The sequence below is a fragment of the Sphaerisporangium sp. B11E5 genome, from assembly GCF_039871875.1.
Lineage (GTDB): Bacteria > Actinomycetota > Actinomycetes > Streptosporangiales > Streptosporangiaceae > Sphaerisporangium.
This window is the reverse complement of record NZ_JBDPMD010000030.1, coordinates 56,897-103,705: the sequence shown is the minus strand read 5'-3', so window position 1 is coordinate 103,705 and position 46,809 is coordinate 56,897. Positions and strand designations below refer to the sequence as shown.

Here is a 46,809-nt window from a genome sequence, read left to right as displayed (position 1 = left end):
CCCCGACACCCACCCCCACCCCGACGCCCACCCCGACCGCCGGTGGCTGCACCGCGACGATCGAGACGGTGAACTCCTGGAGCGGCGGATTCCAGTCCAGCGTCACGGTGCGCGCCGGCGCCGGCGCGATCAGCGGCTGGACGGTGAGCTGGACGTGGCCCGGCTCCCAGGCCATCACCCAGCTCTGGGGAGGCGTGCGCTCCGGCTCCGGCGCGAACGTCACCGTGCGGAACGAGTCCTGGAACGGCGGTCTCGCCGCCGGTGCCACCACCACGTTCGGCTTCACCGCCGGCGGCACCGCCGCCACGCCGGCGCTGACCTGCGGCGTCTCCTGACACCTGCGACGGCCCTGACGACGGCCCACCGGCACGCGACCGTCACCGGTCGCGTGCCGGTCCCGTCGACTCCCTGAGGACGAGGCCGACGGCGAGGTCCAGCCGTACCGGCGCGAGGCCCGGGTCCGCGGTGACGGCGTCGAGCACCCGGATGCTCTCCGCCGCCATCGCCTCGAACGGCTGGCGGATCGTCGTCAGCGCGGGGGCCGCGGTCACGGCGGCGTCGACGTCGTCGAACCCCACCACGGAGACGTCCTCGGGCACCCGCAGGCCGCGCTCGACGCACGCCTCGATGACGCCGAACGCCTGGAGGTCGTTGCCCGCCACGAACGCGGTCGGCGGGGAGGGCAGGTCGAGCATGGCGTGGGCCACGCGTCTCGCCGGCGCGGACTGGAAGCGCAGCGAACGGCAGAACGCGCGCTCGGGGCGGATACCCGCGTCGCGCAGCGCGGCCAGGTAGCCGCCGAGGCGTGCGCGGCAGCAGGTCAGGTGGAGCGGCCCCGACAGCAGCGCGATCCGCCGGTGGCCGAGCCCGGTGAGGTGCGCGGTCGCCGTCTCGCCGCCCCGCCACTGGGTCGCCCCGACCGCGTTCATCCCACCCGGCGCGTCCCCGACGGTGTCGACGACCACGGTGGGGATGCCGGCGCGCGCCAGCCGCTCGGCCGCGATCGGCGGGACGGGGCTGACCACCAGGACGACGCCCCTCGGCCGGTGCGCGAGGAGGTCGCCGATCCACTCGCCGTCGGCGTCGACGTGGCTCACCACGAGCGAGTACGCGGATTCCCGGATCACGCTCCAGAACCCGCGCAGGAACGGCGCGTTGAGGGCGTTCACGACGGTGCCGAACACCACCTCGATCGTCTCCGTGCGCGATCTGCGCCGGCGCCATTCGTACCCTGTCGCCCGCACCGCCTCCATGACACGCGACCGGACCGCGTCCGACACCCCCGGCCGTTCGTTGAGCACCTTCGACACGACGCTCTGGGAGACGTTCGCGACCTGCGCGACCGTCGTCATCCGCACCCCCACCCGCCCGTGTCCGCCGCCGCTCATGGCGTGCCACCGCCGGCCGGCGGGGCGGTGCTCTCCCGCACGACGAGCGACGTCGCGATCTCCACCCTGCGCCCGCTCGCCGAGCCCCGCCGTGACTGCTCCTGCACGATGAGACGCACGGCCTCCGCGGCCATCTCCGCGAGCGGCTGGCGGACCGTCGTCAGCGGAGGGGCGAGCATCGCGCAGATCGGCACGTCGTCGAACCCGACGACCGAGACGTCCTCCGGCACGCGGAGCCCTCGCTTGAGAGCGGCCTGGTACACCCCCGCCGCCTGGATGTCGGAGCAGGCGAGGACGGCGGTGGGCGGGGCCGGGAGGTCGAGCAGCGCCCCGCCGTGCTCGGCGCCCGCCGTGACCGTGAAGTCGCCGTACCGGCTGTGCGACGGGTCGGGGGCGACGCGGAACTCCCGGTGCGCGGCGAGGTATCCCTCGTACCGCTCTCGCGTGCACCGCATCGCGCGCGGCCCGCCGATGAAGCCCACGCGCCGGTGACCGATGTCGAGCAGATGGCGGGCCCCCGCCTCGCCGCCGGACCAGTTGGTCGCGCCGACCGTCGGGACCTCCGACTCCCGGGTGCCCACGGGGTCGACCAGGACGAGCGGCCCCGGCACCTGCGCCAGCGCGGCGATCTCGTCGTCGTGGCGGGCATCGGAGAGGACGAGCAGAACACCGTCCGACGGGCGGGAGCGCCGTGCCTGCGTCCACTCCGCGAGCTCGAACCGCGGATGGCTCGTCACGGTGAGCGCCAGCGTGTACCCGGAGGAGTAGGCGGCACGCTCGGCACCGGCGACCAGCTCTCCCGCCCACGCCGGTGCGGTGCTCGTGATGAGAAGGTCGACCATCCTGCCGCGGCCCCGCCGGAACTCCTTCGGGACCACGTAGCCGATGGCACGCGCCGCCTCCCGCACGCGCTCGCGGGTCTCCTCGGAGATGTTCGGCTTGCCGGCGAGGACGCGTGACACGGTGGGCACCGAGACGCCGGCGACCTTCGCGACGGTCGCCATGGTCGGTCCGGTGGACATCCCTCTCCTTTCCCGCGGCCAGTCGCGACGTTATCCCGGTAATGCAACTCTGTGCAATGAAACAACGAATATTCCTTGCGAATTCTCCGCAACAGCCGTCTGAGCGGCAGTTTCTCGGCCTTTTCATTGACGCGTGTTTTAGGCCGTGCCACCATCCGATGCAGAAAAACGAGGTAATCAATTGCGTCAGCCATCGTCGGCCGCGGGCGCGGCCTCCGGCGATCGGCCGGCACAGGCACGGCTCCTCCTCCGGCACGGCCGGCCCGCATCACCACGGGAGCTCTCAGATGACCGATCACCGCATGCACGCCTTCAGGAGGCGGATCGGCGGCCTGGCGTACGGCGGCGACTACAACCCCGAGCAGTGGCGACCGGAGATCTGGCGGGAGGACGTCCGGCTCATGCGCGAGGCCGGCGTGAACCTCGTCTCGCTCGGCGTCTTCGCGTGGGCGTCACTGGAACCCGAGCCCGGCAAGTACGAGTTCGGCTGGCTCGACGAGGTCATGGACCTCCTCCACAAGAACGGCATCGGCGTCAACCTGGCCACCCCCACCGCGGCGCCGCCGGTCTGGCTGACGCACAAGCACCCCGAGGTCTTCCCCGTCATGGCGGACGGCCGCAGGTTCGGCTTCGGGAACCGCCTGCACTACGACCCCTCGTCCCCGATCTACCGGGAGTACGCCGCCGCCATCACCACCCGACTGGCCGAGCGCTACTCCTACCACCCGGCGCTGGTGATGTGGCACATCAGCAACGAGTACGGCCCGACGGCCTACAACGAGGCCGCCTCGGTCAACTTCCGGCTCTGGCTCAGGAGAAGGTACGGCGACCTGCAGGCCCTGAACGACGCCTGGAGCACCCGGTTCTGGGGGCAGGTCTACACCGGCTGGGACCAGATCGCGGTGCCCGAGCACCCGCGCACGTGGATGAACCCCAGCCGCATCCTCGACTTCAAGCGCTTCACCTCCGACGCCCTGCTGGAGTGCTACATCGCCGAACGGGACATCGTCCGCTCCTACCGCACCGACATCCCGGTCCTGACCAACTTCATGCGCTTCTACCGCAACGCCGACTACTGGAGGTGGGCCGAGGAGGAGGACGCGGCGGCGCTCGACATCTATCCCGACCCGGCCGATCCCGGCTCCCACGTCCCGGCGGCCTTCCAGTTCGACCTGTTCCGCTCGCTCAAGGGAGGTCGCCCGTGGTTGCTGATGGAGCAGGCCGCCAGTGCGGTCAGCCAGTGGAAGCTCAACGTCGTCAAGGAGCCCGGACGGATGCGCCTCGGCTCGCTCCAGGCGGTGTCACGCGGCGCCGACTCGGTGATGTTCTTCCAGTGGCGGGCCGGCCGCGGCGGGCAGGAGCGTTTCCACTCGGCGATGTTGCCGCACTCCGGCCCGGACTCGCGGACCTTCCGCGAGGTCGCCGATCTCGGCCGCGAGGTGCGCCTGCTGTCCCCCGTGGCCGGGACGACCAGCCGCGCCGGCATCGCCGTCCTGTTCGACTGGAACGGCTGGTGGGGGCTGGAGGAGGTCGCCGGGCTGCCGAGGAACGACTTCAGCTACCCCGAGACCGTCATGCGGCACTACACCCCGCTGTGGGAGCACCACCACGCCGTCGACGTCGTGTCCCCGCGCAGTGACCTGAACCCCTACAAGGTGCTGGTCGTCCCCAACGCCTACCTCATCGACGACGAGGGGGCGGAGGCCGTCACCGCGTTCGCCCGCGCGGGCGGCACGGTCCTGATGTCCTTCTTCTCCGGCGTGGTGGACGCGTGCAACCGCGTGCGCCCCGACGGTTACCCCGGGGCGTTCCGCCGGCTCATCGGCGCCAAGATCGACGAGTACTGGCCGGCGCGTCCCGGCGAGGAGTTCGCCGTCCGGTTCTCCGGCGGCCGCACGGCGACCGCGAGCTGGTGGCGGGAGGACATCCACCTGGAGACCGGGACGGCGCTCGCCACGTACACCGACGGGCTGCTGGCGGGCAGGGCCGCGGTCGTGGCGAACTCCTTCGGCTCCGGCCGGGTCGTCTACTTCGCCACCCTCCTGAACGACGACGCCTTCGCCGCCACGGTGCTGGAGGAGGTGCGGGCCGCGGGCGTGCGCAGCCGTTTCGAAGGGCTTCCGGCCCACCTCGAATGCACGGTGCGCGAGGACGAACGACACGAATACCTCTTCCTCCTCAACCACAGCGCCGACCTCACCGCCACCGTCCCCCTCACCGGTGAGGGGACGGACCTCCTCACCGGGACACCCGTCACCGGCGAGGTCACCGTGGCCCCCCTCGGCGCCGCGGTGATCCAGAGAGCGCGCTGATCCGGCGGCGGCACCGCCGCCACCCCCGCACTGAACTGCACCGCCTCCTGAGCCAGGAGGGCATGGTGACACGCCCCTGAGGGACACCGACGGAGGCGGGCCCCGCCGGGGGCCCGCCTCCCAGGTGTCACGGGATGGGGCGGCCGCGCGCGTCCGGCACGCCGGACTTGCGGAAGAAATACGCGTTCACCTGGTCGCGCCACTCGGTCGCGCAGCGGAACTGCTCGTCGAACAGGGCCGTCACGCGGGCGTGCAGGTCCGGGTCCACCACTCCGGCGAGCCCCTCCCACCGCGACCGCGCCGCCGCCACCTCCTCGACACCGGCGAAATGGGTGTCGTAGATGTGCTGGACGACGGTGGACCCGCCGCGCAGCACGTGCCCGTACGGGACGTGGTGGAAGAACAGCAGCAGCTCGTCGGGGCACCGTTCGAGGGACTCGTACACCTCCGACCAGGGCGGCGGGTACTGGCCGGTGAACCCGGTGCCGGTGGCGCGGGTGCGGTCCACGCCGACGCCGTCGCGGTCGGCGTGGTGGTAGGTGCCCCAGGGGGAGTACTCGTAGCCGTCCACGTGGGGGCCGTAGTGGTGGCCGGGACTGACCATGAACCCGACGCCGAGCGGCGCGGTGTACCGCTCGTAGGTGCGCCAGGAGCCGTCCATGATCGCGTGCAGGGTACGGCGCAGCCGCTCCAGGTCACCGGCCGCCGCGAAGGTCAGGCCGATCCACTCGTCGAGGATCGCGCCCGGGTCCGCCCCCGGCGCCCAGGCGAGCCGGCCGAACGCGTAGAGGTTGGCCTGGGCGAGCGGGTGGCCGGTCCAGTAGGCGTCGTCGCCCACGTTGGACACACCCGCCAGCCCGCCGTCCGCGCCCGCGACGATGCCGGCGACGTCCGGCCCGCCCGGCCCGGAGGGACGGAAACCGAGCACCTCGCTCCACATGGGGGCGAGGTGGCACACGTGCCGCTGCTGGCCGGTGTACTCCTGCGTCACCTGGAACTCCACGGCGAGGCGGGTGGCCGGCATGGCCGCGATGAGGGGCGACACCGGCTCGCGTGCCTGGAAGTCCATCGGGCCGTGCTTCACCTGGAGGATCACGTTGTCCCTGAACCGGCCGTCCAGCGGGACGAAGTGGTCGTAGGCCGCGCGGGCCCGGTCGGTGGACCGGTCGCGCCAGTCCTGCCGGTGGTCGTACACGAAGGCGCGCCAGCGCACGACGCCGCCGAACGGCTCCAGCGCCTCGGCCAGCATGTTCGCCCCCTCGGCGTGGCCGCGCCCGTACGCGAAGGGGCCGGGCCGCCCCTCGGAGTCGGCTTTCACCAGATAGCCGCCGAAGTCAGGGATCATCCCGTAGACCCGTTCGGTGGCTCCGGCCCACCATTCGCGCACGTCGTCGTCGAGCGGGTCGGCGGTCGGCAGCCCGCCGGGGTCGACGGGCGAGGAGAACCCGACCGCCAGATGCACCCTGACGCCGTACGGCCGCAGCGTGTCCGCGATCGCGGCGACGTCGCCGAGCCGCTCGGTCAGCAGGCGCGCCTCGGTGGCGTGCACGTTCACGTTGTTCACCGTGACCGCGTTGACCCCGCACGCGGCAAGCAGCCGCCCGTAGGCCCGCACCCGTGCGAGGTCGCCGCGCGGGGCGCCGTCCCGCCAGAAGATCGAGCCGCCCGCGTAGCCGCGCTCGACCTGGCCCATCACCGGGTGCACGTCCACGTTGTCCCAGTGGTCGAGCACCCGCAGGCGCGTCGCGGGCCGGTGGTGCTCGGCCGGGAACGCGGCCCCGAACGCCCGCTCGCCGAGCCGCACCACGTGGAACAGGCCGTACAGCAGGCCGGCCGGGCCGCCCGCGAGCAGCACCGTGACGCCGTCGCGGCGGGCGAGCACGAACCCCTCGTCCCCGATCGGGCCGCCGGACCGCCGCGCGGACTCGGCCAGGACCGCCTCGGCGGCGGCGGGCAGGGGCCTGGTCGCGGCGAGCGCGAGCACGAGGTCGTACGGCGGGCCGCCGGCGCCGCCGTACCGGGCGCGGGCCTCGGCCACCTCGTCCCGTACGGTGCCGGCCAGAGGGCCGTCGCCGAGCACGATCGTGCGGCGCGATCCGATCGCCCGGAACGCCTCCGGCGGCAGCCACGCGGGGTGGACGCCTTGCCTCGCGGTCATGAGGCAGTGAACCTGTCCCGGACCTCGGCGATCATCGTGCGGCCGTTCGACAGCAGCACCGCCGCGAACACCGAGACCAGCAGCGCCGGCACCGCCTCGGACGCGGCCAGCGTGAGGACGGCCGCCACCACGAGCAGGCCCGCGTTGCCGAGCGCCGCCCGGGGGGAACGGGTGAGGAAGTACGCCGACAGCCGGGCCACGTCCCGTGCGCGGAACGTGAACAACGACGTGATCACCAGCGCGTTGGCGCCCCACAGGGCCGCCGCCACCGCGACGACGACCGACACCACGGCCCACCAGTCGGGGACGCCGCTCGCGGCGAAGTTCGCGAGGTTGGTCCCGAGGATCGTCATCCACGCCAGCCAGGGCACCCAGAGCTTCAGGACACCGCGGACGTTGGCCTTGTAGCCGCGCCGGAACGCCGCCGCGGGCTGGAGGTCGGTGAGGTCCAGGCGGCGGTGGCGCACCGCGTACACCGCGGCCGACAGCGCGGGGCCGACCGGCAGCAGGCACACCGCGGCGAGCGGCAGGTTGGCCGCGTGCCGGTCGAGCAGCATCAGCCCCACGAGGCCCGGCAGCGTGGCGGCGAGGAACAGGAGCTCGACCACGAGCAGGGTGTAGACGTACGCGGAGACGCGGGAAAGAGGTCCTCGGCCGAACGCCGGCGCGCCGGCCGCGCCGGCCGTTCCGGTCCCGCCGGTCCCGCCGATCACACCGGTCGTGTCGGTCCTGCCGGTCGTCTCGGTCCTGCCGGTCGTCTCGGTCCTGCCGGTCGTGTCGGTCCTGCCGGTCGTGTCGGTCATCCAGAAGACTCCAGGCGTCATGGTCCTTCGCTCGCGCGCCGGCCGGCCGCGCCCGGTGCGGGCGCGGCCGGCCTGGCGGTCAGCCGTGTTCCTTCTTGTACCGCTCGTAGGCGCCGTTCACCAGGTTGACGTAGGCCCCCATGCTCTTGCCCTCCAGCTCGGCGACGTAGGCGGCCCAGTCGCCGAAGTCGCGTTTGCCGAGGATGAACTTCAGCGAGTTCTGGGTGACGTGGTCCTTCAGCGGCGACTCCCACAACGTCGCCTGCTCGCGCTCCTCGTCGGTGAGCGGGTGCGGCGGCTCCACCGGCAGGGCCTTACGGGCGTTCATCACCTTCTGGAACGCCACCTCCTCGTCGGAGAAGGTCGACTGGAGCAGCTCGGTGGTCCCGCCGTAAGCGAACACGCCGTTGTGGAAGCCGAAGTCCTTCTGCAGGTGCTTGGCCCCCTTGGGGTTGAGGCCGACGAAATCGACGTCAGGCGCCGGCTTGAACTTGCCGGAGCCGTCCTTGGTGTAGGTGGTGCCTTCGACGCCCCACTTGGCGAACACCTGGCCTTCGTCGGAGTACCAGAGCCAGTCGATGAACTGCATCATGGCGACGAAGTTCTTGCTGTCGCGGGCCTTCTTGGAGATCATGATGCCGTTCTCCAGGCGGGTCTCGTGCGGGGCCGCCTTGATCGGCCCGAGCGGCCCGTACGGCCGCGGGATCTTCACGAGCCTGGCGTCCGGGTTCGCCTTCAACAGCGGCGGCCGGTACTCGTTGACCAGCGTCTGCGCGTTGGTGCTGATCACGAAGGACTTGCCCGACACCAGCTTCTGGATCGCCTGCTCGTCGGTCTGGGTGAAGGTCTCGGGGTCGAGCAGCTTCTCCTGCGCCAGCTTGTTGAGGTACTGGAGCACCTGCTTGTACTGCTCGGTGGCGCCGGTGAACGCGAACTTCTGGGCGGCCGAGTCCCAGATCACGCCGTTGCGGTAGCCCCAGCCGCCGGGTGCCCCGTAGGACGCGCCGAGGATGTTCAGCAGGTTGCCGCCGACCGTGGGGATGCTCCAGCGGTCGGACAGGGGGTAGGAGTCGGGGTACTCCGCCTTCATCGCCTTCAGCATGGTGTACACGTCGTCCCAGGTCTCCGGGACCTTGAGCCCGAGCTTCTCCATGATGTCCTCGCGGACGGCCAGCGTGTAGTCCACCCAGTAGTCCTGGTGGAGGCCGGGGAGCAGGTAGAAGCGGCCGTCCGCCTGGCGCAGGGTGTCGACGTCCCCCTGGAGGTTCCACTTGGCGATCTTGTCCTTGAAGTTCGGCATCAGGTCCATGTAGTCGCTGACCGGGAGGATGGCACCGGAGGCGACGAAAGGGGTCTCCTGGGCGGGGTAGGTCTTCGGGATGATGAGCGGGGCGTCACCGGCGCCGATCAGCAGGCTGCGCTTGTTCTCGTAGTCGCTGAGCGGCACCACGCTCGGCTGCAGCGTCACGTTGGTCCGCTTGGTGAGCTCCGACCAGAACAACCAGTCGTTCTTGATCGGATAGAACGGGTGGTTGTTGTAGAGGACGCTGAACGTGAGCGGCACGGCGGCCTTGAACTGGGTGCCGGGGCCGTAGCTAGACATCGCGCCGTCCCGGTTGCCCGTGAAGTCGTCACCGGCCGGTTTCTTGGGCTGCTCGTCGCCGCCGCAGCCGGCGAGCGCGAGGAACGCGCCGATGGCGACGATCGCCTGACGCCGGTTCATCTCGTACATGGGGGTCCTTTCTCGGGGGGGTGGGCAGCGTCCGGGCCGGAGCCGATGTCCTCATCCCTTGACCGCGCCGAGCATGACCCCGCGGACGAAGTACCGCTGGACGAAGGGGTAGATCCCGATGATGGGGAGGATCGTGAGCACGATCGTCACCGCCTTGATGTTGGCGGCCACCGTCAGGTCGCCGGCGTCGGCGCCGATCGACGTCGCGGTGGTGGCGCCGGCGATCAGGTTGCGCAGGTAGACGGTCACCGGGAAGAGGTCGGCCTGGCTCATGTAGAGGAAGGCGGCGAACCACGAGTTCCAGAAGGCGACGGCGTAGAAGAGCGTCATCGTGGCGATCACCGCCTTCGACAGCGGCAGCACGATCCGCAGCAGGATGCCGTACGTGCTCATGCCGTCGATCGCGGCGGCCTCCTCCAGCTCGACCGGCAGCCCCTCGAAGAACGTCTTCATGATCAGGAGGTTGAAGACGTTGACGGCGTTGGGCAGCACGATCGCCCAGATGCTGTCCTTGAGCCCGAGGCTGGTGATCAGGACGTAGTTGGGGATGAGGCCGCCGGAGAAGAACATGGTGAAGACGGCGATCCCGATCAGGGCCGTGCGGCCTTTCAGATGCCTCTTGGACAGCACATAGGCGTAGCAGGTGGTCATGACCATCGCGATCACCGTGGCGACGACCGTGTACACCACGGTGTTGCGGTAGTTCGTCCAGAACGTCGGGTCGGAGATCATGTACTCGTACGTCTTGAGCGTGAACCCGCGGGGGATGAGGTTCACCTGGCCCGACCTGATGGCGTACTCGTCGCTGAGCGAGCGGGCGACGATGTTGACGAACGGGTACAGGGTCACGATCACGACGAGCGTCAGGACGACGCCGTTGACGACCCGGAAGACCCGCTGGCCCCGGCTCGTGTGCATGGTCACCACAGGCTCGTCCCCACCGATCGACGGGAGATCAGGTTCGCCGAGAAGACCAGGATCAGCCCGATCAGCGCCTCGAACAGGCCGATCGCCGCGGCGTAGCTGAAGCTGTTGGAGAACAGGCCGATCCGGTACAGGTACGTGGTGATCACGTCGGCCGTCGGGTACGTCAGCGGGTTGTACAGCAGCAGGACCTTCTCGAACCCGACCGCCATGAACGCGCCGATGTTGAGGATCAGCAGGGTGACCGCCGTCGGCCGGATCCCGGGCAGGGTCACGTGCCAGATCTGGCGCCAGCGGCCGGCGCCGTCGATGCGGGCCGCCTCGTACAACTGGTCGTCGATCGTCGTGAGCGCGGCCAGGTAGAGGATCGTCCCCCAGCCGACGGTCTGCCACATCTCCGAGGAGACGTAGATCGTGCGGAACCACTCCGGCTCCTGCAGGAACGCGATGGGGTCGTCCCCCACCGCGCGCAGGAGCTGGTTCACCGGGCCGTCCACCGACAGCAGCTCGTAGATGAGGCCGGCCACGACCACCATCGAGAGGAAGTGCGGCAGGTAGGACACCGACTGGACGAACCGCTTGAGGCGCTGGTGCCGCACCTCGTTGATCAGCAGCGCGAGCACGATCGGCATGGGGAAGCAGAACAGCAGCGTCAGCCCGCCGATGATCAGCGTGTTGGTGAACACGTGCCAGAACGTCGGATCGTTGAGGAACATGCGCACGTAGCGCAGGCCCGCCCACTCCTCGCCGAGCACGCTGCCGCCGGGCTCGAACTTCCGGAACGCGATCACGTTGCCGATCATCGGCAGGTACCGGAAGACCAGGAAGAACACGAGCGGGAGGATCGCCAGCGAGTACAACCGCCAGTCGCGGCGCAACGCCTGGCGCCAGGTGCGGTCCGGAGGGCGTTTGCGACGGGACGGGGGCGGCTCGGGCTCGCGCGGCTCCCGGACGCCAGGGGAGGCGTCGACCGTCCCGGCTGTGCTCATCCTCGCGCCTCCGTGTCATCGGTCATCGTGCGTCCGCGGCGCCCGGCGAGGCACGGAGTCGTCCCGCCGGGGGCGGGAAAACTACGCGGCGATGCGAGCCGAAAGTTTCAGAAAGCATTGTTAATAACGCGGAAATATAGGCGCCGGGTAGAGCCAAGTCAAGACCCCGGTCAACGCCCGGGACAGCGGTCATCCCAGGTCCTGGTAAAGCCGCTGACCGGAGTCTCCCGGCAACACGGACCCGGAAATTTTCGGAATACGGACCCGCCCCGCGGCGGCGGGAGTCCGGCGGCCTCTCCTGCGATCACGCCTGCCAGAGCGGCCTGCGCCCGCCGTCGTCGAGACTCCCGGCCGGAGACCGGAGCCGGGGGTCCCGCGGCATGAGAACGCCGTCACGCCGATACAGGCGTGGCCGGAGAATTCGGGCCGACATTCACCGCGATTTCTCGAACGGCCATTCTCTGCGGCACCTGACTAGAGGTTTTACACGGATGCCGCTCTGTCGTTTCCGCGCGCGTTTCCGGGGCCGCCGGGACGGCCGGCGTTCCGCCGGCACAGGCTCCGGATCCCGGGTGGACGGCAGGCCGGACCTCGGTGGACGGCGGCCCGGCGCACCGCCGGGACGCTCCGGGCCGGGCGTGCGCGCAGCCCGCGGCATTTACGAGATATCAGATATCAGTGGAGTGGGAGCGGTCACATGCGAACGATTTTATGGATCTAGTACCTGACACTCCGCCCAGCGAGAACAGCACCTCTCTGGCGTCTGGTAAGAGAAATCCCCGAATGAGAGCGCTAACATCACCATGGTGCGAGCACCACGCCGTGGCACCCCGGCGGATGGGGCCGCCGTGGCGGCCGAGCACGCCCGTCACCGATCCGCTACCGCGTGGAAACGCGGAGGAAACAGCGCGGCGCTGTCATGAAGGGGACTCACCCGTCAACGGGTGAGGCGCATCTAGGGTTCCGTCCTCGGCCCGCGGGGCGAGGGGCTGGTCCGAGAGATGCAGGCGCTCGTCCGGTGGGACGGGCGTTCCACGGCGGGACAAAAACCCGGGAGACAGTCTTGTCGGCTGCCTCCTGTGTGAGGCATTTTCCGAGAGGGAGTGCCATGGGTCACCTTCACGATCACTATGGACCCGAGGCCCGGTACGCCGTGGAGCGCGAGGCGGAGCTGCCGCTCACCATGCACCGGCGCGAGATCGAGCGCGGGCTGGAGCTGGGGCTCCCGGGAGCGGACTCCATCGTCGACCGGACCATCCCGACCTTCTCCCGCGGCGAGCTGCCGCACTTCGCGGGCATCAACACCTTCCTCAAGGCGCCGTACCTGGAGGACGTGCGCCGGTGCGGCGAGTACGACGTGGCGGTGCTCGGGGCGCCGTTCGACGGCGGCACCACCTACCGGTCGGGCACGCGGTTCGGGCCGCAGGGCATCCGCAAGATCTCGGCGCTGTACGGGCCGTACAGCTTCGAGCTCGGGGTGGACCTGCGGGAGTCCATCACCATCGCGGACCTCGGGGACGTGTTCACCATCCCGGCCAACATCGAGAAGACGTTCGACCAGATCAGCAAGGCGGTCTCCCACGTCTACGCCAGCGGCGCGTTCCCCGTGGTGCTCGGCGGCGACCACTCCATCGGCTACCCCACGGTGCGCGGGATCGCCGAGCACGTCCAGGGCAACGTCGGGATCATCCACTTCGACCGGCACGTGGACACCCAGGAGACCGACCTGGACGAGCGGATGCACACCACGCCGTGGTTCCACGCGACCGACATCCCGAACGTGCCGCCGAAGAACCTCGTGCAGATCGGCATCGGCGGCTGGCAGGCCCCCCGCCCCGGCGTGAAGGTGGGCCGCGAGCGCGGCACCACCATCATGACGGTCACCGACTGCGTCGAGATGGGCATCGAGGCCGCCGCCGAACGTGCCCTGGAGGTCGCCTGGGACGGCGCGGAGGCGGTCTGGTTGTCGTTCGACGTGGACTGCCTGGACGCGGCGTTCGTCCCGGGCACCGGCTGGCCCGAGCCCGGCGGGTTCCTGCCGCGCGAGGTGCTGAAGTTCATCCAGCTCATCGCGGACGCCCGCCCGCTCGCGGGCATCGAGGTCGTCGAGTGCGCCCCGCCGTACGACAACGCCGAGATCACCGCCCTCATCGCCACCCGGGTCATCTGCGACACCCTCGGGTGCCTGGTCCGGTCCGGCCACCTGCCGAAGCGCCCGGCGCAGCCCTCCACGCACGACACTCCCGAAAGGGGAGCTGAGTGATGTTCCGTCGCCTCGTCCTCCCGGTCGCCGTCCTGCTCGCCCTCACCACGGGCTGCGGCGGCGCCGGGCAGGATCCCGCCGAGCCGTCCGGCGGCGCCACCCCCAAGATCACGCTGGGTTTCAGCGCCTGGCCCGGCTGGTTCCCCTGGCAGGTCGCGCAGGAACAGGGGCTGTTCGCCAAGAACGGCGTGCAGGTGGAGCTGAAGTACTTCGACAGCTACACCGACAGCCTGAACGCCCTGGCCACCGGCAACATCGACGCCAACAGCCAGACGCTCAACGACACCCTCGCGTCGGTGGCGGGCGGCGCCAAGGAGACCGTCGTGCTGGTCAACGACAACTCCACCGGCAACGACCAGATCATCGCCAAGGAGGGCGTGACGTCCGTCGCCGGCCTCAAGGGCATGACGGTGGCCGCCGAGCAGGGCACCGTGGACCACTACCTGCTGCTGCTCGCGCTGGAGAAGGCCGGGCTGACCGAGGCGGACGTGACGTTCCAGCCACTGCCCACCGACGCGGCCGCCGCCGCGTTCGTGGCCGGGCGGGTGGACGCGGTCGGGGTGTTCGCGCCGTTCACCACGACCGCGCTGAAGCGGCCGGGCAGCGCGGCCATCGCGACGTCCGCCGACTTCCCCGGCGCGATCCCCGACCACCTGGTGGTGACCAAGGACCTGCTCGACCGGGACGCCAAGAGTGTGCAGGCCCTGGTGAAGACGTGGTTCGACACGCTGGCGTGGATCTCCGCCAACCGGGACAAGGCCCTGGAGATCATGGCCAAGCGCGCCGGGGTGAGCGTCGCGGACTACCAGACCTACGACAAGGGCACCACGATCTTCACGCTGGAGCAGAACCGCGCGGCGTTCACCGGCGAACTGCCCGCGCGGGCCAAGCAGATCTCCGACTTCCTGGTCGCGAGCAAGCTGGTGGACACCGCCCCCACGCTGGACGGGCTGCTGGAACCGAAGTTCGTCATGGCGATACAGCCGTGAGCACGGGAACCGTCATGGACGCCCCGCCGGCCGCCGCGCCCCGGGCGCGGCGGGTGCGGCTGCTGCACGGCGGCGTGTCCGCGCCGGTCGCCTGGACGCTGCGCGCGGCGTCCGTGCTCGTCCCGCTGGCCGCCTGGACCGCCCTCAGCGCGAGCGGGGCGATGGACCCGGCGTTCCTGCCCTCCCCCGCCGCCGTGTGGTCCGCGGGGGCGGAGATGGCGGCGAGCGGGGAGCTGTGGTCGGACCTCGCCGCGAGCCTCGGCAGGATCGGCCTCGGCTTCGTGCTCGCGGTGCTCGTCTCGGTGCCGCTGGGCTTCACCATGGGGGCGCTGCCCGCGGCGCAGGCCCTGCTGGAGCCGATGATCGGGCTGCTGCGCTACCTGCCCGCCTCGGCGTTCATCCCGCTGCTGATCATCTGGCTCGGCATCGGCGAGGCGTCCAAGGTGGCGCTGCTGGTGCTCGGCGTGGTGTTCTTCAACACCCTGATGACCGCGGACGCGGTGCGGCAGGTGCCCCGGCGGCTCCTGGAGGTGTCGGCGACGCTCGGCGCGGGACGGGCGCGGGTGGCCGCCCGGGTCGTGTTCCCGTACGCGCTGCCCGGCATGATCGACGCGATGCGGGTGAACGCGGCGGCCGCGTGGAACTTCGTGGTGGTGGCCGAGCTGATCGCGGCCACCTCCGGGCTCGGCTACCGCATCACGCGGGCCCAGCGGTTCCTGCAGACCGACAAGATCTTCGCGATCCTCGTGGTGATCGGGCTGATCGGCCTCACCATCGACGTGACGCTGCGCCTGGTGCGCGTCCGCGTGGGGCGGTGGTCGGCGTGACACTGCGCCTTTCGTCGGTGGGCAAGGAGTTCGTCCAGGGACGCCCGGTGCTGGCGGACCTGGACCTCACCGTCGCCGCCGGGGAGTTCGTCTGCGTGGTGGGCGCCAGCGGCTCGGGCAAGTCCACCCTGCTCTCGCTGATCGCCGGGCTGACCCGCCCCACCACCGGGCGGGTGCTGCTGGACGGCCAGGAGGTCACCGGGCCGGGCCCGGAGCGCGGCCTGGTGTTCCAGACGGCCTCGCTGTACCCGTGGCGCAGCGTCGCGCGCAACGTCGCGTTCGGCCTTGAGGCCCTCGGCGTGCCGCGCCGTGAGCGGGACGCGCGGGTGGCCCGGCTGCTGGACGAGGTGGGGCTGCGGGACATGGCCGCGGCGCTGCCCGGCCGGCTGTCCGGCGGCCAGCAGCAGCGGGTGGCGATCGCGCGGGCGCTGGCCTGCTCGCCGCGGGTGCTGCTGCTCGACGAGCCGTTCGGCGCCCTGGACGTGCAGACCAAGGAGGACATGCAGGTCTTCGTGCGCCAGGTGTGGCGGGACGAGCCCACCACCGTGATCATGGTCACGCACGACGTGGAGGAGGCCGTGTTCCTCGGCGGCCGGGTGCTGGTGCTGTCCTGCGACCCCGGCCGGGTGGCCCGCGACATGATCGTGGACCTGCCGGCCGAACGGGCGCTCGAGCTGAAGCGCTCCCCCGGTTTCCTCGGGCAGCGGGCGGAGGTGGAGGATCTGGTCCGTGCCGAGCACCGGGCGCACCAGGCGCGCGTGTAGGTTCGGCTTGTAACAGATCCAGCATCGGAAGGATGGTCGCGATGGCGACGACTCGTACCGCCACCACGCAGTGGAAGGGCGCGCTGCTCCAGGGCTACGGCGTGGTCGAGCTCAACAGCTCCGGGGTCGGCACGTTCGACGTGTCCTGGCCCTCGCGCGCCGAGCAGGCCAACGGCAAGACCAGCCCCGAGGAGCTCATCGCGGCGGCGCACTCCTCGTGTTTCTCCATGGCGCTGTCCCACGGCCTCGCCCAGGCGGGCACGCCGCCGCAGTCGGTGGAGACCCGGGCGGACGTGACGTTCCAGCCGGGTGAGGGCATCACCGGCATCGTGCTCTCGGTCCGCGCCCAGGTGCCCGGCATCTCGGCCGAGGACTTCCAGACGGCCGCCGAGACCGCCAAGACCAACTGCCCGGTCAGCAAGGCCCTCACCGGCACCACGATCACGTTGAACGCCGAACTGGTCTGACCCGTCCGGCGAGGCCGGTTCGACGGCCCCCGTGTGGCATCCCGCCGCCGGGGGCCATTCTATGTCCGGATTTATCAGTATTCAGGTAGCTTGACGTGTCGTGACCAGCGGACCACCGGCAGCGAAAGATCTGGTAAATCGAGCGACCGGCCCTACCATCGACAGTAGCGCCAGGACGCGGACGTCCCGGTCCACGGCAACGGAGCCTCACGTCGGACCACTGGAAGGAGCGGCCGGGCGCCGGGTCACGAAAGGGACACATGCCACGGGATCGGGCGGCACCGCGGACCGTTCCACGACCACGATGAGGCTACATGCGTGAGGTATGGCCGGGAGAGCCGTATCCCCTCGGCGCCACCTGGGACGGCAGGGGGACGAGCTTCGCGCTCTTCTCCGAGGTCGCCGAACGGATCGAGCTCTGTCTCTTCGACGACGCCGGGAACGAGACTCGCATCGACCTGCCGGAGGTCGACGGCTTCGTCTGGCACGGCTACCTCCCCGGCGTCGGCCCCGGCCAGCGGTACGGCTACCGCGTGCACGGGCCGGACGACCCGGCGCGGGGCCACCGTTGCGACCCCGGCAAGCTGCTGCTCGACCCCTACGCCAAGGCCGTCGAGGGCGAGGTCCAGTGGGACCGCTCGCTGTTCTCCTACCAGTTCACCGACCCGGCCCGGCCGAACCCCGCCGACAGCGCGCCGTTCATGCCGAAGAACGTCGTGGTCAACCCGTTCTTCGACTGGGGCGACGACCGGCCGCCGCGCACGCCGTACCACCAGACCGTCATCTACGAGGCGCACGTGCGCGGGCTCACCATGCGCCACCCCGACGTGCCCGAGCACCAGCGCGGCACCTACGCCGGCCTCGCCCACCCGGCGGTCGTCGACCACCTGCTCGGCCTCGGTGTGACCGCCGTGGAGCTGATGCCGGTGCACCAGTTCGTGCCCGAGCACGCCCTGGTGGCCCGCGGGCTCACCAACTACTGGGGTTACAACACCATCGCCTTCCTCGCGCCGCACAACACCTACTCCAGCTCGGGGCAGCGCGGCGAGCAGGTGCCGGAGTTCAAGGCCATGGTGCGGGCCCTGCACGAGGCGGGCATCGAGGTGATCCTCGACGTGGTGTACAACCACACCGCCGAGGGCGACCACATGGGCCCCACGCTGGCGTACCGCGGCATCGACAACGCCTCGTACTACCGGCTGCTGGACGCCGACCGCCGCCTGCTGCTCGACTACACCGGCTGCGGCAACTCCCTCAACGTCCGCTCCCCCCACGCCCTTCAGTTGATCATGGACTCGCTGCGGTACTGGGTGCTGGAGATGCACGTGGACGGCTTCCGGTTCGACCTCGCCGCCGCGCTGGCCCGCGAGCTTCACGACGTGGACCGGCTGTCGTCGTTCTTCGACCTCATCCAGCAGGACCCGGTGATCTCGCAGGTCAAGCTCATCGCCGAGCCGTGGGACGTCGGGCCGGGCGGCTACCAGGTGGGCAACTTCCCGCCGCTGTGGACCGAGTGGAACGGCAAGTACCGCGACAGCGTGCGCGACTTCTGGCGCGGCGGCCCCTCGGTGCTGCCGGAGTTCGCCTCGCGCATCACCGGCTCCTCCGACCTGTACGCCAACAGCGGGCGCCGTCCCGTCGCGTCCATCAACTTCCCGACCTGCCACGACGGCTTCACCCTCACCGACCTCGTGTCCTACGACCACAAGCACAACGAGGCCAACGGCGAGGACAACCGCGACGGCACCGACGACAACCGCTCGTGGAACTGCGGGGCCGAGGGCCCGGTGGAGGACCCCGCCATCGTCACGCTGCGCCGCCGTCAGCGCCGCAACTTCCTGACCACGCTGTTCGTGTCGCAGGGCGTGCCGATGTTGCTGCACGGCGACGAGATCGGCCGCACCCAGGGCGGCAACAACAACGCCTACTGCCAGGACAACGAGGTGTCCTGGGTGGACTGGTCCGGCCTGCGGACCGAGGCCGGCCTGCTGTCGTTCGTGCGGGGCCTCGCCCGGTTCCGCAGTCAGCACCCGGTGTTCCGGCGGCGCCGGTTCTTCCAGGGGCGGGTCCGCGAGGGCGACCTGCGGGACATCGTGTGGCTCACCCCGTCCGGCAAGGAGATGACCTCCAGCGACTGGCACAGCGGCTTCGGCAAGGCGATGGCGGTGTTCCTCAACGGTGAGGCGATCATCGAGCCCGGCCCGCGCGGCGAGCGCATCGCGGACGACTCCTTCCTGCTGCTGGTCAACGCCCACCACGAGCCCATCACGTTCACCCTGCCCGGCGCCGAGTTCGCCCCCGGATGGCAACAGGTGCTCGACACCGCCGACGACGAGTCCTGGCCCGCACGCCCGCCCGAGCACACCACCCCTCCAGGCGGCGCCGTCCAGATCACCAACCGCTCCATGCGCATCCTGCGCTCCACCGCCCGCTCCTGACCGGCCCGCCCCTCGCCGGCGCCCCCGGCTGGGGCTCCCGGTGCGTCTGTGCCAAGGTAGAGGGCGTGCGACGCATCCATCCCGGCCCGGCGGGCGATGTGGACCTGGCCGCCGCCTACGCCTACCCGCGCGAGCGGTGGGTGCGCCTCAACATGGTCGCGAGCGCCGACGGCGGCATCTCTGTCGGCGGCCTCTCCGAGGGGCTGTCGAGCAAGGGCGACCGGCGGCTGTTCGGGGTGCTGCGCGGCCTGGCCGACGTGGTGCTGGCGGGCGCCGCCACCGTGCGCGCCGAGGGGTACGGCCCGGCCCGGCCCCGCGCCTCGTGGGAGCCGCTGCGCGCGGGCCGCCCGCCCGCGCCGCCGATCGCGGTCATCACCGGCCGGCTGGACCTCGACCTCACCTCTCCCCTGTTCACCGAGGCCCTGGCCCGCACCGTCGTGATCACCGCCGAGACCGCCCCCGCCGAGCTCAGGAGCCGCGCCGCGAAGGTCGCCGACGTCATCGTGGCGGGCGGCGACCGCGTGGACATGGCGCTCGCCGTCGCCGCGCTGGGCGAACGCGGCCTCGGGCGGGTGCTGTGCGAGGGCGGCCCCCGGATCAACGCCCAGCTCGCGGCCGCCGGGCTCGTGGACGAGCTGTGCCTGACCGTCAGCCCCCTGCTGATCGGCGGCGACGCGGCCCGCATCCTCGACGGCCCGCCGTCGCACACCCCGACGACCCTCTCCCACGTCCTGGAAGAGGACGGTTTCCTGTTCTGCAAGTACACCCGGGAGCCCCGATGAGCCGTCCCGCTCCGCCGCTGGAGCCGCCGCCCGAGATGAACCTGCCCGTCCGGCCGCCGGTGGCGCCGATGCTGGCCAAGCCGATCAAGGCACTGCCGCCGCAGGACGGGAACCTGCTGTACGAGCCCAAGTGGGACGGCTTCCGGTGCGTCGTGTTCCGCGACGGCGACGAGGTGTACCTCGGCAGCCGCAACGAACGCCCGTTCACCCGCTACTTCCCCGAGCTGGTCGAGGCGGTGCGGCGCGAGCTGCCCGAACGTTGCGTGGTGGACGGCGAGATCGTCGTGCGCAAGGGCCAGGCACTCGACTTCGACACCCTGCAGAACCGCATCCACCCGGCGAAGTCCCGCGTGCTCCTGCTGTCCGAGCAGACCCCCGCCTCGTTCATCGGCTTCGACCTGCTCGCCACCGGAGACCTCAACCTGATGGACGCCCCCTTCAGCGAGCGCCGCGCCCGCCTGGTGGACGTCATGGCCGCGGCCGGTGACCGGGTGCGCCTCACCCCCGTCACCGACATCGACGAGCGCGCCCACGAGTGGTTCGAGATGTTCGAGGGCGCCGGCCTGGACGGCATCATCGTCAAGCCCACCGACAAGCCGTACGAGCCGGACAAGCGCACGATGTTCAAGGTCAAGCACGAACGCACCGCCGACGTCGTGGTCTGCGGCTACCGCGAGCACAAGACCGGCCCGATCGTGGGCTCCCTGCTCCTCGGCCTCTACGACGACGCGGGCGTCCTCCACCACGTGGGCGTCTCGGCGTCCTTCCCGATGAAGCGCCGCGCCGAGCTGGTGGAGGAACTGAAGCCGTACCTCCTGGAGGACCTCTCCGCCCACCCCTGGGCCGGCTGGATGTCCCAGACGGAGGGCACCACCCAGCGCATGCCCGGCGCCATCTCCCGCTGGAACGCCGCCAAGGACCTCTCCTTCATCCCCCTGCGCCCCGAACTGGTGATCGAGGTCGCCTACGACCACATGGAAGGCAACCGCTTCCGCCACACCGCCCAGTTCCGCCACTACCGCCCGGACCGCACCCCGGAGTCCTGCACCTACGCCCAACTGGAAAGCCCGGTGGACTACAACCTGGACGACATCCTGGCCCGCTGATCACCCGGACCAATGTGTCAGCTCGTGCTGACACGGGCGGGCATGTCAGCTTATGCTGACAGACATGAACACCGCATCGGAACTCGCCGAGGCCGCCGACGGGCAGGACCCGAGGGTCGGGCTGGCCGCGGTCGCGGCGCTGCGCCGCCTCCTCGAGGAGCTGGAGGCGGTGCACGTCAGCGCCGCACGGGCCCAGGGGTGGTCCTGGGAGGAGATCGCCGCCGCCCTCGGCGTGCGGCGGCAGTCGGCGCACCGCAAACATGCCCGCCGCGTCGACAGCGGACACCACGACAGCCAGAGGAGCCCGCAGTGACCATCTTCCGGCGTTACACCCCGGCCGCCCGCCACACCATGATCCGCGCGGCGCTGCTGAGCCTGGACGGCGGCCGCCGTGTCCTGGACGAGGACGCCGTGCTGCTGGCGCTCGCCGAGACCCGCCCGTTCGCCGGCCAACTGGACGCCTTCACGCTGGAGCCCGAGGCGATCCGCCCCGGGATCGTCGCCGCCGGCGACCGGGAGTTGCTCGCCGGGCTCGGCATCGACCTGGACGGGGTGCGGCGCCGCATGTCGGCCCTGGTCCCGATGGACGACCCGTCCCGCTGGCACCTGCGCCGCTCCCCCGCCCGCCCCCTGCGCGTCACCCTCTCCGGGCCGCCCGGCGACCTCCCCCTCACCTCCCGGGCCCGCAAGGTCATCGAGGTGGCCGCCCACTACGGCGGCACCGCCGTCACCGGCGAGGACCTCCTCCGCGGCCTCCTCGCCGACGCCCGCAACCGCTCGGTCTCCCTGATGCGCCGCAACGGCGTCCCCCTGCGCCCCCTCGCCGCGGCCCTCGGCCTCCTGCCCCAGGCGGCCTGACCCCGCCACGCCTCAAGCCGACAATCTTTTTTGTCTTGACAGACTGAATTGTCGGCGGCTAACGTTGCGGCATGTTCGAAGTGGGAGTCATTGAAGAGGCCGCGGCGGCCGAGGTCGCGCTCGACCCGATACGCGCCCGGCTGCTCGGGCTGCTGGCCGAGCCCCACTCGGCGACGAGTCTCGCGGCGATCGTCGGGCTGCCTCGGCAGAAGGTGAACTATCACCTCAAGACCCTGGAGGCCCACGGTCTGGTCGAGCTGGTCGAGGAGCGGCGCAAGGGCAACGTCAACGAGCGGGTGATGCGGGCCACCGCCGCCTCGTTCGTGATCTCGCCGACGGCGCTGGCCGCGGTGCAGCCCGATCCCGAGCGGTTTCCCGACCGGCTGTCGGCGCGCTGGCTGCTGGCCGTCGCGGCGCGCATGGTCAAGGAGGTCGGGCAGCTCATCACCGGGGCGACGATGGCCGGCAAGCCGGTCGCGACGTTCGCGCTGGACGGCACGGTGCGGTTCGCCTCGGCGGCGGACCGGGCCGCGTTCGCCCGGGAACTGACCGCGGCGGTCACCGCGCTGGTGAGCCGCTACCACGACGAGAACAGCCCCGGCGGCCGCGACCACCGGGTCGTCGTCGCCATTCACCCGAGCATCCCCCCGAAGGCGGAGTCCACCGCCACCGAGACCGAGGAGTCCTGACATGTCGCACGAGTTCCAGCTCACCCATGACATCGAGCTCGACGCCACCCCCGAGCAGGTCTGGGCGGCCATCGCCACCGGCCCCGGCATCGACTCCTGGTTCATGGGGCGCAACGAGGTCGAGCCCCGCGTGGGCGGCGCCGGCCGCATGGTGATGCCCGGTTTCGCCGCCGAGTCCACGGTCACCGCCTGGGAGCCCCACCACCGCTTCGCCTACAAGGGCACCCCCGCCGAGGACGGCACGTTCATGGCGTTCGAGTACCTCATCGAGGGCCGCGAGGGCGCCGCGACCGCGCTGCGCCTCGTGCACAGCGGCATCCTGGGTGACGACTGGGAGGAGCAGTACGACGCGCTCAAGAAGGGCAACCCGCTCTACCTGCGCACGCTGGCCCTGTACCTGAAGCACTTCCCGGGCCGCACCGCCGTGCCGGTCGCCGCGTTCGCCCCGCACCAGCCCGACCATGACGCCGCCTGGACCGCCCTCACCGCCGCGCTCGGGCTGAGCAAGGACCCCGTCGAGGGCGACCCGGTGACGTTCACCATCGACGGCCGCACGGTCACCGGCGTGGTCGACACCGCGGTGGACCAGGGCTTCCTCGGCGTGCGCACCGACGACGCCCTGCTGCGGTTCGTCGGCGGCGGCGGGATGCTCATGACCGGCCACCACATCTTCGCCGACACCGAGCAGGCCCCCGCCGAGCAGTCCTGGACCACGTGGCTCGCCACCGCCATGGCCTGACCCGCCCTCACCGGCCGCCGCGGACGCCGAAAGGCGACCGCGGCGGCCGGCTGCGCGGCTAGGCCTGTTTTCCGCACGAGCCCGAATGTCCCTGGTCAGGTGTTCTGTGTTGTTCGGTACGGTGAGTGATCCGTCCAGGTCGTCGAGGGCGATGTGCGGAAAACGGGGCTAGGACCAGCCCTGGAGGCCGGCCCCGTAGGGGTAGAGGGGGCTGCCGTAGGTGGTGGGAACGGCCTGGCCCGCGTCGATGCGGGCACGGATCTCGGCGCGCTGGGCGGCGGTCGCGCCGAGGTCGTAGGGGATGTTCCAGTCCTCGACGGCGTCGGCCAGGACGTCGCCGCCGCCGGGCACGAGGATCTGGTCGAGGCTCCGCGGCATCTGCCACGGGAGCCGGCCGCTCGGCGTGTAGTCGCCGAACAGCAGGGAGGCGGTGGCCGGGCCGACCTCCTCGCCACCGCGGTAGGTCACCACGATGGCGTCGGCGAGGCCGTTCCACTCGGTGATCACAGTGGGCCGCGGGAGGGTCAGGACCACGACCACCGGGATGCCCTGGTTCTTGAAGTTCTGGATGATCGCGAGCTGGTCGGGCGGCAACTGGGGCCGTTCCTTCACCCAGGCGGTGCCGTGCGTGTAGGTCGGCTCGCCGACGGCCACGACGGCGAGCCTCGGGGACGGCCCGGTGTCCTGGTGGACGTTGACGCCGGCGGTGGCCGCCCGCGCCCTGACCGCCTCCAGCAGGGTCCGCGACCCGTGCTCCTGGTGGAAGTAGCTGGTCCAGATGCAGCAGGCCGAGCCGTCGGTGGCCCGCGGGCCGGCGACGACGATGTTGTCGCCCGCCCTGAGCCGGAGCGGCAGCACGCCGTTGTTCTTCAGCAGCGTGGTGGACTCGCGGGCCGCCTGGTTGGCGAGCGCCACGTAGGACGGCTGGTGGAACCGGTAGGGGCCGTTCACCGGGTCGCCGTACGGCCGCTCGAACACCCCCAGGGTGAACTTCAGGCGCAGGACCCGGGTCACCGCGTCGTTGATCCGCGCGATCGGGACACCCGCCAGGAAGCCCGCCATGGTGAAACCGGCCGCGCCGGGATCGGCGCCGCCCATCACGTCGGAGCCGGCGTTGGCCGCCTTGATCCACACCCCGGACGGCAGCCAGTCGGTGGTGATGAGACCGGTGTAGCCGAGGTTGTTACGCAGGTAGGCGAGGATCGGGGCGCTGTCGCCCGCGCCGGAGCCGCCCGGGTCCAAATAGGAGCTCCCGGCGTAGCCCGGCATGATGTTCACCGCGCCGGCGTCCATCGCCGCCCGGAACGGGATCATGTGGTACTTGATCGTGACGGCGTCGTAGGTGATCCCGGCCTCGCCGCCCGCGCCCTCGCCCGGCCAGTGCTTGACGGTGGCCAGCACCGAGGCGGGGTTGAGCTCGGGCCCGCCCTGGAGCCCGGCCACGAGCGCGCGCACCTGCGCGGCCGCGACGTCGGCGTTCTCGCCGTTGCCCTCCTGGATGCGCGGGTAGAGAACCTTGGTGCCGACCTCGGCGAGCGGGCCGAGGACGCCGCGCGCCCCGACCTCCAGTTCCTCGCGGCGCTGCATGTCGCCGAGCTTGTGGTCGAGCGCGTAGTTCTTGGCCGCGGCGAGCGCGCTCTGCAGCGGGAAGGTGGTCTGGTACCCGGCGATGGTGTCGCCGGCCGAGACCGGCGGGATGCCGAGCCGGGTCCCCGAGGCGGCCAGCAGCACGTTGTGCAGGTCGCCGGGCAACGCCGGGCCGAAGTGCCAGCCCGACCGCGGGTAGGCCTGGGCGTTGTAGAAGAGCTGGTAGGCCTTCTCCTCGGCGGTCATCCGGCCGAGCAGGTCGCTCACCCGGGTCTCGACGGGCAGCCGCCAGTTCTCGTACGGCTCGATCGTCCCGCTCCTGTTCAGGTCGCGGGCGCCGCCGATGACGTCGACACCGTCGGCGACCTGCTCGATCTCGGGCAGGTACAGGCTGAAGGTGCGGATGCCGGAGGTGGTCCTGGTGCCCGAGCCGCTCACCGCGACGACATACCACCGGTAGGTCCACCGGTCGGCGATGTCCCAGGTCGGCGTGTAGCCGGTGCCGGTCGGCTCGGCCACCTTGGTGTAGAGGTCGAGCAGCCTGCCCGGGGCGGCGAAGTCGTAGTCGGCGCGGCTGACGTTCAGCCAGACCTCGTACCGGGCCGCGCCCGAGACGGCCGCCCACGAGAAGGCGGGCCGCCGGGTGTCGGTGATCATGGCCCGGTCGGCGGGGGCGGACAGCGCGAACTGGCCGGTCGTCGCCGGGGCCCTGGTGGGCGGGGACAGCAGCGGCGGGCTCGTCGCCGCCGTGTCGACGGTGCCGAAGACCTGGAACTCCCACAGCGAGTAGCCGTAGCCGGTCGCCCGGGTCGTCCCGACGAAGCGGACGTAACGGCCGTTGCCCGTGGCGTTCAGGTTCTCGACGCCGCCTCTGCCGGTGGTCGTGGAGTAGATGGTCGTCCAGGAGGTGCCGTCGGCCGACACCTCGATGCGGTAAGCCGTGGCGTAGGCGGACTCCCAGTTGAGGGTGAGGCCGGTGATCCGCCCCGCGCCGCCGAGGTCGACGCGCAGCCACTGGCCGGCGGAGAACTGGCTCGACCAGCGGGTGGTCGTCCGGCCGTCGAGCGCCGCCGCCGGGGCGTTCCCGCCCTCGAAGGAGGACGCCGTCACCTGCTTGTAGGCCGAGATCGGCGTCCCGCCCGGCGGGGGCGGCGGGTCGGTGGACGTGGTGCCGTAGACCTGGAACTCCCAGAGGGAGTAGCCGTACCCGTTGGCCCGGACGGTGCCGTACATGCGCACGTACCGCCCGGTCCCGGTCACGGTCAGGCTCTGCGTGCCGCCGGTCCCGGCCGTGGTGCCGTAGACGTCGGTCCAGGACGAGGCGTCACCCGAGACCTGGATCCTGAACGAGGTGGCGTACGCGGCCTCCCAGTTCAAGGTGACCTGGCTGAGCGTCGCGGTGGCCCCGAGGTCGACCTGGAGCCACTGCGGGTCGCTGAACGCGCTCGACCAGCGCGTCCCGGTGTTGCCGTCCACCGCCGCCGAGGCGGGGGTGCCGGCGTTCTCGGTGGAGGAGGCGGTGGCGGGCCTGCCCTGCGAGAGTAGGACCGGCGCGGCGTACGCGGCCCGCGGGGGCACCGCGAGGACGCTCGCGACCATCGCCAGCATCACCGTCAGCGCGGTGAGCGGGAGGCGACGCCGCGAAGGGACGTGTGTCATGGGTTCTCCCGTGCGTCCGGCCGGCTACCGGCCGACGGCGACCAGCAGGCGGGATGGGGCGTCGAACGGACTTCCATTGGGGGAGCTCCTCGTCGAGGAAGGCGGACCGTGTGCTGCGCCGGTCCGCCGCGGGAGGGCTGCCGGCGTGTCCTGACCGGCGTGGAGAGGGCCGGGGCGGGCGGACCGCTGCCGCGGCCCGCCCGCGCCGGTGGGGACGCGCCGGCGTCATGAGGCTCCGCCGGCGCGCCGTGCCCGTGTCACGCCGTGCCCGGGATCAGGGGTAGTTGACGATGTTGACCGGGACGGTCGCGGTGCCCTGGGCGGGGCCCCCGGTGTCGTTGATCACGTGCGCGATGGTCCCGTTGCCGCCGAGGGAGACGGTGAGCAGGTCGTGGAACCGCACGCCGGACGTGACGGGTGCCTCGAAGCCGCGTTCCGCCACGACCGAGGGGTCGACGTTGAAGTAGCAGTAGGCGCCGAGGCCCCACGCCTCATGGCTGGTCACCGAGTTCGCCACCTTGTAGGCGGCGTAGCCCCGCGTGCTGCCGTTCATCCACGCCGCCTGGTTCGGCGGGTCGTAGGGCATCTCGTTCTGGAAGAAGATCGTGCGGCCGCCCTGGCCGTTCCAGATGACCTGGTACTTCTGGTAGTGCTCGACGAACAGGCCGTACGCCGTCACGTTGTCGCCGTTGACGATCAGGCCGGTGTCGGCGGGGTTGGTGGTCCAGCCCACGCCGGCGCCGTGGTCGCCGCGCCAGGCCCAGATGTGGTCGATCAGCGTGTTGTGGCTGTTCACGACCAGGCTCGTGGTCGCCCGCCCGGCGCCCGCGCCGCCGATCCTGAAGAACACGTCCTGCAGGGAGATCGGGTTGGACGCGTGCCCGGCGGAGGAGCCGTCGGGGCCCACCCGCAGCAGCACCGGCGAGTTGACCGGCCCGGCGTCGAAGAGCACGCCGGCGATCCGGATGCCGTCGACGTCGGAGGTCGCCATCGGGATCACGCCGTTGTCCGGGATCAGCGTCGGGTAGCCGATGCCGAGGACGACGGTGTCCGGCCGGGTGATGTTGATCGTCTGGTTGACGCGGTAGATGCCGGGGGTGAACAGCAGGTTCAGGCCCGAGGCGAGCGCCGCGTTGATGGTGGCCGCGCTGTCGGACGGCTTGGCGACGTAGAACCTGCTCAGCGGGAGCGACGCGCCGGGGGTCGAACCGCCCGACCAGCTCGCGCCGCTGGTGTTCTGCCGCAGCGAGGGGACGAAGACGTTGTAGGCGCCGGCGGAGTCGACGTAGAGGTACGGCTTCTCCCTGGTCACCGGGCTCTGGGCGAGGGTGGTGTAGGGCGGGTTCGGGAAGCTCTGCGCGGGCGCGCCCACGACGCCGGAGAACACCATGTTCCACACGCCGTTGGTCCAGCCGCCGATCTGGCTGTCCCGGGTGAGCCACTGCTGCTGGGAGTACGGGCCCACCGTGCCGTCGATCTTGCTGTCGGCGATGTAGCCGCCGCTGGCCCAGCCGTACCCGGTGGGCGCGAGGTTGAGGCCGCCGCGCACGTGGATCCGCCGGAACGGCGCCGCCTGCGACACGGCCCAGCGGTTCTCGCCGCCCGCCGGCGTGATCGACAGGTTCTCCGCCGAACGCCAGAAGTTCTGCGTGGCGTTGCCGTTGAACCAGCCCGCGTCCACGGTGACGCCGTTGACGGTGACGTCGTCGGGGTTGCGGCCGAGGCCGATGATCGAGGTGTAGAAGCCGATGTTGGCGTTGACGTTGTAGCTGCCGGGCTTGAACAGCAGGGCGTAGCGCTGGCTGCCGAACTGGTTGGACTCCTGGGTGGTGAAGACGGAGTTCAGCCTGCTCTGGATGGTGGAGCTCGCCATGGACGGGTCGAAGACGATCACGTTGGGGCCGAGGTCACCGCCGCCGGGGGGCGGGTCGGTCGGGCCGCCGCCGATGGTGCCGTACACCTGGAACTCCCACAGCGAGTAGCCGTAGCCGGTGGCGCGGGTGGTGCCGTACATGCGGACGTAACGGCCGGTTCCCGAGACGGTGAGGGTCTGCGTGCCGCCGGTGCCGGTGGTGGTGGAGTGGACGTCGGTCCAGCCGGCCGCGTCGGCGGAGACCTGGATCTTGAAGGCCCTGCCGTAGGCCGCCTCCCAGCGGAGCACGACCTGGCCGATGGTGGCGCTCGCGCCGAGGTCGACCTGGATCCACTGCGGGTCGCTGAACGCGCTGGACCAGCGGGTGCCGGTGTTGCCGTCCACGGCGGCCGAGGCGGGGGTGCCCGCGTTCTCGGTGGACGACGCGGTGACCGGCTTCCCCTGCGACAGCAGCACGTCGGCCGCCGCCACGGGCCCGGCGACCAGTAACGATGCGAGTAACGCGAAGAGGGCGAGGAACATCCCTGACAGGACGAGCCTGCCGGGACGCCGGGACAGGTGCACTGCTTCTCCTCACGACGGGGGGTGCGCCACGGGGAGTGGCGGAGGTGTGGAGAGCGCTCTCTCGCACGAGAGTGCACATGTGCGAGCGGTAGTGTCAATGCTTAATTTAACTTTTATGACATAGTGCCGACAGAAGTGGGAAACCTGGCGTCCCGGAGGAACTGCTCGATCACCAAGGTCGCCGCACCCATGGCGACCGCGTCGGGGCCGAGACGGCCCAGCATGATGGAGGCGGTCCGGTACGGCTGCAGGAGGGTGTTGGCCGCCGTCGCCGCGCGGATCTCCACCAGCCGGCTCTCCCCCAGCATCAGGCCCGCCCACCCGCCGATCACGATGCGCTCGGGATTGAACAGGTGGATCAGGTTCGACAAGCCCACGCCGAGCAGCTCGACGGTCTCGTCCAGGACGGGAGAACCCGCCGCGAGCAGGCGGGCCAGCGCCGCCTCCTCCTCCGCCGAGTCGGCCACGACGCCGGCGCGGTCCAGGATCGCCTCGGCCCCGACGTACGCCTCCAGGCAGCCGCGCCCGCCGCACTTGCACGGCCGCCCGCCCGTGACGATCTTCAGGTGCCCGATCTCGCCCGCGGCGTGCCCGGCGCCGCGGTAGATGCCGCCGTCGGTGACGATCGTGCCGCCGACGCGCGAGCCGATCAGCATGACGACGGTGTCGCTGGTGCCGCGGCCCGCGCCGAACCACAGCTCGGCCTGGCCCATCGTCTTGGCGCCGTTGTCCACGTACAGCGGCAGCGGCGTGCCGGCCCGCAGCAGGGTGCCCAGCGGGACCGCCTCCCAGCCGAACGTCTTGGCCCGCACGAGCGCGTCCGGCCCCGGCTCCACGATGCCGGGGACGCCGACGCCGACGCCCAGCACCTGGCCCGGCGAGACGCCGCCCTCGGCGATCACCGTGTCGATGCCCTCCAGGATGTGCCGCGCGACGAGCCCGGGGTCGTGGCGGGCGGAGTGGACCGCGTACAGCGCACGGGCGCGCTCGGTCATGCCCAGGTCGAACAGCTCGACCCGCACCTGCGTCTCGCCCACGTCGACGCCGACCACGTAGCCGTAGCCGGGGTTCACGCGCAGCAGGACCCGGGGACGGCCGCCGTCGGAGTCGACGTGGCCCGCCTCGACCAGCACGGTGTCGCCGAGCAGCTCCCCGGTCATGGTGCTGACCGTGGCGCTGCTCAGCCCGGTCGCCTCGCACAGGTCGTTGCGGCTGGCGGGGCCGCCGAAGTACAGGGCCCGCAGCAGCATGGCCTGGTTCCCGCGCCGTACGTCACGCACTGTCCTGCGCTCAGGCCTGCTCATGCGTCGCCCTCCACTGGGGTTTTCCGGCCATGTTAAATCAAGGTGCGAAAGATGATCATATGGAGGAGCGGGCCGGTGCGGGGTCAGTGGCGGGTGGGGAGAAGGGCGGCCAGGGCGGGGAGGCGGGTGCGGTAGTTGTCGAGCAGGTGGCGGGCGGTGGAGACCGAGTCCACCAGGGGGTGGGTCGCGAAGGCGTGCACGGCCAGGTCGGCGGAGCCGGTCACGGCGGCTTCTATGGTCAGTTCTTCGGCGGCTTTCACCTGCTGGGTGAGGCCCAGGAAGCGGCCGGGCAGGGGGCGGGTGGCCAGGGGGCGGACACCGCCGGCGTTCACCACGCAGGGCACCTCCACCACGGAGTCGGGAGGGAGGCCGGGGACGGCGGAGCCGTTGCGGACGTTGAGGATCATGGTGGTGGGGGCGCCGCCGGGGGCCAGGGCGGTCATCAGGGACAGGGCCACGCCCTCGTAGCCGTCGGCCTCCAGGTCGGCGCTGTCGCGCTCGCCGGCCCGGGCGTTGTCGCGGGTCTCGGCCATGTACGACGCGTCCCGCTCCCTGCGGGTGCGGCGCCACTCCTCCAGCGCGCGGGCGGGGTCGCGCCGCACGGTGGCGTAGAAACGCTCCTGCTGACGGAGCAGGGCCTCGCCGCGGGTCTCCGCGGCGCCGCCGATGGCGGCCACGGCCTCGCGGGTGAAGTCGTAGTAGTACAGGTACTCGTTGGGCAGGGCACCGAGGGACCGCACCCAGCCGGGGCCGAACAGGCGGGCCTCCTCGACCCGCTTGAGCGCGGCCTCGTCGGCCAGCAGGTCGGGCAGGACGTCCCGGCCGTCGTGGGTCAGACCGCGTAACCAGCCGAGGTGGTTGAGGCCGACGTAGTCCGGGGCCACCTGGGTGGGGTCGAGGCCGAGGGCGTGTGCCGCGCGGCGGATCAGGGCCACCGGCGAGTCGCAGATGCCGATCACGCGGTCGCCGAGCACCCGGCGCATCGCCTCGGTGATCATGCCGGCCGGGTTGGTGAAGTTGATCACCCAGGCCCGGGGGGCCACCGCGGCGATCCGCACCGCGATACGCAGGGCCACCGGCACGGTGCGCAGGCCGTACGCGATGCCGCCGGGGCCGACGGTCTCCTGGCCGAGGAGGCCGCACTCCAGCGCCACGCGCTCGTCGGCGGTGCGGCCGCGCAGCCCGCCGACCCGGATCGCGGAGAACACGAACGCGGCGTCACGCAGCGCGTCGTCCAAATCGGTGATGACGCGCACCCGGGGCGGCGTGCGGTGGCCGGCCGCGAGCTGCTCCAGCACGTGCCCCACGGCGGTCAGCCGCTCGGCGGAGACGTCGTAGAGCACCACCTCGTCGACCGGCGCGGACGTGCCGCGCAGCAGCGCGCCGTACACCAGCGGCACGCGGAACCCGCCGCCGCCGAGAATGGTCAGCCGCATGGCCGTCCCCCCTCCCACAACGCGATCACGCCGTCACCACCGAGACGCCCGCGCCGGTGAGGGCGGCCAGGGTCGCGGGGTCGGCACCCTGGTTGGTGACGAGCACGTCGAGGTCCTCGGCGCCGCAGACGCGCAGGGCGCCGGTGCCGGGGAACTTGTTGCGGTCCACCAGGAGGACCACCTGGCGGGCCGCGGCGATCATGGCACGCTTCAGCGGCACCTCGGCGACCGTGGTGTCGGTCACCTGGCCGTCCGGGCGCACGCCGCCCGCGCCGAGGAACAGGCGGTCGGCGCAGACCTGGCGCAGCGCCTCCTCGGTGAGCATGCCCACCAGCGAGTGGTACGCGCGGCGCAGCCGGCCGCCGAGCAGCAGCAGTTCCACCGCGGAGTCGTCGCGCAGCACGTCGAGCACGGCGAGGCTGGAGGTGACCACGGTGACGCGGCGCCCGGCCAGGTGGCGGGCGAGGCGCACGGTGGTGGTGCCGATGTCCAGCAGCAGCACCTCGCCGTCCTCGACCATGGCCGCCGCGCCGGCCGCCACCGCCTCCTTGTCCTGCTCGTCCACGCCGAGCACCTCGGCGAACGGGCGCTCCACGTCGGCGTCGGGGCTGGCGAGCGCGCCGCCGCGCACGCGGGTGAGCGTGCCGTCCCTGCCGAGGAGCTCGAGATCGCGCCGGATCGTGGAGGGACTGACCCCCAACTGGGCGGCCAGATCGCGGACGCTCGTCGCGCCCGCGCGGCGCACCCGGCGCGTGATCTCGGCATGCCGGAGGTGCTGGAGCACGAATGGATCGTACCAGTCACATGCGCGCACAACTGAGCAGATCCGAGCACTCACCCGAGGTGACCTCTTGATATGGGTGACCGTAACGTGCGAGAGTGCGCACATCGCACCGCCGAGCGGAGGACCCGTCGTCTGTGTCTCTCCAGGTCTACGATCCGCTAGCCGACCAGCGCGGCCCCGACGCGCCGGAGTTCGACGTGTTCACCGCGGGCACCGTCTTCCTGGACATCATCTTCACCGGCCTGCAGTCGATGCCCGCCGCGGGCACCGAGGTGTGGGCGGACGGCATGGGCTCGTGCCCCGGCGGCATCGCCAACCTCGCCATCGCCTCCAGCCGCCTCGGGCTGCGCACCTCGATGGCCGCGGCGTTCGGCGACGACGACTACGCCGACTTCAACTGGCGCATCCTGCGTGACCAGGAGTCGGTGGACCTGTCCCGGTCCCGCCGTTTCCAGCACTGGCACTCCCCCGTGACGGTCTCGATGGCCGTGAACCGCGACCGCAGCATGGTCACCCACGGCCACCCCGCCCCCATGACGGCCACCGAGATGATCGGCCGGCCGCCGCGCTGCCGCGCCGTGATCGCGCCGCTGTCGGTGGAGGAGCCGCTCGGGGACCGCAACTCCCCCACGTGGGCCGACCTGGCGCACCGGGACGGGGCGCTGGTGTTCGCCGACGTCGGCTGGGACCCGTCCGAGGCGTGGTCGCCCGCGCTGCTCGACCAGTTGTCCGTCTGCCACGCGTTCATGCCGAACGGCGTGGAGGCGATGGCGTACACCGGCACCGACACCCCGCGTGAGGCGCTGTACGAACTGGCCGACCGGGTGCCGCTGGCGGTGGTGACCGACGGCGCCAACGGCGCGATGGCCATCGACTCGACCACCGGCGAGGAGGCCTACGTCCCCGCGCTGCGGGTCACCGCGCTCGACCCCACGGGCGCCGGGGACGTGTTCGGCGCGGGCCTGGTGCTCGGCACCTTGTCCGGATGGCCGCTCGCGGACCGGCTGGCGTTCGCCGGGGTGTGCTCGGCGCTGGCCGTCCAGCAGTTCGGCGGCTCGCTCGCCGCGCCCGGGTGGGGGGACATCGCCGACTGGTGGCACGGGGTGCGGGCCGCCGCCGGGCACAGCGGGGCGTACATGGACTCGGTGGCCCGCAGGTACGCGTTCCTGGACCGGCTGGTGCCCACGGTGCCGGTCGGCGCGGTGCGCCGGGCGGCGGCCACCATGTCGCTGCAGGCCGACGTCGGGGCGGGAGCCGTGGGGCTCATGGGGCGGGACGGCACCAAATAGCCGCCCGCGCGGCGCCGTTGCCCTCGGCGGGCGCCGGATGGCAGGCTCGGCAGTAACGGTTACATAACGGCCTTGGGCGACGGTTCCGTGCGCGGGCCGCGTACTGGGAAAGGACGGGCGACGATGACCAGTCCGGCACTCGGGGAGATCGGGGTGTGGCGTGTCGGAGCCGCACTGGATGATCCCGGCCTCGCCGCATCACTGGAACGGCTCGGGTACGGCGCGCTCTGGATCGGCGGCTCCCCCTCCGGCGATCTGGAGGTCCCGGAGCGGATGCTGGAGGCCACCTCCAAGCTCACCGTGGCCACCGGCATCGTGAACATATGGACGGCCGGCGCGCGGGAGGTGGCCACCTCCTTCCACCGCATCGAGCGCGCCGCGCCGGGGCGTTTCCTGCTCGGCGTCGGGGCCGGCCACCCGGAGGCCACCAAGGAGTTCGCCGCGCCCTACACGGCGCTGCGGCGCTACCTCGACACCCTGGACGAATGCGGGGTGGCACGCGAGCGGCGGGTGCTGGCCGCCCTAGGGCCCAAGGTGCTGCGGCTCGCCGGGGAGCGCTCCGCGGGCGCGCACCCGTACCTGACGACACCCGAGCACACCCGCTGGGCCCGCGAGACCCTCGGCTCAGGGCCGCTGCTCGCGCCCGAGCAGAAGGTGGTGCTGTCGGAGGACCCCGTCGCGGCCAGGGAACTGGCCAGGCGCACGCTGCGGCCGTACCTCGGGCTGCGCAACTACCTCGCCAACCTGCGCAGGCTCGGCTTCACCGACGAGGACACCACCCCGCCCGGCAGCGACCGCCTCGTGGACGCGCTGGTGCTGCACGGCCCGCCCGCGGCGGTGAAACGCGGCGTGCGGGCCCACCTGGAGGCCGGCGCCGACCACGTGGCCGTGCAGGTGCTGCACGCCCCCGACGCCGACCCCACCACCGACTACCGCACGCTGGCGGACATCTTGTTCGGCTAGTCCTCCGGGCGGGCCTTGCTGGGCTGCACCCGCTTCGGCTCGCCCGGCATCTTCGGATAGTTGGGAGGGTACGGCATGTCGCCCTCGCCGCCGTCGGCGTAGAGGTCGAGGAGGGGGGCGATGGAGTAGGACTCGTCGTCGATCTCGCGGTGCACGTCGCCGAGCTCGGCGAAGCGGCCGGGGACGGTGCGGATGTCGAAGGCCGCGGGGTCCACCGCGGGGAGCTCCTCCCAGGTCACCGGGGTGGACACCGGGGCCTCGGGCTTGGCGCGCACCGAGTAGGCGCTGGCGACGGTGCGGTCGCGGGCGTTCTGGTTGTAGTCGATGAAGACCTTCTCGCCGCGTTCCTCCTTCCACCACGCCGTGGTGGCGAGGGCGGGGACGCGGCGCTCCACCTCGCGGGCGAACGCGATGGCGGCGTAGCGGACCTCGGTGAAGGTCCAGCGGCGCTCGATGCGCACGTTGACGTGGATGCCGCGGTTGCCGGACGTCTTCGGGAAGCCGCGCATGCCGAGCTCGCCGAGCAGGTCGCGCACGGCGTACGCCACCTCGCGGGCCTGGTCGAACCCGGTGCCGGGCTGCGGGTCGATGTCGATGCGCAGCTCGTCGGGGTGCTCGACGTCGTCGGAGCGGGTGGGCCAGGGGTGGAAGTCGATGGTGGCGAGGTTGGCGCAGTAAGCGATGGCGGCCACCTCGGTCACCCGCAGGGCGTCGGCGCTGCGGCCGCTCGGGAACCGGATGGTGACGGTCTGGAGCCAGTCGGGGTGTTTCGGCGGGATGCGCTTCTGGTAGATGGCGTCGGTCTGCACGCCGTCCGGGTGGCGCTTGAGGTAGGTGGGCCGGTCGCGCAGGGCCCGCAGGGCGCCCTCGCCGACGGCGATGTAGTACTCGACAAGCTCGCGCTTGGTGGCCCCGATGGCGGGGAAATAGATCTTGTCAGGGTTGGTGACCTTGACGGCCCTTCCCCCGGCGTCCAGCTCGATGTACGGCGACGGCATGCCAACGACGGTACCCCCCGCCACCGACACGGACACGGGTGGGCCGCATAGGGTTAGGGGTATGGAGAAGGTGGTCAAGAGCGACGCCGAGTGGCGCGTGGAGTTGTCGCCGGAGGAGTTCCGGGTGCTGCGCCAGGCGGGCACCGAGCGGGCGTTCACCGGGGAGTACGTCGACACCAAGACGACCGGCGTGTACTGCTGCCGGGCCTGCGGCGCCGAGTTGTTCCGGTCCGACACGAAGTTCGACTCGCACTGCGGGTGGCCGTCGTTCTTCGAGCCGTCGGAGTCGGACGCGGTGACCCTGCTGGAGGACCGCTCGCACGGCATGGCGCGCGTCGAGGTGCGCTGTGCCCGGTGCGACTCCCACCTCGGTCACGTCTTCCACGGCGAGGGCTACCCGACGCCGACCGACGACCGTTACTGCATCAACTCGGTCTCCCTGCGCCTCATCCCCTCCTGAGCCCGCCGCATGCCCGGCACAGGGCCTGACACGCGCGACGCGACGCATGCGTGCCCCCCGCACGGGGTAGGGAGGTCGGCGAGCGCCGCACCCGCCGTCCGCACCATGATCGTCCTGTACGGGGGACGCGTGCATCTACGGCACAGGTGGGAGACCATCGAGGCCATCGGCCGGGTGGTCACGCAACGTTGCGAGGTGTGCGGCAAGACCCGGGTCCGCGTCCGCCGCCAGGACCCGCAGGCACGCCCCGCACCGCGCCTCGGCCTCACGGACCTGCCGGGCCCGGACCGGCCCGCCACGGCCCCCGAGCCGGAGGGCGACTGACCGGCGCCGCGGGCGGAACGCCGCGGGCCGGGGTCACTTGCCGGGATCCGGGGACGTGAAGCGGCAGGAGTGGTCGCCGCCGCCGAGGATGTTGGCGAGCACCGGGTTGCCGTTCTGGCCGAACTCCGCCTGCACGAACACCACCGGGTGCTCGTCGCCGATCTCCTGCACGAGGTACTCCATGCCGCGCTTGCACAGGTCGATCGCGGCCTTGGAGTTGCGCTTGGAGGCGGGCAGGTCCGTGTAGATGCGGAGGTATTTGCCGACGGTACGGATATCGGTGATGCGTTTCACCGACTTGTCGGCGGTCCACCGGCGTTTGAAATAGTCCACCGCTTCGGTGTCGGTGTGCTTCGACGGGCCGGACGCGGTGGCGTCGTTGTCCTTCTTCTTGGCCTTGGCGCCTCCGGCGTCCGCGGCGGTCACCCCGGGGCCGCCCCCGGGGCCGTCGCCCTCGGACACGCCGGGAGCCGCCGTCGCGGTGGCCGCCGGCGCCGCGGCGGACGCCGGCGGGTCTCCCGCGGGCCGCACCATCATGATCACTGCCAGGGCGGCCACCGTCAGTGCGGTCAGCCCTGTCACGACCTGCAAGACCGCCGCCGGCCGCGCCCGGCGGCGCCGATGCCGTCCCCCGTGCTTGGAACGCGCCACCTCTATGTCCCTGCTCACCCCGTGCCTCACCTCGACCTGGGAATCTCACCGAGTATCGCAAACCTTGAGGCGCGACAGAGGTTATTCCAGAAAAGTAGAGATGTGACGGTTTTAGTGACCCATGTGAAATAGCTCAACCTATGCCCGATTTTTCGAGGTATTCCGGTTTCTACGGGAGGCCGGCGACCAGTTCGTGCAGCGGCTTGCGGGTGCCGGCGTAGAACGGGATCTCGACGCGGGTGTGGCGGCGCGCGTCCGAGGCGCGCAGGTGGCGCATCAGGTCGACGATGCGGTGCAGCTCGTCGGCCTCGAAGGCCAGGATCCACTCGAAGTCGTTCAGGGCGAACGACGCCACCGTGTTGGCCCGCACGTCGGGGTAGTCACGGGCCAGCCTGCCGTGCTCGGCCAGCATGGCGCGCCGCTCGGCGTCGTCCAGCAGGTACCACTCCAGGGACCGCACGAACGGGTAGACGCTGACGAACCCGCGGGGCTCCTCCTCGGCGAGGAACGCCGGGATGTGGGACTTGTTGAACTCGGCGGGCCGGTGCAGCGCCATGACCGACCAGACCGGCTCGCAGGCCCGCCCGAGCGCCGTACGCCGGAAGCGCCCGTAGACCTCCTGCAGGTCCTCAGGGGCCGGCGCGTGCCACCAGAACATGTAGTCGGCGTCCGCCCGGAACCCGGCCACCTCGTACACCCCGCGGGTGACCACGTCCTTCTGCGCCGCCTGGGCCAGCACGCTCTCGACCTCGTGGCTCACGGTCTCCCGGTCCGCGGGCAGCGCCTCGCGCACCCGGAACACCGACCACATGGTGTACCGGATCACCTGGTTGAGGTCCCGCGCCTTGGGCCGCCCCCTCCGCGCGTCCTCCGTCAGCTCCGCCGCCGCTCCGCTCACCGCTGCCTCCTCGACCGCCCCGCTCACCACAGTTTCCCCCGCTGCCCCGCTCACCGCTGTTTCCCCGGCTCCCCCGCGCACTGCTGCCTCCTCGGCGGCGCCGCGCACCGCTGCCTCCTCGGCCGCCCCGCTCACCGCTCCGCCCTCGCTCACCGCGCCGCTCCCTGCTCGCCCGTCCGCGTTCCGTCGTGTCCCATCATCCAATCGCCCCCGCCCGCCCCGCCGCCCGGGTGCCCGGCGCGGGGTCAGCGGCTGGCCGCGTGGTCCTCGTGGCGGCCGCCGGGCTCCTCGTCGCCGAGGTCGCGCAGGTGGGCGAGCACCGTGGCGGCGGCGGTGCGGGCGGTGGAGACGCAGGCGGGGATGCCCACGCCGTCGTAAGCCGCGCCGCAGACCGCGAGACCGGGCTGGACGGCGACCGCGGCGCGCACACGGGCGACGCGGTCGAGGTGGCCCACGTTGTACTGCGGCAGCGCGCCGCCCCAGCGGGTCACCCGGGTCTCCAGCGGCAGGCCGCGCACTCCGGTGATCTCGGCCATCTCGGCCATCGCCAGCGCCACCAGCTCGTCGTCGTCCCGCTGGAGGAGGAACTCCTCGCCGAGACGGCCGATCGAGCAGCGCACCACGAACACCCCGGGGTCGGCCTCGGCCAGATGGGGCCACTTGGCCGTGCTGAACGTCACCGCCTTCACCGGGCGGCCCTCGACCGGCGGCACGAGGTAGCCGCTGCCGGACGGCGGCTCGGGGAACGCGTCCCTGGGGTAGGCCAGCGTCACGATCGCCATGCTGGCGCACTCGACGCGGGACAACTCGGCGGCGGCCTTCGGCACCTCGGCCGCCAGCAGCTTGGCCGCGGCGGGCGCGGGCAGCGCGACGACCACGGCGTCCGCCTCGATGACCTCGGGGTCACGCGCCGGCCCGGCCACCAGGCGCCAGCCCGTGGGCGTGCGGGCCAGCTCGCGCACCATCACGCCGGTGCGCACCTCGGCGCCGGACGACGACGCGACCGCCTCGGCCAGGCGGCCCATGCCGCCGCGCAGGGTGGTGAACACCGGCCCCCCGTCGGCGGGCGCCTGCGCCGCGATGGCGCGGGCGGCGCGCAGCAGCGAGCGCTCGGTGCGGGCCGCGGTGGCGATGTGGGGCAGCGTGGCGTCCAGCGAGAGCTGGTCGGCGCGGCCGGCGTACACCCCGCCGAGCAGCGGCTCCACCAGCCGGTCGACGACCTCGCTCCCCACCCGGGCCCGGATGTAGGCGGCCACCGAGACGTCCGAGGTGATCAGCGTGGCGGGCAGCACCAGGTCGAGCGGCACCCGGGCGAGGCCCGCAGGGGACAACACACCCGAGCGGCCGAGGGCGCCGAGGTCGGACGGCACGCCCATGACCTGGCCCTTCGGCATGGGCCGCAGCGCACCCCTGCTGAGGACGGACGCGGGCACCCGCGCGGGGTGCACGAGATCGTCGCCGAGGCCGGCCATGCGGGCCAGCTCCTTGCCCTCGGGGCGGCGGGCGATCATGGCCTCGGCGCCCTCGTCCACGGGCAGCCCCGCGATCGGGGAGACACGGAGCTTGCCGCCGACCTGGGGCGCGCCGTCCAGCACGGTGACCCGGACGCCGCCGCGACGGCCGCGCTCACTGTGCCCGCCGCGCTCGCCCTGCTGACCGCGCTCTGCCCGGTCGGTGTGGTCGCCCTGGCCGATGTGCCACGCCGCGGCCAGCCCGGAGATTCCCCCGCCCACGACCACGACATGACGCCAAGTGCCTTCCATATCCCCAGACGTTACCCGGCCGGGCCCGCGCCCCGCGCCCGGCCGTGGCGTGCCTGTGAACGGCGGCGGGGATACCGTGACGCCATTGTGACGCGGCCCGCCAAACCGGAGCCGGGCCCGAGTCGTCAAGAGGGCATGAGCAGATTACGAGGCCGCCGCCCGCTGGCCGCGGCCCTCGCGGCCGTGACCCTCGCCCTCGCCCTCGCCGGATGCGGAGGCGGTTCGGCGGGCGCACCCGAATCCGCGGCTGCGGGCGGAGCGGCGGACGGGCCCGCCGCGGCACCGGCCCCCGCAGTGGACCAGTTCAGTCCCGCCGGTGAGGCCCAGCGGCGTCCGGCCGCCGGCGCCGACGCCAGGGACGCCGGCGAGGCCCCCCAGGACAAGGACGGCGCGCCCAAGCTCGCCCCCACCGACCGGGCGATCATCTACACCGGCGAGATGACGGTACGCGCCACCGACGTCGCCGGCGCCGCCGACAAGGCCAAGCAGATCGTCACCGGCGCCGGCGGCCGCCTGGACCGCGAGGACTCCACGTCGTTCGGCCGGGAGGCCGGCGCCACCCTGGTCTTCAAGGTCCCGCCCGCCGCGTACCCCGGCGTCCTCGACCGCCTCGGCAAGGAACTCGGCAAGCGCCAGTCCCTGAGCCAGAGCACCGAGGACGTCACCGAGCAGGTGGCCGACGTGGAGAGCCGCCTGGCGTCCACCAAGGCCGCCCTGGAGCAGCTCAGGACGCTGCTGGGCCGCGCCAAGACCATCGGCGAGGTCCTGCAGGTGGAACGCCAGATCAGCGACCGTGAGGCCGACCTGGAGTCCCTGCAGGCCCGCCAGAAGGTGCTGGCCGCCCAGACGAGCGCCGCCACCCTGACCCTGCGCCTGGTGGGCCCCGCCGCCGTCGTCGCGGCCAAGCCCGACCCCGGGCCCGCGGGTTTCCTCGGCGGGCTCAAGTCCGGCTGGCGTGCCCTGGTGAGCACCACCAAGGTCGGCCTGACCGTGCTCGGCGCCGTGCTGCCCTGGCTGATCCCGCTGGCCCTGCTCTGGCTGGTCTACCGCGCGGTCCGCCGTCTCCGCCCGATCCGCACGCCCGCTCCCGCCCTGGCCGCCCCCGAGTCCCCGAAAGCGGCCGCCTCCCCCGACGAGTAGGCGGGGCGGGTCAGGCGGTCGTCTCGTGCACGAGGCGGGTCAGGCCGTGGTCTCGTGCACGAGGCGGGTCAGGCGCGTGAGCGTCTCGGGGTCGGTGGCGGGGAGCACGCCGTGGCCCAGGTTGAAGATGTGCCCCTCGGCGGCGCGTCCCTCCGCGAGCACGGCGCGGGCCCGCCGTTCCACGACCTCCCAGGGGGCCAGCAGGACGGCCGGGTCGAGGTTGCCCTGGAGCGCCTTGCCCGGCCCCACCCTGCGGGCGGCCTCGCTCAGGGGGACCCGCCAGTCGACCCCGACGACGTCGGCGCCGGCCTCGGCCATCAGGGGAAGCAGCTCGCCGGTGCCCACGCCGAAGTGGACGCGGGGCACGTCAAGATCGGCGAGCCCCGCGAAGATCCGGCCGGTGTAGGGCAGGACGAACTCGCGGTAGTCGGCCGGGGCCACGGCCCCCACCCAGGAGTCGAAGAGCTGCAGCGCCGAGGCGCCCGCCTCGGCCTGCAGCCGCAGGTACGCCAGGGTGATCACGGTGAGCCGCTCCATGAGGGCGTGCCACAGCGCCGGCTCGCCGTACATCATGGCCTTGGTGTGGTCGTGGTTCTTGGACGGCCCGCCCTCGATCAGGTAGGACGCCAGGGTGAACGGCGCGCCCGCGAAGCCGATCAGGGGCGTCGGGCCGAGCTCCTTGACCAACGACTGCACGGCCTCGGTGACGTAGGGCACGTCCCCCGGCTCCAGGGGCCGCAGCACGTCCAGCGCCGCGGCGTCCCGGATCGGCGACGCCACGACCGGCCCGATCCCCGGCGCGATGTCGAGGTCCACCCCGATGGCCTTCAGCGGGACCACGATGTCGCTGAAGAAGATCGCCGCGTCCACCCCGTGCCGGCGCACCGGCTGCATCGTGACCTCCACGATGAGGTCCGGCGTGGCGCACGCGGTGAGCATCGGCACGTCGGCGCGCACGGCGCGGTACTCGGGCAGCGAACGGCCCGCCTGGCGCATGAACCACACCGGGGTGCGGGGCACGGGCAGCCTGCGGCAGGCACGGATGAACGGCGAGTCGGCGGTGTCACGATGCACCGTCCAAGGGTCCCACGTGAGCCCTCCGGTCCGCGCACCGCGCACACCCCGGTCCGCGCGCCCCCGCCCCCTCACCGCCACGGGATCAGCCCCGCCGGCGGCACGGGCTCCCGTCGTGGGGCGGCGCGGGTGTTGCGGTAAAAGATATTTACTCCGGGTCTTGTCCGTTAATGACAATAGACAGGGCTATGCGTACACTTTGTCGGGTTTGGTGGCGTCAAGGACGGGCCGGACGAGCAGGTCGCCGGGGCAACGAATCTTCTGGCGGAGGTACAGTACGACTCACACAAGGTTCGCGATCATGGTGCGGGTGCGTCAAAAGTTCGTCAAATCAGCGTGCGGTGCCGAATCGGTGACCACTTTCGGGACACGCCGAGCGCGTTGCGGGGAAATGTCGCCGTGACGTGCCAACGTCGGACGAGCCCTGGAGTTCGCGGACCAGGCGCGCGGGGGAGCGCCGGGCGACGCGCCGCGCCGTCCACGCGAGCTCCCGACATAGGGGACGACCCGATGAAAGGCCCGCGATGACCGCGATATGGAGTTCCTCCGAGCACCGCACGGTGACCGTGCACCGCGCGCTCCGTGCCGCCGGGCGGCAGGCCTGGCGGCTCTTCCGCTTCGACGCCCATGACGAGGCGCGGGCGGGGCGTGACGACGCCCCGGTGATGGCGGGTTGATCACCGGTCATGTACCCAGCGCGCACCCCACTGCTTCCGGCACCGCCCGCTCCCGCCTACGCTGCCATCATGACCATCGGTGACGCGCCACCGGCTCCCGCCGCTTTCAGGCGGGCGCTGGCGAGCCTGCGTCCCGCCCAGGTCAGGCCCGAGATCGAGCTGGAGGACATCCCCGCTCCGCAGCGCCTGGCCCCGTACTCGGGGGCGGTCGGCGCGTCGGTGCTGCGCGGCGACGACGAGCTGGCCGTCGGCCGGCTGATCATGCTGTTCGACCCCGACGGCCAGCGCGGCTGGGACGGCCCGTTCCGGCTGGTCGCGTACGTGCGTGCCGACATGGAGCCCGAGATCACCTCCGACCCCATGCTCGGCCCCGTCGCGTGGAGCTGGCTGACCGAGGCGCTGGACGCTCACCAGGCGCGGTACGCCGCCGCGGGCGGCACGGTCACCAGGGCCGTGTCCGAGGGTTTCGGCAACAAGGCCGGCGACCCGGTCACCACCGAGCTGGAGCTGCGCGCGTCGTGGTCCCCCCTGGAGGAGGACCTCTCGGCGCACGTGGCCGCCTGGTGCGACCTGATGTGCCTCGCGGCGGGCATCCCGCCGCTGCCACCCGACGTCGCGAGCCTCCCGCCACGGCCCGCCCGTCGCGAAGATCCGGAGCCCTTCAGGACGTGACCGACGAAACCATCCCCGCATCCGACGCCGTACCGCTGCTGGAGCCCCGTGAGGGCATCCCGCCGGTGGTCGAGGACCCCGCCGCGCTGGCCGCGGCGGTCCGGGCGTTCGCCGACGGCGACGGCCCGGTCGCCGTCGACGCCGAGCGCGCCTCGGGTTACCGCTACAGCGGCCGGGCGTACCTTGTGCAGTTGCGCCGGGCCGGTGCCGGCACCGCGCTGATCGACCCGATCGCCTGCCCGGACCTGTCGGAGCTGAACGCGGCCGTGGCCGGCGCCGAGGTGGTGCTGCACGCCGCCACCCAGGACCTCGCGTGCCTCGCCGAGGTGGGTTTCGTGCCGCGGCGGCTGTTCGACACCGAGCTCGCCGGGCGGCTGCTCGGCTACGAGCGCGTGGGTCTCGGCACCATGGTCGAGAACGTCCTCGGGCTGCGCCTGGAGAAGGGGCACTCCGCCGCCGACTGGTCGCACCGCCCGCTGCCGGAGGACTGGCTCCGGTACGCCGCGCTCGACGTCGAGGTGCTGATCGAGCTGCGCGACGCGCTGCACGCCGAGCTGGAGGCGGGCGGCAAGCTGGAGTGGGCCCGCGAGGAGTTCGCCGCGATCCTCGCCGCCGCGCCCTCGCCACCGCGCTCGGACCCCTGGCGCCGCACGTCGGGCATCCACCGGGTGCGCACGCTGCGCGGGCTCGCGGTGGTGCGGGAGCTGTGGACGCTCCGCGACGAGCTGGCCCGCCGCGCCGACCTCGCACCGGGGCGGGTGCTCCCGGACTCGGCGATCGTGACGGCCGCGCTGGAGCAGCCGCGCACCACCAAGGCGCTCACCGACATCGCCCCCTTCACCGGCCGCAGCGCCCGCCGTCACCTGCGCGAGTGGCTCGGCGCCATCGGCAGGGCCCGGGTGCTGCCCGAGGCGCAGCTCCCCCACCCGAGCGCCCCCGGGGACGGCCCGCCGCCCGCCAACCGCTGGGCCGACCGCGACCCCGCCGCCGCCAAGCGCCTGGCCGCCGCCCGCGCCGCCGTCGCCGCGCTGGCCGACGCCCACCGCATGCCCACCGAGAACCTCCTGCAGCCCGACGCGATCCGCCGCCTCACATGGGAACCCCCGGACGACCTCGGCGACGACGCGCTCGCGGCCCGCCTGCGCGAGCTCGGCGCCCGCGAGTGGCAGATCGCCCTGACCGTCCACGCGATCTCCAAGGCGCTGATCCGGCTGGACGCGAAGGGCGAGCTGGACCCCTGATCGCTTGACTGCCGCACGGCACGCTTCTTACGGTGGAGCGGACTGGAAAGCGCTTTCCGCCTGCCGTGTGAGGAAGGGAGCCGCATGGGGACGTCCGTCGGCGTCGTGATGAACGGCGTCACCGGCCGCATGGGGTACCGCCAGCACCTGTTGCGCTCGGTGCTCGCGATCAACGCCGACGGGGGGCTCGCCCTGTCCGGCGGGCGCCGGGTGACGCTGCGCCCGGTGCTGGTGGGCCGCGACGCCGCCAAGCTCGCCGGGCTGGCCGCGCGCCACGGCGTCGCCGACCACACCACCGACCTCGGGACCGCGCTGGCCGACGACCGCAACCTCGTCTACTTCGACGCGCAGGTGACGAGCGCCCGCGCGGACGCCGTCCGCCAGGCCATCGCGGCCGGCAAGCACGTGTACGCCGAGAAGCCGGTCGCCGGCACGCTGAGCGACGCCGCCGCCCTCGCCGGCGCCGCCACCGCCGCGGGGGTGCGGAACGGCGTCGTGCAGGACAAGCTGTTCCTGCCGGGTCTGCGCAAGTTGCGCGGGCTGCTGGACTCGGGGTTCTTCGGCCGGGTGTTGTCGGTGCGCGGCGAGTTCGGCTACTGGGTGTTCGAAGGCGGATGGCGCGAGGCGCAGCGGCCGTCGTGGAACTACCGCGCGGCCGAGGGCGGCGGCATCGTGCTGGACATGTTCCCGCACTGGCACTACGTGCTGGAGAACCTGTTCGGCCGGGTCGAGGCCGTCACCGCCCGCGCCGTCACCCACATCGGCGAACGGGTGGACGAGCGGGGCGAGCCGTACCAGGCGGACGCCGACGACGCCGCGTACGGCATCTTCGAGCTCGCCGGCGGCGTGATCGCGCAGATCAACTCGTCCTGGGCCGTCCGGGTGCACCGCGACGAGCTGGTGGAGTTCCAGGTCGACGGCACCCACGGCAGCGCCGTCGCCGGCCTGCACTCCTGCCGCGCGCAGCACCGCGTCGCCACCCCCCGCCCGGTCTGGAACCCCGACGAGCCGTCCGGCGACCGCTTCCGTGACCAGTGGCAGGAGGTCCCGGCCGACGCCCCCTTCCCCAACGCCTTCCGCGCCCAGTGGGAACTGTTCCTGCGCCACGTCCTGGAGGACGCCCCGTTCCCGCACGACTTCGCCAGCGGCACCAGGGGCGTACAACTCGCCGAACTCGGCCTGCTCTCCTCCACCGAGGGCCGCCGCGTCCCCGTCCCCACGCTTGACCTCGGCGCCCCGGCCGCCCCGGGCACCCCAGCCCTCCCGGGCACGCCGGGCTCCCCGGACTCGCCGGGCAGGGCCGGGGAGGGCGGCAATCGCCCGGACAGGCAGGAGGGCCGGCGATGAGGATCGAGTTGCTCGACGGGCCGTACACGATGCGCGGTGCGGCGCCACCGCCGCCGGGCCCCGCGCCCGCCGGGCGGGTCGCGTACGCCGCGGCACACGTGGTGGCCGACCCGCTCGCCGGCCACTCCCCCGGCGCCCCGGCGGCCGTGGACTGGGAGGCCACCCTCGCCTACCGCCGCCACCTGTGGTCGTACGGCCTGCGCGTGGCGGACGCCATGGACACCGCGCAGCGTGGCGCGGGGCTGGACTGGACCGCCGCACGGGAACTGATCCGGCGCGGCGCGGAGGCCGCCCGCGACCACGGCGACCCGGCGGCGCTGCTGGCCTGCGGCGCCGGCACCGACCACGCGCCGGACGCGGCGACCCTGGCCGAGGTGGAGGCCGCCTATCTCGAACAGATCGAGACCGTGCTCGACACCGGCGCGGGTGTGATCATCATGGCCAGCCGCGCGCTGGCCCGCGTCGCCCGGGGACCGGACGACTACCACGCCGTCTACGGCAAGCTGATCGCGCACGCGGGCCGTCCCGTCGTGCTGCACTGGCTGGGCGAGATGTTCGACCCGGCGCTGTCCGGCTACTGGGGCTCCCGCGACGTCCCCACCGCCACGGCCCACCTGCTGGCGCTGATCCGCGAGCACGCCCCCCGCGTGGAGGGCGTGAAGGTCTCCCTGCTGGACGAGGACCACGAGCGGGGCCTGCGCGCCGCCCTCCCGCCCGGCGTCCGCCTCTACACCGGCGACGACTTCAACTACCCCTCACTCATCAGGTCGGGCTCCCACGCGCTGCTCGGAATCTTCGACGCCATCGCCCCCGTCGCCGCGGCGGCCCTGCGCTCCCTGGACGCCGCCGAGCAGG

The 46,809-nt window shown here is 72.2% G+C and carries 41 protein-coding genes and 1 riboswitch (1 of these 42 running past the window's edge); of the genes, 24 read left to right on the top strand and 17 right to left on the bottom strand.

Annotated elements, in window-relative coordinates; genetic code table 11:
• Positions 1-335 (top strand): cellulose binding domain-containing protein (locus tag ABGB17_RS24815; protein ID WP_347633533.1); only part of this gene is annotated, 335 nt, incomplete at its 5' end.
• A 42-nt stretch (positions 336-377) separates the two neighbouring features.
• On the opposite strand, the gene ABGB17_RS24810 is transcribed toward ABGB17_RS24815, so the two are convergent.
• Both ABGB17_RS24810 and ABGB17_RS24805 read right to left on the bottom strand, forming a co-directional pair.
• Positions 378-1,388, bottom strand: a complete 1,011-nt coding sequence (locus ABGB17_RS24810) for a LacI family DNA-binding transcriptional regulator (protein ID WP_347633531.1) — start codon at positions 1,386-1,388, stop codon at positions 378-380.
• Positions 1,385-2,410, bottom strand: a complete 1,026-nt coding sequence (locus ABGB17_RS24805; RefSeq protein WP_347633529.1) for a LacI family DNA-binding transcriptional regulator — start codon at positions 2,408-2,410, stop codon at positions 1,385-1,387. Before ABGB17_RS24805 ends, ABGB17_RS24810 begins: the two co-directional genes overlap by 4 nt.
• A 287-nt stretch (positions 2,411-2,697) precedes the next feature.
• Between ABGB17_RS24805 and ABGB17_RS24800 the strand changes: the two genes are divergently transcribed.
• Complete coding sequence (locus ABGB17_RS24800) at positions 2,698-4,722, top strand: beta-galactosidase (RefSeq protein WP_347633527.1); 2,025 nt, start codon at positions 2,698-2,700, stop codon at positions 4,720-4,722.
• A 127-nt stretch (positions 4,723-4,849) separates the two neighbouring features.
• Here ABGB17_RS24800 and ABGB17_RS24795 read toward each other — a convergent pair whose 3' ends face one another.
• The 5 genes from ABGB17_RS24795 to ABGB17_RS24775 form a co-directional block, all read right to left on the bottom strand.
• Complete coding sequence (locus tag ABGB17_RS24795) at positions 4,850-6,880, bottom strand: alpha-glucuronidase (protein WP_347633525.1); 2,031 nt, start codon at positions 6,878-6,880, stop codon at positions 4,850-4,852.
• The gene (locus ABGB17_RS24790) at positions 6,877-7,683 is read right to left on the bottom strand and encodes a hypothetical protein (protein WP_347633523.1); all 807 of its coding nucleotides are present in this window, start codon (positions 7,681-7,683) and stop codon (positions 6,877-6,879) included. The genes ABGB17_RS24795 and ABGB17_RS24790 overlap by 4 nt, the downstream gene beginning before the upstream one ends.
• A gap of 79 nt (positions 7,684-7,762) precedes the next feature.
• Complete coding sequence (locus ABGB17_RS24785) at positions 7,763-9,415, bottom strand: extracellular solute-binding protein (RefSeq protein WP_347633521.1); 1,653 nt, start codon at positions 9,413-9,415, stop codon at positions 7,763-7,765.
• Positions 9,416-9,466: 51 nt separating this feature from the next.
• Positions 9,467-10,333: a carbohydrate ABC transporter permease gene (locus ABGB17_RS24780; RefSeq protein WP_347633541.1), complete on the bottom strand. Its 867-nt coding sequence runs from the start codon at positions 10,331-10,333 to the stop codon at positions 9,467-9,469.
• Positions 10,334-10,335: 2 nt separating this feature from the next.
• Positions 10,336-11,328 carry an ABC transporter permease subunit gene (locus ABGB17_RS24775; RefSeq protein WP_347633520.1) on the bottom strand — a complete coding sequence of 331 codons (993 nt, stop codon included), beginning with the start codon at positions 11,326-11,328 and terminating at the stop codon, positions 10,336-10,338.
• A gap of 944 nt (positions 11,329-12,272) precedes the next feature.
• Positions 12,273-12,387: riboswitch (guanidine-I (ykkC/yxkD leader) on the top strand.
• A 49-nt stretch (positions 12,388-12,436) separates the two neighbouring features.
• Here ABGB17_RS24775 and ABGB17_RS24770 point away from each other — a divergent pair.
• The 12 genes from ABGB17_RS24770 (at position 12,437) to ABGB17_RS24715 (ending at position 23,250) form a co-directional block, all read left to right on the top strand.
• Entirely contained in the window at positions 12,437-13,591 is a 1,155-nt protein-coding gene (locus tag ABGB17_RS24770; protein WP_347633518.1) for an agmatinase family protein, read from the top strand.
• Positions 13,591-14,580, top strand: coding sequence for an ABC transporter substrate-binding protein (locus ABGB17_RS24765; protein WP_347633516.1), 990 nt, complete (start codon positions 13,591-13,593; stop codon positions 14,578-14,580). The genes ABGB17_RS24770 and ABGB17_RS24765 overlap by 1 nt, the downstream gene beginning before the upstream one ends.
• Positions 14,577-15,407: an ABC transporter permease gene (locus ABGB17_RS24760; protein WP_347633514.1), complete on the top strand. Its 831-nt coding sequence runs from the start codon at positions 14,577-14,579 to the stop codon at positions 15,405-15,407. Before ABGB17_RS24765 ends, ABGB17_RS24760 begins: the two co-directional genes overlap by 4 nt.
• Complete coding sequence (locus ABGB17_RS24755) at positions 15,404-16,171, top strand: ABC transporter ATP-binding protein (RefSeq protein WP_347633512.1); 768 nt, start codon at positions 15,404-15,406, stop codon at positions 16,169-16,171. Before ABGB17_RS24760 ends, ABGB17_RS24755 begins: the two co-directional genes overlap by 4 nt.
• Before the next feature lie 41 nt (positions 16,172-16,212).
• A complete protein-coding gene (locus ABGB17_RS24750; protein WP_347633510.1) occupies positions 16,213-16,638 on the top strand; it encodes an OsmC family protein in 426 nt (141 codons plus the stop codon).
• 314 nt (positions 16,639-16,952) lie between these two features.
• On the top strand, positions 16,953-19,076 hold the full coding sequence (gene glgX, locus ABGB17_RS24745; protein WP_347633508.1) for a glycogen debranching protein GlgX: 2,124 nt from the start codon (positions 16,953-16,955) through the stop codon (positions 19,074-19,076).
• 65 nt (positions 19,077-19,141) lie between these two features.
• The gene (locus ABGB17_RS24740; RefSeq protein ID WP_347633506.1) at positions 19,142-19,858 is read left to right on the top strand and encodes a pyrimidine reductase family protein; all 717 of its coding nucleotides are present in this window, start codon (positions 19,142-19,144) and stop codon (positions 19,856-19,858) included.
• 35 nt (positions 19,859-19,893) lie between these two features.
• Positions 19,894-20,964 (top strand): ATP-dependent DNA ligase, encoded by a 1,071-nt coding sequence (locus ABGB17_RS24735; protein ID WP_347633539.1) that lies wholly within the window; start codon positions 19,894-19,896, stop codon positions 20,962-20,964.
• Between the two features lie 64 nt (positions 20,965-21,028).
• Positions 21,029-21,277: a helix-turn-helix domain-containing protein gene (locus ABGB17_RS24730; protein ID WP_347633504.1), complete on the top strand. Its 249-nt coding sequence runs from the start codon at positions 21,029-21,031 to the stop codon at positions 21,275-21,277.
• Positions 21,274-21,822 carry a hypothetical protein gene (locus ABGB17_RS24725; protein ID WP_347633503.1) on the top strand — a complete coding sequence of 183 codons (549 nt, stop codon included), beginning with the start codon at positions 21,274-21,276 and terminating at the stop codon, positions 21,820-21,822. Before ABGB17_RS24730 ends, ABGB17_RS24725 begins: the two co-directional genes overlap by 4 nt.
• Before the next feature lie 71 nt (positions 21,823-21,893).
• A complete protein-coding gene (locus ABGB17_RS24720) occupies positions 21,894-22,511 on the top strand; it encodes a helix-turn-helix domain-containing protein (protein WP_347633501.1) in 618 nt (205 codons plus the stop codon).
• Position 22,512: 1 nt separating this feature from the next.
• Positions 22,513-23,250 (top strand): SRPBCC domain-containing protein, encoded by a 738-nt coding sequence (locus ABGB17_RS24715; protein WP_347633499.1) that lies wholly within the window; start codon positions 22,513-22,515, stop codon positions 23,248-23,250.
• 168 nt (positions 23,251-23,418) lie between these two features.
• Here ABGB17_RS24715 and ABGB17_RS24710 read toward each other — a convergent pair whose 3' ends face one another.
• The 5 genes from ABGB17_RS24710 to ABGB17_RS24690 all read right to left on the bottom strand — a co-directional run bounded on the left by ABGB17_RS24710 (position 23,419) and on the right by ABGB17_RS24690 (position 32,457).
• Entirely contained in the window at positions 23,419-26,496 is a 3,078-nt protein-coding gene (locus tag ABGB17_RS24710) for a discoidin domain-containing protein (protein ID WP_347633497.1), read from the bottom strand.
• A 274-nt stretch (positions 26,497-26,770) separates the two neighbouring features.
• Positions 26,771-28,933, bottom strand: a complete 2,163-nt coding sequence (locus tag ABGB17_RS24705) for a discoidin domain-containing protein (protein WP_347633495.1) — start codon at positions 28,931-28,933, stop codon at positions 26,771-26,773.
• 113 nt (positions 28,934-29,046) lie between these two features.
• The gene (locus ABGB17_RS24700) at positions 29,047-30,237 is read right to left on the bottom strand and encodes an ROK family transcriptional regulator (RefSeq protein WP_347633493.1); all 1,191 of its coding nucleotides are present in this window, start codon (positions 30,235-30,237) and stop codon (positions 29,047-29,049) included.
• 83 nt (positions 30,238-30,320) lie between these two features.
• Positions 30,321-31,673 carry a 6-phospho-beta-glucosidase gene (locus ABGB17_RS24695; protein ID WP_347633491.1) on the bottom strand — a complete coding sequence of 451 codons (1,353 nt, stop codon included), beginning with the start codon at positions 31,671-31,673 and terminating at the stop codon, positions 30,321-30,323.
• Between the two features lie 25 nt (positions 31,674-31,698).
• Positions 31,699-32,457, bottom strand: coding sequence for a DeoR/GlpR family DNA-binding transcription regulator (locus ABGB17_RS24690; RefSeq protein WP_347633489.1), 759 nt, complete (start codon positions 32,455-32,457; stop codon positions 31,699-31,701).
• A 134-nt stretch (positions 32,458-32,591) separates the two neighbouring features.
• Here ABGB17_RS24690 and ABGB17_RS24685 point away from each other — a divergent pair, with 134 nt between their 5' ends.
• Both ABGB17_RS24685 and ABGB17_RS24680 read left to right on the top strand, forming a co-directional pair.
• Positions 32,592-33,746: a PfkB family carbohydrate kinase gene (locus tag ABGB17_RS24685; RefSeq protein ID WP_347633487.1), complete on the top strand. Its 1,155-nt coding sequence runs from the start codon at positions 32,592-32,594 to the stop codon at positions 33,744-33,746.
• A 123-nt stretch (positions 33,747-33,869) separates the two neighbouring features.
• A complete protein-coding gene (locus ABGB17_RS24680; RefSeq protein ID WP_347633485.1) occupies positions 33,870-34,709 on the top strand; it encodes an LLM class F420-dependent oxidoreductase in 840 nt (279 codons plus the stop codon).
• Here ABGB17_RS24680 and ligD read toward each other — a convergent pair.
• Entirely contained in the window at positions 34,706-35,707 is a 1,002-nt protein-coding gene (ligD, locus tag ABGB17_RS24675; protein WP_347633483.1) for a non-homologous end-joining DNA ligase, read from the bottom strand. The genes ABGB17_RS24680 and ligD overlap by 4 nt on opposite strands.
• Positions 35,708-35,768: 61 nt before the next feature.
• On the opposite strand from ligD, the gene msrB reads away from it, so the two are divergent.
• Complete coding sequence (gene msrB, locus ABGB17_RS24670; RefSeq protein ID WP_347633481.1) at positions 35,769-36,167, top strand: peptide-methionine (R)-S-oxide reductase MsrB; 399 nt, start codon at positions 35,769-35,771, stop codon at positions 36,165-36,167.
• Between the two features lie 105 nt (positions 36,168-36,272).
• Complete coding sequence (locus tag ABGB17_RS24665) at positions 36,273-36,491, top strand: hypothetical protein (protein ID WP_347633479.1); 219 nt, start codon at positions 36,273-36,275, stop codon at positions 36,489-36,491.
• A gap of 33 nt (positions 36,492-36,524) precedes the next feature.
• Here ABGB17_RS24665 and ABGB17_RS24660 read toward each other — a convergent pair whose 3' ends face one another.
• From ABGB17_RS24660 to hemG, 3 genes are all read right to left on the bottom strand, one after another.
• Positions 36,525-37,160, bottom strand: a complete 636-nt coding sequence (locus ABGB17_RS24660; protein ID WP_347633477.1) for a hypothetical protein — start codon at positions 37,158-37,160, stop codon at positions 36,525-36,527.
• A 151-nt stretch (positions 37,161-37,311) separates the two neighbouring features.
• Entirely contained in the window at positions 37,312-38,019 is a 708-nt protein-coding gene (gene hemQ, locus ABGB17_RS24655; protein WP_347633537.1) for a hydrogen peroxide-dependent heme synthase, read from the bottom strand.
• A gap of 266 nt (positions 38,020-38,285) precedes the next feature.
• On the bottom strand, positions 38,286-39,803 hold the full coding sequence (gene hemG, locus ABGB17_RS24650; protein WP_347633475.1) for a protoporphyrinogen oxidase: 1,518 nt from the start codon (positions 39,801-39,803) through the stop codon (positions 38,286-38,288).
• A 135-nt stretch (positions 39,804-39,938) separates the two neighbouring features.
• On the opposite strand from hemG, the gene ABGB17_RS24645 reads away from it, so the two are divergent.
• Complete coding sequence (locus tag ABGB17_RS24645; RefSeq protein ID WP_347633473.1) at positions 39,939-40,943, top strand: DUF4349 domain-containing protein; 1,005 nt, start codon at positions 39,939-39,941, stop codon at positions 40,941-40,943.
• Between the two features lie 39 nt (positions 40,944-40,982).
• On the opposite strand, the gene hemE is transcribed toward ABGB17_RS24645, so the two are convergent.
• On the bottom strand, positions 40,983-42,017 hold the full coding sequence (hemE, locus tag ABGB17_RS24640) for a uroporphyrinogen decarboxylase (protein ID WP_347633471.1): 1,035 nt from the start codon (positions 42,015-42,017) through the stop codon (positions 40,983-40,985).
• A 524-nt stretch (positions 42,018-42,541) separates the two neighbouring features.
• Between hemE and ABGB17_RS24635 the strand changes: the two genes are divergently transcribed.
• From ABGB17_RS24635 to ABGB17_RS24615, 5 genes are all read left to right on the top strand, one after another.
• A complete protein-coding gene (locus tag ABGB17_RS24635) occupies positions 42,542-42,694 on the top strand; it encodes a hypothetical protein (RefSeq protein WP_347633469.1) in 153 nt (50 codons plus the stop codon).
• Between the two features lie 69 nt (positions 42,695-42,763).
• The gene (locus ABGB17_RS24630) at positions 42,764-43,366 is read left to right on the top strand and encodes a DUF3000 domain-containing protein (RefSeq protein WP_347633467.1); all 603 of its coding nucleotides are present in this window, start codon (positions 42,764-42,766) and stop codon (positions 43,364-43,366) included.
• Positions 43,363-44,607 carry an HRDC domain-containing protein gene (locus ABGB17_RS24625; RefSeq protein ID WP_347633465.1) on the top strand — a complete coding sequence of 415 codons (1,245 nt, stop codon included), beginning with the start codon at positions 43,363-43,365 and terminating at the stop codon, positions 44,605-44,607. The genes ABGB17_RS24630 and ABGB17_RS24625 overlap by 4 nt, the downstream gene beginning before the upstream one ends.
• Before the next feature lie 84 nt (positions 44,608-44,691).
• Positions 44,692-45,954 (top strand): Gfo/Idh/MocA family oxidoreductase, encoded by a 1,263-nt coding sequence (locus ABGB17_RS24620; RefSeq protein ID WP_347633463.1) that lies wholly within the window; start codon positions 44,692-44,694, stop codon positions 45,952-45,954.
• On the top strand, positions 45,951-46,809 hold the 5' portion of the coding sequence (locus ABGB17_RS24615; protein ID WP_347633461.1) for a DUF993 family protein. The gene runs 308 nt beyond the window's last position; 859 of the gene's 1,167 nt are visible here — the first part of the coding sequence; it begins with the start codon at positions 45,951-45,953; its stop codon lies beyond the right edge, outside the window. Before ABGB17_RS24620 ends, ABGB17_RS24615 begins: the two co-directional genes overlap by 4 nt.

What these genes read in the sequence shown, in the direction of transcription:
- ABGB17_RS24810 (WP_347633531.1), bottom strand. Translation starts at nt 1,388, where the DNA reads ATGAGCGGCGGCGGACACGGGCGGGTGGGGGTGCGGATGACGACGGTC.
- ABGB17_RS24805 (WP_347633529.1), bottom strand. Translation starts at nt 2,410, where the DNA reads ATGTCCACCGGACCGACCATGGCGACCGTCGCGAAGGTCGCCGGCGTC.
- ABGB17_RS24800 (WP_347633527.1), top strand. Translation starts at nt 2,698, where the DNA reads ATGACCGATCACCGCATGCACGCCTTCAGGAGGCGGATCGGCGGCCTG.
- ABGB17_RS24795 (WP_347633525.1), bottom strand. Translation starts at nt 6,880, where the DNA reads ATGACCGCGAGGCAAGGCGTCCACCCCGCGTGGCTGCCGCCGGAGGCG.
- ABGB17_RS24790 (WP_347633523.1), bottom strand. Translation starts at nt 7,683, where the DNA reads ATGACCGACACGACCGGCAGGACCGACACGACCGGCAGGACCGAGACG.
- ABGB17_RS24785 (WP_347633521.1), bottom strand. Translation starts at nt 9,415, where the DNA reads ATGTACGAGATGAACCGGCGTCAGGCGATCGTCGCCATCGGCGCGTTC.
- ABGB17_RS24780 (WP_347633541.1), bottom strand. Translation starts at nt 10,333, where the DNA reads ATGCACACGAGCCGGGGCCAGCGGGTCTTCCGGGTCGTCAACGGCGTC.
- ABGB17_RS24775 (WP_347633520.1), bottom strand. Translation starts at nt 11,328, where the DNA reads ATGAGCACAGCCGGGACGGTCGACGCCTCCCCTGGCGTCCGGGAGCCG.
- ABGB17_RS24770 (WP_347633518.1), top strand. Translation starts at nt 12,437, where the DNA reads ATGGGTCACCTTCACGATCACTATGGACCCGAGGCCCGGTACGCCGTG.
- ABGB17_RS24765 (WP_347633516.1), top strand. Translation starts at nt 13,591, where the DNA reads ATGTTCCGTCGCCTCGTCCTCCCGGTCGCCGTCCTGCTCGCCCTCACC.
- ABGB17_RS24750 (WP_347633510.1), top strand. Translation starts at nt 16,213, where the DNA reads ATGGCGACGACTCGTACCGCCACCACGCAGTGGAAGGGCGCGCTGCTC.
- glgX (WP_347633508.1), top strand. Translation starts at nt 16,953, where the DNA reads ATGCGTGAGGTATGGCCGGGAGAGCCGTATCCCCTCGGCGCCACCTGG.
- ABGB17_RS24735 (WP_347633539.1), top strand. Translation starts at nt 19,894, where the DNA reads ATGAACCTGCCCGTCCGGCCGCCGGTGGCGCCGATGCTGGCCAAGCCG.
- ABGB17_RS24730 (WP_347633504.1), top strand. Translation starts at nt 21,029, where the DNA reads ATGAACACCGCATCGGAACTCGCCGAGGCCGCCGACGGGCAGGACCCG.
- ABGB17_RS24720 (WP_347633501.1), top strand. Translation starts at nt 21,894, where the DNA reads ATGTTCGAAGTGGGAGTCATTGAAGAGGCCGCGGCGGCCGAGGTCGCG.
- ABGB17_RS24715 (WP_347633499.1), top strand. Translation starts at nt 22,513, where the DNA reads ATGTCGCACGAGTTCCAGCTCACCCATGACATCGAGCTCGACGCCACC.
- ABGB17_RS24710 (WP_347633497.1), bottom strand. Translation starts at nt 26,496, where the DNA reads ATGACACACGTCCCTTCGCGGCGTCGCCTCCCGCTCACCGCGCTGACG.
- ABGB17_RS24700 (WP_347633493.1), bottom strand. Translation starts at nt 30,237, where the DNA reads ATGAGCAGGCCTGAGCGCAGGACAGTGCGTGACGTACGGCGCGGGAAC.
- ABGB17_RS24695 (WP_347633491.1), bottom strand. Translation starts at nt 31,673, where the DNA reads ATGCGGCTGACCATTCTCGGCGGCGGCGGGTTCCGCGTGCCGCTGGTG.
- ABGB17_RS24680 (WP_347633485.1), top strand. Translation starts at nt 33,870, where the DNA reads ATGACCAGTCCGGCACTCGGGGAGATCGGGGTGTGGCGTGTCGGAGCC.
- ligD (WP_347633483.1), bottom strand. Translation starts at nt 35,707, where the DNA reads ATGCCGTCGCCGTACATCGAGCTGGACGCCGGGGGAAGGGCCGTCAAG.
- msrB (WP_347633481.1), top strand. Translation starts at nt 35,769, where the DNA reads ATGGAGAAGGTGGTCAAGAGCGACGCCGAGTGGCGCGTGGAGTTGTCG.
- ABGB17_RS24665 (WP_347633479.1), top strand. Translation starts at nt 36,273, where the DNA reads ATGATCGTCCTGTACGGGGGACGCGTGCATCTACGGCACAGGTGGGAG.
- hemG (WP_347633475.1), bottom strand. Translation starts at nt 39,803, where the DNA reads ATGGAAGGCACTTGGCGTCATGTCGTGGTCGTGGGCGGGGGAATCTCC.
- ABGB17_RS24645 (WP_347633473.1), top strand. Translation starts at nt 39,939, where the DNA reads ATGAGCAGATTACGAGGCCGCCGCCCGCTGGCCGCGGCCCTCGCGGCC.
- ABGB17_RS24635 (WP_347633469.1), top strand. Translation starts at nt 42,542, where the DNA reads ATGACCGCGATATGGAGTTCCTCCGAGCACCGCACGGTGACCGTGCAC.
- ABGB17_RS24630 (WP_347633467.1), top strand. Translation starts at nt 42,764, where the DNA reads ATGACCATCGGTGACGCGCCACCGGCTCCCGCCGCTTTCAGGCGGGCG.
- ABGB17_RS24620 (WP_347633463.1), top strand. Translation starts at nt 44,692, where the DNA reads ATGGGGACGTCCGTCGGCGTCGTGATGAACGGCGTCACCGGCCGCATG.